Annotated in this window: 50 protein-coding genes (2 of these 50 running past the window's edge); 20 read left to right on the top strand and 30 right to left on the bottom strand. The window is 68.6% G+C overall.

Translation table 11 applies throughout. The features are described 5' to 3' along the window. On the top strand, positions 1–1,467 hold the 3' portion of the coding sequence (locus EV640_RS05935; RefSeq protein WP_133726060.1) for an aldehyde dehydrogenase family protein. Its footprint begins 27 nt before the window's first position; only the last 1,467 of its 1,494 coding nucleotides appear in the window; its start codon lies beyond the left edge, outside the window; it ends in the stop codon at positions 1,465–1,467. A gap of 9 nt (positions 1,468–1,476) precedes the next feature. Continuing rightward, positions 1,477–3,033, top strand: a complete 1,557-nt coding sequence (locus tag EV640_RS05930) for a GMC family oxidoreductase (protein ID WP_133726059.1) — start codon at positions 1,477–1,479, stop codon at positions 3,031–3,033. A 171-nt stretch (positions 3,034–3,204) separates the two neighbouring features. Here the strand turns inward: EV640_RS05930 and EV640_RS05925 are convergent, their stop codons facing one another. After that, complete coding sequence (locus EV640_RS05925; protein ID WP_036477203.1) at positions 3,205–3,510, bottom strand: hypothetical protein; 306 nt, start codon at positions 3,508–3,510, stop codon at positions 3,205–3,207. Between the two features lie 10 nt (positions 3,511–3,520). Next, entirely contained in the window at positions 3,521–3,895 is a 375-nt protein-coding gene (locus tag EV640_RS05920) for a hypothetical protein (RefSeq protein WP_036477206.1), read from the bottom strand. 161 nt (positions 3,896–4,056) lie between these two features. On the opposite strand from EV640_RS05920, the gene EV640_RS05915 reads away from it, so the two are divergent. Together EV640_RS05915 and EV640_RS05910 are read left to right on the top strand one after the other, a co-directional pair. Next, on the top strand, positions 4,057–4,698 hold the full coding sequence (locus tag EV640_RS05915; protein ID WP_036477209.1) for a response regulator transcription factor: 642 nt from the start codon (positions 4,057–4,059) through the stop codon (positions 4,696–4,698). Beyond that, a complete protein-coding gene (locus tag EV640_RS05910) occupies positions 4,695–6,446 on the top strand; it encodes a sensor histidine kinase (protein WP_051501398.1) in 1,752 nt (583 codons plus the stop codon). Before EV640_RS05915 ends, EV640_RS05910 begins: the two co-directional genes overlap by 4 nt. 54 nt (positions 6,447–6,500) lie before the next feature. Here EV640_RS05910 and EV640_RS05905 read toward each other — a convergent pair whose 3' ends face one another. Further along, positions 6,501–7,274 carry a histidine phosphatase family protein gene (locus EV640_RS05905; protein ID WP_133726058.1) on the bottom strand — a complete coding sequence of 258 codons (774 nt, stop codon included), beginning with the start codon at positions 7,272–7,274 and terminating at the stop codon, positions 6,501–6,503. 102 nt (positions 7,275–7,376) lie between these two features. On the opposite strand from EV640_RS05905, the gene EV640_RS05900 reads away from it, so the two are divergent. Beyond that, positions 7,377–8,594, top strand: coding sequence for a DNA recombination protein RmuC (locus EV640_RS05900; RefSeq protein WP_051501399.1), 1,218 nt, complete (start codon positions 7,377–7,379; stop codon positions 8,592–8,594). Between the two features lie 100 nt (positions 8,595–8,694). Here the strand turns inward: EV640_RS05900 and EV640_RS05895 are convergent, their stop codons facing one another. From EV640_RS05895 to EV640_RS05875, 5 genes are all read right to left on the bottom strand, one after another. After that, complete coding sequence (locus EV640_RS05895) at positions 8,695–10,356, bottom strand: SLC13 family permease (RefSeq protein WP_036477217.1); 1,662 nt, start codon at positions 10,354–10,356, stop codon at positions 8,695–8,697. Between the two features lie 124 nt (positions 10,357–10,480). Then, positions 10,481–11,668 carry an MFS transporter gene (locus EV640_RS05890; protein WP_036477219.1) on the bottom strand — a complete coding sequence of 396 codons (1,188 nt, stop codon included), beginning with the start codon at positions 11,666–11,668 and terminating at the stop codon, positions 10,481–10,483. Next, the gene (locus EV640_RS05885) at positions 11,665–12,429 is read right to left on the bottom strand and encodes a sulfite exporter TauE/SafE family protein (RefSeq protein ID WP_243832246.1); all 765 of its coding nucleotides are present in this window, start codon (positions 12,427–12,429) and stop codon (positions 11,665–11,667) included. The genes EV640_RS05890 and EV640_RS05885 overlap by 4 nt, the downstream gene beginning before the upstream one ends. 291 nt (positions 12,430–12,720) lie before the next feature. Beyond that, the gene (locus tag EV640_RS05880) at positions 12,721–13,845 is read right to left on the bottom strand and encodes a 4-hydroxy-3-methylbut-2-enyl diphosphate reductase (protein ID WP_036477223.1); all 1,125 of its coding nucleotides are present in this window, start codon (positions 13,843–13,845) and stop codon (positions 12,721–12,723) included. 9 nt (positions 13,846–13,854) lie between these two features. After that, entirely contained in the window at positions 13,855–14,844 is a 990-nt protein-coding gene (locus EV640_RS05875; protein WP_133726057.1) for a hypothetical protein, read from the bottom strand. A 73-nt stretch (positions 14,845–14,917) separates the two neighbouring features. On the opposite strand from EV640_RS05875, the gene xseA reads away from it, so the two are divergent. Further along, a complete protein-coding gene (gene xseA, locus EV640_RS05870) occupies positions 14,918–16,249 on the top strand; it encodes an exodeoxyribonuclease VII large subunit (protein ID WP_036477228.1) in 1,332 nt (443 codons plus the stop codon). Positions 16,250–16,260: 11 nt separating this feature from the next. Then, the gene (locus EV640_RS05865; RefSeq protein WP_036477230.1) at positions 16,261–16,536 is read left to right on the top strand and encodes an exodeoxyribonuclease VII small subunit; all 276 of its coding nucleotides are present in this window, start codon (positions 16,261–16,263) and stop codon (positions 16,534–16,536) included. Between the two features lie 21 nt (positions 16,537–16,557). On the opposite strand, the gene EV640_RS13710 is transcribed toward EV640_RS05865, so the two are convergent. The 5 genes from EV640_RS13710 to EV640_RS05845 form a co-directional block, all read right to left on the bottom strand. Further along, positions 16,558–17,115 carry an SLC13 family permease gene (locus EV640_RS13710; protein ID WP_255342489.1) on the bottom strand — a complete coding sequence of 186 codons (558 nt, stop codon included), beginning with the start codon at positions 17,113–17,115 and terminating at the stop codon, positions 16,558–16,560. Positions 17,116–17,273: 158 nt separating this feature from the next. Then, the gene (locus EV640_RS13705; RefSeq protein WP_255342488.1) at positions 17,274–17,801 is read right to left on the bottom strand and encodes an SLC13 family permease; all 528 of its coding nucleotides are present in this window, start codon (positions 17,799–17,801) and stop codon (positions 17,274–17,276) included. A gap of 30 nt (positions 17,802–17,831) precedes the next feature. Next, positions 17,832–19,070 (bottom strand): pyridoxal phosphate-dependent aminotransferase, encoded by a 1,239-nt coding sequence (locus EV640_RS05855; RefSeq protein WP_036477233.1) that lies wholly within the window; start codon positions 19,068–19,070, stop codon positions 17,832–17,834. A 199-nt stretch (positions 19,071–19,269) separates the two neighbouring features. Then, positions 19,270–20,508, bottom strand: a complete 1,239-nt coding sequence (locus EV640_RS05850) for a pyridoxal phosphate-dependent aminotransferase (protein ID WP_133726056.1) — start codon at positions 20,506–20,508, stop codon at positions 19,270–19,272. Positions 20,509–20,586: 78 nt separating this feature from the next. After that, on the bottom strand, positions 20,587–21,549 hold the full coding sequence (locus tag EV640_RS05845; protein WP_166645876.1) for a glycine betaine ABC transporter substrate-binding protein: 963 nt from the start codon (positions 21,547–21,549) through the stop codon (positions 20,587–20,589). A 46-nt stretch (positions 21,550–21,595) separates the two neighbouring features. Here EV640_RS05845 and EV640_RS05840 point away from each other — a divergent pair, with 46 nt between their 5' ends. Next, positions 21,596–23,335 carry a tetratricopeptide repeat protein gene (locus tag EV640_RS05840; RefSeq protein ID WP_133726054.1) on the top strand — a complete coding sequence of 580 codons (1,740 nt, stop codon included), beginning with the start codon at positions 21,596–21,598 and terminating at the stop codon, positions 23,333–23,335. A gap of 66 nt (positions 23,336–23,401) precedes the next feature. Next, the gene (locus tag EV640_RS05835; protein WP_036477241.1) at positions 23,402–23,860 is read left to right on the top strand and encodes a GyrI-like domain-containing protein; all 459 of its coding nucleotides are present in this window, start codon (positions 23,402–23,404) and stop codon (positions 23,858–23,860) included. A gap of 25 nt (positions 23,861–23,885) precedes the next feature. Here EV640_RS05835 and EV640_RS05830 read toward each other — a convergent pair whose 3' ends face one another. From EV640_RS05830 to EV640_RS05810, 5 genes are read right to left on the bottom strand one after another with little or no spacing between them, the layout of a single operon-like run. Then, complete coding sequence (locus EV640_RS05830; RefSeq protein ID WP_133726053.1) at positions 23,886–25,160, bottom strand: aminoglycoside phosphotransferase/kinase family protein; 1,275 nt, start codon at positions 25,158–25,160, stop codon at positions 23,886–23,888. Between the two features lie 11 nt (positions 25,161–25,171). Continuing rightward, the gene (locus tag EV640_RS05825) at positions 25,172–26,266 is read right to left on the bottom strand and encodes a hypothetical protein (RefSeq protein ID WP_133726052.1); all 1,095 of its coding nucleotides are present in this window, start codon (positions 26,264–26,266) and stop codon (positions 25,172–25,174) included. Between the two features lie 47 nt (positions 26,267–26,313). Further along, positions 26,314–26,970 (bottom strand): GNAT family N-acetyltransferase, encoded by a 657-nt coding sequence (locus EV640_RS05820; protein WP_051501403.1) that lies wholly within the window; start codon positions 26,968–26,970, stop codon positions 26,314–26,316. Then, positions 26,967–28,739, bottom strand: a complete 1,773-nt coding sequence (locus EV640_RS05815; RefSeq protein ID WP_084479700.1) for a DUF885 domain-containing protein — start codon at positions 28,737–28,739, stop codon at positions 26,967–26,969. Before EV640_RS05815 ends, EV640_RS05820 begins: the two co-directional genes overlap by 4 nt. Positions 28,740–28,744: 5 nt before the next feature. Further along, positions 28,745–30,130 (bottom strand): NAD(P)H-quinone dehydrogenase, encoded by a 1,386-nt coding sequence (locus EV640_RS05810; protein WP_424991612.1) that lies wholly within the window; start codon positions 30,128–30,130, stop codon positions 28,745–28,747. Positions 30,131–30,487: 357 nt separating this feature from the next. Between EV640_RS05810 and EV640_RS05805 the strand changes: the two genes are divergently transcribed. The 5 genes from EV640_RS05805 to EV640_RS05785 all read left to right on the top strand — a co-directional run bounded on the left by EV640_RS05805 (position 30,488) and on the right by EV640_RS05785 (position 35,525). Continuing rightward, the gene (locus EV640_RS05805) at positions 30,488–31,315 is read left to right on the top strand and encodes a purine-nucleoside phosphorylase (protein WP_036477393.1); all 828 of its coding nucleotides are present in this window, start codon (positions 30,488–30,490) and stop codon (positions 31,313–31,315) included. Between the two features lie 76 nt (positions 31,316–31,391). Then, complete coding sequence (locus EV640_RS05800; protein ID WP_133726051.1) at positions 31,392–33,233, top strand: phospho-sugar mutase; 1,842 nt, start codon at positions 31,392–31,394, stop codon at positions 33,231–33,233. A gap of 108 nt (positions 33,234–33,341) precedes the next feature. After that, on the top strand, positions 33,342–34,046 hold the full coding sequence (gene deoC, locus EV640_RS05795; RefSeq protein WP_084479702.1) for a deoxyribose-phosphate aldolase: 705 nt from the start codon (positions 33,342–33,344) through the stop codon (positions 34,044–34,046). A 41-nt stretch (positions 34,047–34,087) separates the two neighbouring features. Then, positions 34,088–34,408, top strand: a complete 321-nt coding sequence (locus EV640_RS05790) for a hypothetical protein (protein ID WP_051501405.1) — start codon at positions 34,088–34,090, stop codon at positions 34,406–34,408. A gap of 19 nt (positions 34,409–34,427) precedes the next feature. Continuing rightward, a complete protein-coding gene (locus EV640_RS05785) occupies positions 34,428–35,525 on the top strand; it encodes an acyltransferase family protein (protein ID WP_051501406.1) in 1,098 nt (365 codons plus the stop codon). On the opposite strand, the gene mfd is transcribed toward EV640_RS05785, so the two are convergent. Together mfd and EV640_RS05775 are read right to left on the bottom strand one after the other, a co-directional pair. Continuing rightward, positions 35,492–39,121: a transcription-repair coupling factor gene (mfd, locus tag EV640_RS05780; RefSeq protein WP_036477247.1), complete on the bottom strand. Its 3,630-nt coding sequence runs from the start codon at positions 39,119–39,121 to the stop codon at positions 35,492–35,494. The two genes, EV640_RS05785 and mfd, sit on opposite strands and share 34 nt — an antisense overlap. Before the next feature lie 132 nt (positions 39,122–39,253). Continuing rightward, the gene (locus tag EV640_RS05775) at positions 39,254–40,471 is read right to left on the bottom strand and encodes a calcium/sodium antiporter (RefSeq protein ID WP_341802709.1); all 1,218 of its coding nucleotides are present in this window, start codon (positions 40,469–40,471) and stop codon (positions 39,254–39,256) included. An 89-nt stretch (positions 40,472–40,560) separates the two neighbouring features. Between EV640_RS05775 and EV640_RS05770 the strand changes: the two genes are divergently transcribed. Next, the gene (locus tag EV640_RS05770; RefSeq protein ID WP_051501407.1) at positions 40,561–41,064 is read left to right on the top strand and encodes a DUF2505 domain-containing protein; all 504 of its coding nucleotides are present in this window, start codon (positions 40,561–40,563) and stop codon (positions 41,062–41,064) included. Between the two features lie 54 nt (positions 41,065–41,118). Here the strand turns inward: EV640_RS05770 and EV640_RS05765 are convergent, their stop codons facing one another. The 8 genes from EV640_RS05765 to EV640_RS05730 all read right to left on the bottom strand — a co-directional run bounded on the left by EV640_RS05765 (position 41,119) and on the right by EV640_RS05730 (position 47,467). Then, on the bottom strand, positions 41,119–41,406 hold the full coding sequence (locus tag EV640_RS05765) for a hypothetical protein (RefSeq protein ID WP_036477253.1): 288 nt from the start codon (positions 41,404–41,406) through the stop codon (positions 41,119–41,121). 103 nt (positions 41,407–41,509) lie between these two features. Beyond that, positions 41,510–42,181, bottom strand: a complete 672-nt coding sequence (locus EV640_RS05760) for a BON domain-containing protein (RefSeq protein WP_036477257.1) — start codon at positions 42,179–42,181, stop codon at positions 41,510–41,512. Between the two features lie 291 nt (positions 42,182–42,472). Further along, the gene (pth, locus tag EV640_RS05755) at positions 42,473–43,051 is read right to left on the bottom strand and encodes an aminoacyl-tRNA hydrolase (protein ID WP_036477259.1); all 579 of its coding nucleotides are present in this window, start codon (positions 43,049–43,051) and stop codon (positions 42,473–42,475) included. Between the two features lie 35 nt (positions 43,052–43,086). After that, positions 43,087–43,725 (bottom strand): 50S ribosomal protein L25/general stress protein Ctc, encoded by a 639-nt coding sequence (locus EV640_RS05750; RefSeq protein WP_036477262.1) that lies wholly within the window; start codon positions 43,723–43,725, stop codon positions 43,087–43,089. Positions 43,726–43,918: 193 nt separating this feature from the next. Beyond that, positions 43,919–44,605: a 3-oxoacid CoA-transferase subunit B gene (locus tag EV640_RS05745; protein WP_036477264.1), complete on the bottom strand. Its 687-nt coding sequence runs from the start codon at positions 44,603–44,605 to the stop codon at positions 43,919–43,921. Next, positions 44,602–45,297, bottom strand: a complete 696-nt coding sequence (locus tag EV640_RS05740; RefSeq protein ID WP_036477267.1) for a 3-oxoacid CoA-transferase subunit A — start codon at positions 45,295–45,297, stop codon at positions 44,602–44,604. The genes EV640_RS05745 and EV640_RS05740 overlap by 4 nt, the downstream gene beginning before the upstream one ends. A gap of 12 nt (positions 45,298–45,309) precedes the next feature. Beyond that, complete coding sequence (locus EV640_RS05735; RefSeq protein WP_133726050.1) at positions 45,310–46,524, bottom strand: thiolase family protein; 1,215 nt, start codon at positions 46,522–46,524, stop codon at positions 45,310–45,312. Between the two features lie 112 nt (positions 46,525–46,636). After that, the gene (locus EV640_RS05730) at positions 46,637–47,467 is read right to left on the bottom strand and encodes an IclR family transcriptional regulator domain-containing protein (protein ID WP_051501408.1); all 831 of its coding nucleotides are present in this window, start codon (positions 47,465–47,467) and stop codon (positions 46,637–46,639) included. Positions 47,468–47,615: 148 nt separating this feature from the next. On the opposite strand from EV640_RS05730, the gene EV640_RS05725 reads away from it, so the two are divergent. Next, positions 47,616–49,403, top strand: coding sequence for a bifunctional sugar phosphate isomerase/epimerase/4-hydroxyphenylpyruvate dioxygenase family protein (locus EV640_RS05725; RefSeq protein ID WP_133726049.1), 1,788 nt, complete (start codon positions 47,616–47,618; stop codon positions 49,401–49,403). 906 nt (positions 49,404–50,309) lie between these two features. Here the strand turns inward: EV640_RS05725 and yczR are convergent. Further along, positions 50,310–51,725, bottom strand: coding sequence for a MocR-like transcription factor YczR (gene yczR, locus EV640_RS05715; protein ID WP_036477272.1), 1,416 nt, complete (start codon positions 51,723–51,725; stop codon positions 50,310–50,312). Positions 51,726–51,786: 61 nt separating this feature from the next. Here yczR and yczE point away from each other — a divergent pair, with 61 nt between their 5' ends. Further along, a complete protein-coding gene (gene yczE / locus EV640_RS05710) occupies positions 51,787–52,476 on the top strand; it encodes a membrane protein YczE (RefSeq protein WP_235181097.1) in 690 nt (229 codons plus the stop codon). Positions 52,477–52,809: 333 nt separating this feature from the next. Continuing rightward, the gene (locus tag EV640_RS05705) at positions 52,810–54,303 is read left to right on the top strand and encodes a sodium/glutamate symporter (protein ID WP_133726047.1); all 1,494 of its coding nucleotides are present in this window, start codon (positions 52,810–52,812) and stop codon (positions 54,301–54,303) included. On the opposite strand, the gene EV640_RS05700 is transcribed toward EV640_RS05705, so the two are convergent. Next, complete coding sequence (locus EV640_RS05700) at positions 54,300–55,769, bottom strand: dihydrolipoyl dehydrogenase family protein (RefSeq protein ID WP_133726046.1); 1,470 nt, start codon at positions 55,767–55,769, stop codon at positions 54,300–54,302. The genes EV640_RS05705 and EV640_RS05700 overlap by 4 nt on opposite strands. A 221-nt stretch (positions 55,770–55,990) precedes the next feature. Between EV640_RS05700 and EV640_RS05695 the strand changes: the two genes are divergently transcribed. Further along, positions 55,991–56,530: a TRAP transporter small permease gene (locus EV640_RS05695; RefSeq protein ID WP_051501409.1), complete on the top strand. Its 540-nt coding sequence runs from the start codon at positions 55,991–55,993 to the stop codon at positions 56,528–56,530. 17 nt (positions 56,531–56,547) lie between these two features. Then, a protein-coding gene (locus EV640_RS05690; protein ID WP_243832244.1) for a TRAP transporter large permease crosses the window boundary here: on the top strand, positions 56,548–56,789 show its start. 1,012 nt of this gene lie beyond the right edge of the window; 242 of the gene's 1,254 nt are visible here — the first part of the coding sequence; it begins with the start codon at positions 56,548–56,550; the stop codon falls past the right edge of the window.

Genomic DNA, 56,789 nt, shown 5'->3' with positions numbered 1-56,789 from the left:
CTGTTCATCGACGGGAAATGGGTCGCAGCCCAGTCCGGCGAGACGCGCACCATCCACTGCCCCGCAGACGGCTCCGAAGTGGGTGTGGTCTCCGAAGCCGGTGAGGCCGACACCCTGGCCGCGATCGCCGCCGCCCGCAAGGCCTTCGACTCCCACGTCTGGTCGGACACCCCCGCGGCTGAGCGCGGAGCCTTCGTGCTGGCCGTGGCCGATGCCATCGAGGTGCGCAAGGACGAATTCGCCCGCGCCGAGGCGCTGGACACCGGCAAGCGCTTCGTGGAGGCGCAGATCGACATGGACGACATCATCGGCTGCTACCGGCACTTCGGGAAGCTCGCCGACGCCGAGTCCGGCCGCCTGGTCGACGCCGGGGACCCCACCGTGGTCTCCCGGGTGGTCTACGAGCCGGTCGGGGTCTGCGGGATGATCACCCCGTGGAACTACCCGCTGCTGCAGGCGGCCTGGAAGATGGCCCCCGCCCTGGCCGCGGGCAACAGCTTCATCCTCAAGCCCGCGGAGCTGACCCCGCACACCGGCATGCTGATCATGGACGTCTATGACTCGCTGGGCCTGCCCGCGGGTGTGGCGAACCTGATCACCGGCGCCGGCGCCACCGCCGGTGCGCCGCTGTCCTCCCACCCGGATGTGGACATGGTCTCCTTCACCGGAGGCGTGGTCACCGGGCGCAAGATCGCCGCCACCGCCGCAGAGACCGTGAAGAAGGTCGCCCTGGAGCTCGGCGGCAAGAACCCCAACGTGGTCTTCGCCGACGCCGACTTCGACGCCGCGGTGGACAACGCGCTCAACGCCGGCTTCGTGGACTCCGGGCTGGTCTGCTCGGCAGGCACCCGGCTGATCATCGAGGAGTCGATCAAGGAGAAGTTCGTCGCCGAGCTGGTCCGTCGCGCGGAGCACATCCGGATGGGCGGGCCCTTCGAGGAGACCGCCGAGACCGGACCACTGATCTCCGCCGAGCACCGCCAGAAGGTGTATGACTACACCCAGCGCGGCATCGAGGAGGGCGCCACGCTGCGCACCGGGCACCACTTCGGCGGCGAGGAGCACCGCAACGGGTACTTCTACGCCCCGACCGTGCTCGACGACGTCAAGCGCGGCATGTCCGTGGTGGTGGAGGAGGGCTTCGGCCCGGTCATCACCGTGGAGACCTTCACCACCGAGGCCGAGGCCATCGAGACCGCGAACGACACCATCTACGGCCTGGCCGGAGCGGTCTGGACCTCGGACCGCGGCACCGCGCACCGGGTGTCCTCACGGCTGCGTCACGGCACCATCTGGATCAACGACTACCACCCCTACCTGCCGCAGGCGGAGTGGGGCGGATTCAAGCAGTCCGGTGTCGGCCGCGAGCTGGGCCACATGGGACTGGATGAGTACCGCGAGGCCAAGCACATCTACGAGAACACCGAGCCCGCCGTCACCGGCTGGTTCAGCATGCCGGAGAAATAAGGAGACCCTGTGGAGAACACCACTTTCGACTACGTCGTGATCGGCGGCGGCTCGGGCGGCGCCGCCGTCGCCGCCCGCCTGTCCGAGGACCCCAACGTGACGGTCGCCCTGCTGGAGGCGGGCCCCACCGACGCCGACAAGCCAGAGATCCTGCAGCTCAACCGCTGGATGGAGCTCCTGGAATCCGGCTACGACTGGGACTACCCCATCGAGGAGCAGGAGAACGGCAACTCCTTCATGCGCCACGCGCGCGCCAAGGTGCTCGGCGGCTGCTCCTCGCACAACTCCTGCATCGCCTTCTGGGCGCTGCGCGAGGACATGGACGAATGGGAGGCGATGGGCGCCACCGGCTGGAACGCCGAGTCCACCTACCCCTTGTTCAAGCGGCTCGAGACCAATGACGCCCCCGGGGACCACCATGGCCGCAGCGGTCCGGTGAACCTGATGACCATCCCGCCGGAGGACCCCTGCGGGGTGGCGCTGCTGGACGCCTGTGAGGAACAGGGCATCCCGCGGGTGGCGTTCAACACCGGAGAGACCGCACTCAAGGGCGCGAACTTCTTCCAGATCAACCGCAGGCCCGACGGCACCCGCTCCTCCTCCTCGGTGTCCTACCTGCACCCGATCCTGGAGCGGCCGAACCTGAGCATCCTCACCGACAACTGGGTGCGCGAGATCATCTTCGAAGGTGACCGCGCCGTGGGCGTGGACGCGGTCAACAACGCGTTCGGCCGGGCCCATCGGATCAGCGCCACCAAGGAGGTCGTGCTCTCCGCGGGCGCGATCGACTCCCCGAAGCTGCTGATGCTCTCCGGGATCGGCCCGGCGCAGCACCTGGCGGAGTTCGGCATCGAGGCCCGCGTGGACTCCCCCGGCGTGGGCGAGCACCTGCAGGACCATCCCGAGGCGGTCATCGCCTGGGAGGCCAAGCAGCCCATGACGGATGATTCCTACCAGTGGTGGGAGATCGGGATCTTCTCGACCACCCGTGAGGGACTGGACCGACCGGACCTGATGATGCACTACGGCTCGGTGCCCTTCGACATGCACACGCTGCGCCAGGGCTACCCCAGCGCGGACAACACCTTCTGCCTGACCCCGAACGTCACCCACGCGAAGTCCCGCGGAACCGTGCGGCTGCGCTCGAAGGACTACCGGGACAAGCCCAAGGTGGACCCGCGCTACTTCACCGACGCCGAGGGCCACGACATGCGCGTGGCGGTGGAGGGCATCAAGCTGGCCCGCCAGATCGCCGCGCAGCCCGCCATGGCCGACTGGGCCGGGCAGGAGCTGTTCCCGGGCCAGGAGACGCAGACCGATGAGGACCTGGCCGACTACGTGACCCGCACGCACAACACGGTCTACCACCCGGCCGGATCCGTGCGGATGGGCGCCGATGACGATCCGATGTCACCGGTGGACTCGCAGCTGCGGGTCAAGGGCGTACAGGGTCTGCGCGTGGCCGACGCCTCGGTGATGCCGGAGCTGACCACGGTGAACCCGAACATCACCACCATGATGATCGGTGAGCGCTGCGCGGACCTGATCAAGGCGGCCCACGCCTAGGTCCTCGCTCTGCCCGGTTCCTGCCGGGCGCTCCCACATCGAGTGGGCGATTTGAGGGTAATCTCCGGCCCCTAGGGGCGGGAAAATCCCGAAAATCGCCCACTCGATGTGTTTGAAGGCTCTTCTCAGATGAGGGTGGGTCATCGGTGGGTCGAAGCTATCTCATCCTCATCAACCGCCCAGCGTCGCAGCCTGAGCTCTGTGCGACGTCTGCCGCGCCCGGTACAAGTGACCGAGCGCCACCAGCCCGAAGCCGACGCCGAAGACCCCCAGGGTCACGGCCCCGTAGGAGAGCGGGAACTCCCCGGGCATGAAGGCGGGCTCGGCGCTGGGGCTGATCGAGTCGAGGGTCAGGTAGAGCGTCTGGAACACGAATGCCCACAGGTAGGCGACGGCGTACGCGGTGTTGGCGGCCAGCCGCGAATGGAGGAGATAGCCGACTGGGAAGGCGATCAGGATCGTGACGACGGCGATCATGGCACACCCCTCAGTCCAGGACCGGCGTCGGACGACGCTCCGGCGAGAACACCAGGACGACGGCCGCGATCGTGAACAGCACCGACACCCCAACCAGCAGCTTGACGCCGGCTGACACGTCGACGAAGAACGCCGGCAGTCCGGTGAGGGTCACGATGATGACCGCGCCGGCCGCGACGCGGAGCGCGGCGCGGCTGCCAGTGCGCCAGGCGACGATCACGGCGACCAGGCCGACCAGGCCGAGCACGCTGCCAATGACGAGGATGCCGATCGGCGGACCCACTTCGCCCTCCGAAACGGGGAACAGCACGCTCGGGATGCTCGTCGCGCTGTACACGCCGGCCAGCACGAGACCGGCCTTCTGTCGCTTCGATGTGGTGTTCATGGTTGCTCCTCGGATGGGTCCGGTGAAGTAGACCACTCCACTCTCGCCCCGCGCCGCTTCCCTGCACCAGGGACGGCATGCCCGGCCATGTTCCCGCGGATCCCCGTGCGCAGGAAGAAGTTCCTGGGTGAGCCCGGAGCGGACGCGGTCATAATGGGTTTATGAACCTGAGGGTGCTGATCGCGGACGACCATCCCGTGGTGCGCTTCGGCCTGCGGGCGCTGATCGAGACCCTGGAAGGACTCGAGGTGGCCGGCGAGGCTGCCGACGGCGAGAGCGCCGTACGCGAGGCCCAGATCCTGCGCCCCGACGTGGTGCTCATGGACGTCCGGATGCCGGGTCTCGACGGCGTGGAGGCCACCCGCCGGATCCGTGCCGGTGCGCCGGAGACGGCCGTGCTCATGCTGACCATGTACGACGACGACGCGACCGTGTTCACCGCCATGCAGGCCGGAGCCCGTGGCTACCTGCTCAAGGGAGCCGAGCAGGAAGAGATCGACACGGCCATCCGCGCGGTCGTCACGGGGCAGGCGATCTTCGGGCCGGGCGTGGCGGCCCGCATACTGCGCCATTTCACGGCCCCGCCCTCACCAACGCCCGCCCCGTTTCCAGAACTCACCGAGCGTGAGCGCGAGATCCTTGACCTGCTTGCCTCCGGACGGCGTACGGCGCAGATCGCCGAAGCGCTGTTCCTGTCCCCCAAGACGGTCAGCAATCACCTGACCAGCATCTTCGCCAAGCTTGAGGTGTTCGACCGTGCCGCCGCGATCATCCGCGCCCGTGAAGGCGGGCTCGGCAGGTGAGCGCCTCCTCGGCACTGCTCGCGCTGGCCGGCCTCGGCGTGAGCTCTGGCATCAGCGGGTTGGCGATGCTCCGCGTGCAGCGCGTCCGACCGAGCGCTGCACTCCTGGTGTTCGCAGGACTGGCCACCCTCTCGGGGGCCGTTCTCGAAGCCACCGGCGGAGGCGCCGCGTCGCGCCTGGCGTTCGTCATCGGCGGCGCGCTGCTGGCGCCACTGGCACTGACCGCGTACCCGGCGATCACCTGGCGTCACCCGGTGGACTTCGTCTCGCTGGTCGTGATCGGAGGCTCTGGCGTCCTGGCGGTGGTCTGGGCCGGGAGCGACGCGACCATCAGCGCGATGGGCCTGGTCAACGGCTGCACCCTGATCGCACACACCTGGTGGAAGATCGAACGCGCCACGGAGCGCGACCGGTGGGCCCTGACCTGGATGGTGCTCGCGGGTTCACTGGCAGGGACGATCGTGTTCATTGCGGCCTTCATGGAGCTCGGCACGGTCGGAGAGGTGACTGCCTGCCTTGCCTGGAGCACCGTCGCACCCGCCCTGTACATCGGGGTTCGCTGGCCCGAAGTCGTCGACGTCAGGGGCCTGGTGGTGCGGTTCGTGGTTTTCGCGACTGCCGCGGTCGGCTACGTGGCCCTCTTCATGACCCTCGAGTCGCTGATCGAGATCCTGGGAGGCAGTGTCCCGCGTGCTGGCACGCTGGCCGTCATCGGGGCCGTCGCGGCGACAACCTTCCATCCCCTGCAGGTCGTTCTGCGGACGGTCGTCGACGAACTCCTCTTCGGCGCGCGTCCGGACCCCTTGGGAGCCGCCAGCCGGGTCGTCGGCCACATCGGTGACGACCCGGTGCTCGCACTGCGGGCGATTCGCGAGGCACTGGTCCTCCCCTACGCCGCGCTGCGCCTGGACGGGAAGACCATCGCCGAGTCCGGAGCGGAGGTCACCCACACCCGGACCCTCCCGCTCGCCCTCGGCGCGGACCGGACCGGAGAGCTCGCGGTGGGGGTCCGACCCGGTGATCTGACGCTGTCCGCGGGTGACGACCACGTGCTCAGCCTGGTCGCGCCGCTGCTGGCCCAGACCCTGCGCGCCCGGGCACTGGCCGAGGAGCTGCGGGAGTCAAGGGGCCAAGCCATCACCGCCATCGAGGAGGAACGCCGTCGGCTGCGTCGCGACCTCCACGACGGCCTCGGACCCCGGCTGTCCGGGATCGCGTTCACCGCGGACGCCCTGCGCAACACCCTGCGCAACGACGACCCTTCCGCAGCCGAGGACCTGCTGCGGACCCTGCGCCAGGAGACCGTGACCGCGATCGAGGACATCCGGGAGCTGGTCTATGCGATGCGACCACCCGCGCTCGACGAGCTCGGCCTCGTCACCGCCCTGCGTCAGCAGGCGCGGGCGCTGCGAGCTCCTGACGGGACACCGCTGCGGGTCGAGCTGCGGGCAGAGAGCTGGCCGGCGCTGCCCGCGGCCGTGGAGGTGGCCGCCTACCGCATCGTCGTCGAGGCGCTGACCAACGCGGCCAGGCACTCCACGTCGACCAACGCGACGGTCAGCCTCACACTCAGTGAGGAGTCCTTCGAGATCGAGGTCACCGACGACGGGAGCACCGGAACGCCGTGGCGGGCCGGGGTCGGCATGACCTCCATGGGCGAGCGGGCGGCCGAGCTCGGCGGAATGCTCATCGCCGAGGGCACTCCCCAGGGCGGCCGGGTCTATGCGGTGCTGCCCATCCCACCATGACAAGACGGTGGAGATGGACGTCACCCTGCCTGCAGGGAGGTGCGGGAATGGAGCTCAGATCGCGGTGGGCGCCCCCGGGTGGGAGCGCTCGGGGTTCAGCAGCTCCGGTGAGAGGTTGATCAGCCGCAGCCTGGCATGATCGGCGATCTGCTCATCGGTCAGCGCGCGGATCGCGCGGGCCTCGGCGTCGTCGTCGTGGTCCTCGTCCAGCCCGGAGTTCGGCAGCGAGGAGGACACCGGGCCCTTGGTGAGCGGGATGTCGAGCACCGTGACCGAGGCCGGGGTCAGCGGGATGAACTGGCTTCGATCGATCAGCCCGAGCCCCTCGAAGAGCACCCGCAGCGCCGCCCCGTGGGAGACGGCGACGGCGGTGCGCACCTGAAAGCCGAGGTCCGCCGAGGCGGTGGGGGCGGTCTCCGCGGTGGCCCGCACGATGTCGGCGAACGCTCCGGTCATCCGGGCCTGCAGCGCCTGGTGGGTCTCCCCGCCGGCGGGGGTGTAGCTGCCGGCGCGCCAGCCCTCGAAGTTCTCCGGCTCGGCGTCGCGGATCGCGGCGGCGTAGGCGCCCTCCCACTCCCCCAGGTTCTGCTCGCGCAGCTCGTCCCAGATGCGCGGGGTCAGGTCCAGGCCGAACTCGGCGAAGGTCTGCTGGGTGCGCACCAGGCTGGAGACGTGGGCCTGTGAGGGCTGCTGGGCGCGGATGAAGGCGCCGGTGGTGCGCGCCTGCAGCGCCCCGGAGTCGGACAGCTCGATGTCCGAGTGGCCCTGCAGCCGGTGCGCCTTGTTCCACTCGGTCTCGCCATGGCGGACCAACAGGATGCGAATCATGGATCTCCTCGGGATTTCTCGCGATCGGGTTCTCACTGGGGAGGTTCAACCTCAGGTTCTCTCGCGCCAGACTATGTCAGTGCCCGGTGACATGCTGGTGCCATGACCTTTCCGTACTTCATCTCCGTTCTCCTGCTCGGCGTGCTGCTCGGCGTCCTGGGGACCATGCTGGTGCTCTACCTGCTGCGCCGCGGCACCGAGGACGCGGCGCAGCTGCGCAGCCAGCTCCACGGCGCGCAGGCAGAGCTGGCTGATTCCCAGCAGCGGCTCGTGGGGGTGCAGCAGGAGCTGGCCACCGCGGAAGGCCGGCTCTGGGAGCTCGAGCGCCGGCGCGAGGAGGATTCCGAGGCCGAGCGGGAGCGCGAGACGCTGGTGGAGATGCTGCACCCGGTGCGCCAGGGCGTCACCGAGATGCACCGCCGGGTCCAGGAGCTCGAGACCGAGCGGGCCGCGCAGCATTCCCGGCTCTCGCAACAGCTGACCTCCGCCGCGGAGACCGACGCGCGGATCATCGAATCCACCCAGGCGCTGCTGGGGAGCCTGCATTCCACCTCGGCGCGCGGGCACTGGGGCGAGGTGCAGCTGCGCCGCGTCGTGGAGTCCGCCGGGATGCTCCCGCACGTGGACTTCACCGAACAGTTCAGCGGACGCGGCGCCGACGGGCAGCTGCTGATCCCCGACATGGTGGTGCACCTGCCCGGTGGGCGCCAGCTGGTGCTGGATGCGAAGGCGCCGCTGAACGCCACCGACCCCAAGGCGCAGGCCAAGGCGCTGCGCTCCCGGGTCGATGAGCTGGCGAAGAAGCGCTACTGGGAGGCCGTGGACCTCTCCCCCGATGTGGTGTTCTGCTTCGTCCCGGCCGAGTCGCTGCTCTCGGCGGCGATGGAGGCGGACCCGATGCTGCTCGATGACGCGCTCTCCAAGGGCGTCACCCTGGTCTCTCCCGCCTCGCTGCTGGCCTCGCTGAAGGCGGTGTCCGCGGCCTGGCGGCAGGAGCGGCTGGCGCAGAACATCCGCGAGGTCGTGGACCACTCCCGGGATCTCTACCGCCGGCTGGCGAAGATGAGCGAACACCTGGCCCGGACCGGGGACCGGCTGCGCCAGGCCGTGACGGCGTACAACTCGCTGATCGGCAACATCGAACGTCAGGTGCTGCCCAAGGTGGAGGCGATGAGCCGGCTGGAGGTGGGTGATCCCACCGCGACCTCCACCGAGGGGCTGCTGGAGGACCTCGGCGAGACCCTGAGTGCCACCACCGTGACCACCGAGGTCAATCCGCTGGGTCCCCGGCTGGAGGCCGAACGCACGCAGGAGTTGTAGCACCCGGACTGTCACACCGGCGCGAGAAATCTCCCCACATCACGAAGGGGGGCAGCAGCCGCGATGTGCGGCTGCTGCCCCCCTTCGTCGATGACCGTGCTTACAGGGTCAGTCCGAAGACCCAGACCAGGATGGTCATGCACACCGCGGTGATGATCACGACGCCGGCCACGTTGAGCCAGACGCCGCCCTTGATCATCTGGCCGATCGTGACATAGCCGGAGCCGTAGGCGATCGCGTTCGGCGGCGTTGCCACAGGCAGCATGAAGGCGCAGGTCGCGGCGAGCGCCACCGGAGCCGCGAGGATCAGCGGGTCCACTCCGGTGCCCATCGCCACCCCGGAGGCCACCGGGAGGAAAGTGGCCGCCGTCGCGGTGTTCGAGGTCATCTCGGTGAGCACCAGGATGCCCACCGCGGCGACCAGCACCAGGATCCAGACCGGGATCCCGGCGAGGCCCTCGACCTGGCTGCCGAGCCAGACGGAGAGCCCGGAGTTGCCGAACTGCGCGGAGAGCGCGAGTCCGCCGCCGAAGAGCAGCAGCACGCCCCAGGGCAGCTTCGCGGCATACTCCCAGTCCAGCAGGCGCACGCCCTTGGCGGCGCCGCCGGGCAGCAGGAAGAGCAGCAGTCCCACGACCATGGCGATGCCGGCATCGGAGATGAACGGATCTTCCATGTCCAGGATCTCTGTGGAGATCAGCGGGATGAAGACCCAGGAGAGCGCGGCGAGCACGAAGATGATCAGCACGCGCACCTCTGCGGCGGACATCGGCCCCAGCTTGCGCAGCTCCCCGCGGATCAGGTCACCGCCCCCGGGGATGTCGTCGATCTCGGGGCGGAAGAGCACCCGGGTCAGCAGGACCCAGGCGATGACCAGCATGATGATCGAGATCGGCACGCCGACGAGCATCCACTGGCCGAAGCCGATGGTCAGGTCGTGGTTGGCCGCCATGTGTCCGGCCAGCAGCGCATTGGGCGGGGTGCCGATGATGGTGCCCAGGGAGCCGATCGAGGCCGCGTAGGCGATGCCGAGCATCAGGGCGGTGCCGAAGTTGGACTTCAGCGCGTTGTTGGTCTCCTCGTCGTCGGCGTGCTTGGCCGTGGCCGGGTCCTCACCCTTCATGATCTTGCTGACCAGCATCAGCACCGAGACGCCGATGGGCAGCATCATCACCGCGGTCGCGGTGTTGGAGACCCACATGGAGAGGAACCCGGTGGCGATCATGAATCCTGCGATCAGGTTCACCGGCTTGGAGCCCATGGCGCGCAGGGTCATCAGCGCGATCCTGCGGTGCAGGTTCCAGCGCTGCATCGCCAGGGCGAGCATGAAGCCGCCCATGAACAGGAAGATGATGTTGTTGCCGTAGCTGGCGCCGACGTCGTCCACCGAGACTCCGCCCACGGCCTCCTCGGCGCTGCCGAAGTCCCCGGCGGGGACCAGCAGCGGGAAGATGATCAGCGGCAGCAGCGCGGTGGCCGGGATCGGGATCGCTTCGGTCATCCACCACACGGCCATCAGCACGGCGGTGGCGGCGGTCAGCCGGGGCCAGACTTCCATGTCCCCGGGCATCACGGTGTAGACCAGCAGCGCCAGGGCGACGCCGCCGATCAGTCCGACCATCCGGCGCAGCAGGGCGGGTCGGTCCAGGCCCTCGGCGCGGGCGCCGACCGAGAGCTCCTGGGACTCGGCCTCCGACTGTGTGCGGGGGTCGTATTTCTTCAGGTGGTCACCTGAGACGCGGGAACGCGGAGGCGTCGTCATTGCCGTACTCCTGCTGGTGCGGTATGGGATTCTGCGCTACCGGGTGATAGGGCTCACAGAGTCTACGGGGCCCCGCGATAAGTTGCCAGCTACAACCGAAACGAGGGCGCGAGGGACGGTGCGTTCAGTCCTTGGGCAGGACGACGGCGGCCAGCACGGTCGCGATTCCGGCGAGCCCGAGCACCATCAGCACCGTCCCGGACCAGCCCGCGGCGTTGAGCGCGGTGCCGCCGAGGTAGCCGAAGAGCGAGGAGCCGCCGTAGTAGCCGAGGTTGTACAGCGAGGCCGACTGGGCGCGGCCCGCCGTCGCCGCCGCTCCCACCCAGCCCGAGGCCACCGCGTGGGCGGCGAAGAACCCCGCGGTGAGCACCACCGTGCCCAGGATGATCACCCACAGGTGCGGCACCAGGGTCAGGGCGACGCCGGCGATCATGATCAGGTTGCCCGCCAGCAGCACCGGTTTGCGCGAGTAGCGGGCCGCCAGTCGCCCGGCGCGCGGTGAGGACCAGGTTCCGGCGAGGTAGGCGAGGAAGACGAAAGAGGCGATCCACAGCGGGATCGAATACGGCGGCGCGGAGAGGTGGAAGCCCAGGAAGTTGTACATCGCCACGAACCCGCCCATGGTGAGGAAGCCCTGCAGGTAGAGGGTCCACAGGGTCGGTGAGCGCAGGTTCCCGGTCAGTGCCGGCACGATCGCCCGCCACCGGGTCCGACGCGGGGTGAAGTTCAGCGCAGTGGGCGCCAACCGCAGGAACACCAGGACGCAGGCCACGGCGATGACCGTGACGGTGAGCATCCCGATCTTCCACCCGAGCTGCTCCCCCACCGGGGCCGCCACGATGCGCCCGGTCAGTCCGCCCAGTGAGGTCCCGGAGATGTAGGTGCCGGCCGCAGCCACTGCGATCTTCGGGCTGACCTCCTCGTTGAGATATGCCACGGCCAGTGCCGGGACACCGCCCAGCATGAACCCCTCGATGAAGCGCATCACCAGAGCGAGCTCGAAGCCCTGGCTGACGAACAGCGCGGGCATCAGCACCGCCAGGAGGCCGAAGAAGCAGGCGAGGCTGATCGCCCAGATCATCGCCTTCTTCCGCCCGTGGGCGTCGCCGATATAGGACCAGGGGATCACGCCGAGGGCGAGCCCGAGGGTGGCGGTGGAGATCATCAGCGCGGCCCGGTCTGCGGAGACCTCCTGCTCCGCCGCGATCAGCGGCAGCAGCCCCTGGGGCGAGTAGAGCTGGGCGAAGGTGGCCACCCCGATGAAGAACAGCGCGATCAGCAGCCGGCGGCTGTGCGCGCTCTGCGCCGTCACGCCAGGACGTCCATGGTGCCGCGGAGGATCGCACCTGCTCCACCGAGTCCTGCGAGCGTCATCGCCAGCGTCCTGGCGGTGGGTATGGACACGCGTTTCGCCAGCTGGGTGCCGAGCAGGATGCCGGCGATCACGGTCACCACGATCACCGGGAACAGCCAGCCCAGCGGCGGCCCGGCCTGGCCGTTGACCTGCACCGAGCCCATCAGCAGCTTGGTGATCACCGAGACCGCGCCCATGGTCATGAAGATCGGCTGCAGGGTGGCGGCGAAGCTGCGATGTTCCCAGCGCGAGACGCGGGAGTAGATGACCATCACCGGTCCGGCGACGCCGGAGGTGGTGTTGAAGAACCCGCCGAGCAGCCCGGCGACGAGCCCTGCTCCGCGGCCGGGCAGATGTGGCAGCCTCGGCAGGGCGAAGGTCACCAGCAGGGCGAAGACCACGATCGCGCCGACGATGATCGAGAGCCAGCCGGCGCTGAGCTGTCCGACCACCCAGGCGCCGGGGATCGCGCCGACCACCGCGGCGGGCACGATCAGCCAGAAGCGCCGCCAGTCGACATGGGACCAGACCGCGATCATGATCAGGCCACCGGAGACGAAGGTGGTCATGTTGGTGATCAGCACGCCGAAGGCCGGGCCGAGCAGTATCGAGAGCACCGGGGCGACCACCAGGCCCACCCCGGTCCCAGAGACCCGTTGCAGGATGGTGCCGATCAACACCGCGGCCGCGATCACCGCAGTCATGCCCAGCACCGTCATGGACTCATCGTATGTCAGCCCAGGTCATGCCCAAATCGCGAGCACCCTCGCCCGGTTCGGCGCCCGGCCCGGCCCCCGCTGCGCGCGCCCGGCCCGGCACCCGCTGCGCGCGCCCGGCCCGACCCCCGCTGCGCGCAACTGTCGCATCTGTATGCCATGTCCCATCGCTATGCACGGACATAGCGATGGGACAGGGCATAGAGATGCGACAAACGTGGGCGGGGCGCTAGAAGCAGACCGGCAGACGGGTACCCCGGACCCGGGACTCAGAACCCCGGGGCCCTGTGGAGCTCAGGAGGTGGAGCAGGCGCTGCGCTTGCGGCCGCCGACGCCGACGTCGTCGTGCCCGGCCTGGGTGAGCGCCTTGCGGATCTCCTTGGGCAGCGAGAACACGATGTCCTCCTCGGCGGTGACGACCTCTTCGACCTTGCCGTAGCCATAGTCGGCGAGCAGCCGCAGCACGTCGTCGACCAGCACCTCGGGGACCGAGGCTCCGGAGGTGACCCCGATGGTCGCGGCCTCCTGGAACCAGGCCTCATCGACCTGGTTGGCGTAGTCCACGCGCTCGGCCCGGGCAGCCCCGTACTCCTTGGCGACCTCTTTGAGCCGCACCGAGTTCGAGGAGTTCTCCGAGCCCACCACGATCACCAGGTCCGACTGCGGGGCGACCTTCTTGATCGCCGCCTGCCGGTTGGAAGTGGCGTAGCAGATGTCATCCGAGGGCGGATCCTGCAGCTTCGGGAAGCGCTCGCGCAGCTTCTGCACGGTCTCCATGGTCTCGTCCACCGAAAGCGTGGTCTGGGAGAGCCAGATCAGCTGCTCGGGGTTGCGCACCTGGAGGTCATCGACCTCCCAGGGACCGTTGACGATCGTGATGTTGTCCGGGGCCTCGCCGTAGGTGCCCTCGACCTCTTCGTGGCCTTCGTGGCCGATCAGCAGGATCTCGTAGTCGTCCCGGGTGAAGCGCACGGCCTCGCGGTGGACCTTGGTGACCAGCGGGCAGGTCGCGTCAATGGTCTGCAGACTCCGGCTCTCGGCCAGGTCCTTGACCGCCGGGGAGACGCCGTGGGCCGAGAAGACGAGCAGCGCGCCCTCGGGCACCTCATCGGCCTCCTCGACGAAGATCACACCCTTCTCCTGCAGGGTCTCCACCACGTGACGGTTGTGCACGATCTCCTTGCGCACGTAGACCGGGGCGCCGTAGGTCTCCAGGGCCTTCTCCACGGCGACGACCGCACGGTCCACGCCGGCACAGTAGCCGCGCGGTGCCGCGAGCAGCACCTTGCGCGGACCGGTGAACGTGGACTCTGCGGCCACCTCCTCGGGACTGCGGCGCCTGCGGGGCACCATCGGCATGGGGACCGCGATGTGCTGTCGCCGGGCCGGAGCGTCGGGGGCGGTGGCAGTGGAAGTCATGCCCCGAGTCTACCGGCGGGTGCCTGGAGCCGTCACACCGTGTCCCTGGTTGACGCCGGCATCTCGCCGGCCGCGCGAGGCTCCGCTGCCGGCCGCCGCGCTGCCCAGCAGCCCGAGGACGACGGCGGCGCCCGCCGCACCGCTGAAGATCCACCAGGCCGGCTGGGCCCAGGCGGTGATCTGGCTCTCGAGATGCTCCACCAGGGATTGAGTGGCCGCATCGGAGACCGCGCCGAACTCCGGCGCGGCGACGGTGAGTGCGACCCAGAGCCCAAGCCCCAGGCCGAGCAGGCCGCCGAGGGTCAGCGCCACCCATCGGCTGCGACCCGGCCCCAGCAGCAGTCCGACCGCGACCATGATCCCGGACAGCACGGCGAGCACCAGCCAGTGCTTGCTGAGCTCGACCAGCAGCGCCCAGGTGTAGGGATCGGCGTCCTCTCCCGTGCTGGCCTCGATGTCGACCACCAGCTCGGGGGCGAGGAACTCGAAGCTGGAGGTGTCCAGGAACGGCAGCCAGCCCAGCGCGGAGTCCAGGCCCTCGCGCAGCGGCCCGGTCATCGCCTCCGCCATCGGGCTCAGGTCCACGGCGAGGTCGAGGTCGCTGGCGTCTCCGGTGGTGCCCTGATCGAACATGGCCTCCAGCTGCGCGGTGTAGTCCGCCCGGGTGCCCTGCAGGGTCTCGTTCCAGGCCGCGTCGACCTCCTCGTTCTCCAGCATCGAGGCCACGAGGGAATCCACCGCGGAGTCGGCCCGGTCACCAAGCAGATCCGACACCCCTCCGGGCAGCTCGGACTCCAGACGGTCCAGCAGCGTCTCGGAGACCAGCTCGCTGAACCCCTGCTGCGCAGGCAGCTCACCGGCGATCTGCGCGATCGGCTCCTCCTCGCGCAGCAGCTGGTTGATCTGGAACCCGGCCAGGGACGCTGCCGCCAGCACCGCGGCCAGCAGCAGCGAGAGGACACTGAGCGCCTGGCGCATGTGGATAACTCCTTCAGCCATGTCAAGGGGGTGGCATAGGCTGTATGCACCATAGCGAACCTTCCGTGAGACCGTCGAAGATCAAGGGCAGAACATGAGCGAGCCGGCACAGGCGCAGGACACCTCGGCAGAGACCCCCTGGGCGCTGAGCACCTACTCCGGGAAGCTCAAGGCCCATATCGAAGCGGCACCGCCCACCTGGGTCGAGGGCCAGCTGGTGGAGTTCAACCTGCGCAACGGCAACGCCTGGATGACCCTGCGGGACCTGGAGCAGGAGGTCTCGTTCTCCACGGTGGCCTGGCGCGGCGTGGCCGGGAGCCTCAACGGCACCGTGCAGCCGGGGTCCCGGGTGGTGGCACTGGTCAAGCCGAACCTGTATGAAAAGTCCGGTCGGCTCTCGCTGGTGGCCCAGCAGATGAAGCCGGTCGGGCTCGGTGACCTGCTGGCGAGGATCGAGCAGCTCAAGCAGCGCCTGGCCGCCGAGGGCCTCTTCCGGGTGGACCGGAAGCAGCCGCTGCCGGTGCTGCCGCTGCGGATCGGACTGATCACCGGCCGGAACTCCGACGCCTTGAAGGACATCCTGCGCAACACCCATGCCCGCTGGGCCGCCGCGCAGTTCGAGATCCGAGAGGTCGCGACCCAGGGGCCCAGCGCACCCGCGGAGGTCACCGCGGCATTGACGGAGCTCGACGCCGACCCGGCCGTGGAGGTGATCGTGATCGCCCGCGGCGGCGGCGCCCTGGAGGAGGTGGTGCTGCCCTTCTCCGACGAGCGACTGATCCGCGCCGTGGCCGCGGCCCATACCCCGGTGGTCTCGGCCATCGGGCACGAGGCGGACCGCCCGCTGCTCGACGAGGTCGCCGACATGCGCGCCTCCACTCCGACCGGCGCCGCGAAGCTGCTGGTTCCCGATGAGGCCCAGGAACGCGAGGCGCTCACCCACGCCCGGGCACGCATGTCGGCCGGAGTCGAACGGCTCATCGGCCGGGAGTCCGAATGGCTGACCACGCTGCGCTCCCGGCCGGTGCTGGCCCAGCCGCAGGACATGATCACCGGTCGCGCCCAGGAGCTGCTGATGCTGCGTCGTCGGGCGCTCTTCGGTATGGAGACTGCGGTGCGCCGCGGCACAGACTGGGTCGCCCAGACCCGGGCGAGGGTCCGGTCACTCTCCCCTCAGTCCACCCTGGACCGCGGCTACGCCGTGGTGCAGACCCGGGGCCAGGCCGGCTGGGACGTTCTGCGCGACGCCGGCACCGTGGCGATCGGGGATCAGCTGAGCATCATGGTCGCCTCCGGGGAGCTCACCGCCCGTGCCGAGGAGATCTACCCCAAGGACCGCAGATCCGCTCCCGCCGAGCCCGGGACGCAGACCGAAGAGTCCGCACGGACTCCGAAGACTGCACAGACCGCACAGACCCAGAACTGAGAGGCAGCTCCATGACCGAGAACGCCAGCAGCACCGAGGCCTCGACCGCGAGGTCCACCGAGTTCAGCACCGCGCAGACCGAGGACATCGAGACGATGAGCTATGAGCGAGCCCGGGAGGAGCTGATCTCTGTGGTGACCAAGCTCGAGACCGGCGGCGCTCCGCTGGAGGAGTCACTGGCCCTGTGGCAGCGCGGCGAGGCGCTGGCCGACCGGTGCGAACGGTGGCTCGACGGCGCCAGGACCCGCCTGGAGGAAGTCCGCGCGGAGCTGACCGAGGACAGCTAGTCCAGCGCTCGAAGCTCCCGATCAGACGCCGCTGGCAAGGACGATCGGCTGCCACACCAGGATGAAGACCGAGATCAGGCTCAGCGCGATGATGTTCATCCAGAAGCCGGCCTTGGCCATGTCATCCATGTCCAAGGACTCGGAGGAGAACACGGCGGCGTTGGGAGGAGTGGAGATCGGAAGCATGAATGCGCAGCTGGAGGTCAGCGCGACCAGCGCCATGATCGCGAAGGGATCCACTCCCATGCCCAGGGCGAGCCCCACGCTGACCGGGATCAGCATGTTCGAGACCGCGGTATTGGACATCACCTCGGTCATGAAGAGCACGATCGCTCCCAGCACGACCACGATGAGGACGTAGGGCAACACGTCGAGCCCACCGAGGATCCCACCGAACCACGGGGTGAGGTCGGAGTCGTCGAAGGCCGCCGCGAGCGAGAGCCCACCTCCGAACAGCAGCAGGATGCCCCCGGGCAGGGCCGGCATGTCCTTCCGGACCAGGCTTCCGCCGCGCTTGCCGTCCTCGTCGGTGGCCCGAGCGCGCAGCAGGAACATCGCGGTGGCACCGATCATGGAGATCGTCGTGTCCGTGAGCGGGATCCCCCCTTTCCTCGGGGATGAATCCGACGGTCATCCACATCGCGCCGACAAACACGAAGATGGCCAGCACCGTCTTCTCCTCGTAGTACATCGGACCCAGCACCCGCAGCTGGTCCCGGGCGAAGTCTGGTGAGATCTCAGCCTGGGAGACGAGCCGGAAGAGCTGTGACCGCGTTGGAGATCCACATCGACAATCCAGCGGTCGCGAGGATCACTCTGAGCACCAGGCGGTTGCCCTTCGTGCCGACCATCCGGATGATGGTCATCGCGATCCGCCTGTGCAGGTTCCACTGTTGGACCGCGAGGGCGATGGTGAAGCCGCCCATGTACATGAAGACGATCGGGTTCGCATAGGCCACCGCGGCCGTCTCTTCGTCCGTCCCGCCGGTCATCGGCAGCGAGAAGAGCGGGGGCAGCGAGGTCGCCGGGGTCGGCAGCGCCTCGGTGATCCACCAGGAGGCGACCCCCAGCGTCACCGCGAGCACGGCCCTGGGAGCGTCGTCGAGACCGGTGGTCACCGGGACGAAGTAGAACAGCGCGAAGAGCGCCGGCCCAGCACCAGGCCCACACGACGTCGGCTCAGCAGCCGCGTCCGTTCCGCTGGCCTCGCCTTGGTCTCCATGAGGCCAGAGCGTTCCAGACCACAGAGACCTGCTCCAATTCAAGACCCGGGGTGCAGGCCCCGGCGGGACGCCTCAGGCGCGGAGTGCGGCGTCGCGGTAGTCCGCGAGGAACTCGGCGATCCCGGCGATCGCGTGTTCGAGGTCTTCCACGCCGGGCAGGGTGACCAGCCGGAAATGGTTGTCGTCGATCCAGTTGAAGGCGCGTCCGTGGGAGACCAGGATCTTCTGCTGGCGCAGCAGCTCGATGACGAACTTCTCGTCGTTCTCGATCGGATAGATCTCTGGGTCCAGCCGCGGGAAGAGATACAGCGCGCCGTCGGCCTGGTGGACCTGCACCCCCTCGATCTCGCGGAGCAGCCGGTAGGCGGTCTCGCGCTGCTCGAAGAGCCGCCCGCCCGGGTCGATCAGGTCCTGGATCGACTGGTGCCCGCCCAGGGCGGCCTGGATGGCGTGCTGGGCCGGGACGTTGGCGCACATGCGCATGTTCATCAGGAGGGTCAGGCCCTCCATGTAGTTCTTCGCCCGATGGGTGGGTCCTGAGACGTAGATCCAGCCCGAACGGAAGCCGGCCACCCGCCAGGTCTTGGAGAGCCCGGAGAAGGTGATCGTGAAGACGTCGTCAGAGAGCGTGCAGGCGTTGATCATCTCGGCGTCGTCGAAGGTGATGTTCTCGTAGATCTCATCGGAGAGCAGCATCAGGTTGTGCCGCCGGGCGATGTCCACCATCGCCTCGAGGATCTCGCGCGGGTAGACCGCCCCGGTGGGGTTGTTCGGATTGATGATCACCAGGGCCTTGGTGCGGTCGGTGACCTTGGACTCGATCTCGGCCGGGTCCGGCCACCAGCTGTTGTCCTCATCGCAGATGTAGTGCACCGCCCGACCGCCGGCCAGGGTGGTGGCGCCGGTCCACAGCGGGTAGTCCGGGGCGGGGATCAGCACCTCGTCCCCGGGGGCGAGCAGCGCCTGGAGCACCATCGAGATCAGCTCGGAGACCCCGTTGCCCAGATAGATGTCTGCGGGGTCGGCATCGGTCATTCCGCGCGCCTGGTAGTACTGGGCCACCGCGATCCGGGCGGAATAGATGCCCTGGGAATCGGAATAGCCCTGCGCGTCGTGGAGGTTGCTGATCATCGCCATCCGGATCGAGTCCGGAGCCTCGAAGCCGAAGGGCGCGGGGTTGCCGATGTTCAGCCGGGTGATCGCGTGTCCCTCGCGCTCCAGCCTGGCGGCCTCCTGGGCGATGGGTCCACGCACGTCGTACCGGACGTCCTGAAGCTTGGGCGACTGGGTGAAGTCTTCGAATTCCTGCATCCTGGAGTTACGCACTGTCCTATCCTGCACCTTCCGGGGTGAAAGAACGCCCCTGTTTCACATGCTGAGCGTGTTCCGGCGCCGGTCTTGACGGGAACAGTCCTGCGCGCGCTCGGTCGGTCGCGGTCTCTCCTGGTCGCGGTCTCTGTCGATCGAGGCCCCGGTGGGTCGCGGCCTCGGTCTCGCTCCTGCCCCGCGCTCAGGCTCGAGCGAACGCGTCTCGGTAGGAGGCGAGGAAGTCGGCGATCCCGGCGATGGCCTCTTCGAGCTCCTCCACCGGCGGCAGCGAGACCAGCCGGAAATGGTTGTCGTCGATCCAGTTGAACGCCCGCCCGTGGGAGACCAGTATCTTCTGCTGGCGCAGCAGCTCCATCACGAAGGCCTCGTCGTTCTGGATCGGGTAGATCTTCGGGTCCAGCCGCGGGAAGAGATACAGCGCGCCGTCGGCCTGATGGACGTCGACCCCCTCGATCTCGGAGAGCAGCTTATGCGCGACGTTGCGCTGCTCGTAGAGCCTGCCGCCGGGCCGGATGAACTCCTCCACGGACTGGTAACCGCCGAGTGCGGTCTGGATCGCGTGCTGCGCCGGGACGTTGGGGCACATGCGCAGGTTCGACATCAGGTTCAGGCCCTCGATGTAGTTCTTCGCGCGGTGCTTGGGTCCTGACATGTAGAGCCAGCCGGAGCGGAAGCCCGCCACGCGCCAGGTCTTGGAGAGCCCGGAGAAGGTGATCGTGAAGACGTCGTCGGCCAACGTGCAGGCGTTGATCATCTCGGCGTCGTCGAAGGTGATCTTCTCGTAGATCTCATCGGAGAGCAGGATCAGGTTGTGCCGCCGGGCGATGTCCACCATCGCCTCGAGGATCTCGCGGGGATAGACCGCCCCGGTCGGGTTGTTCGGGTTGATCAGCACCAGGGCCTTGGTGCGGTCCGTGATCTTGGACTCGACCTCCTCCGGGTCCGGCCACCAGTAGTTCTCCTCGTCACAGATGTAGTGGACCGCACGTCCGCTGCACAAGGTGGTGATCGCGGTCCACAGCGGGTAGTCCGGAGCCGGGATGAGGACCTCGTCGCCGGGATTGATCAGCGCCTGCAGCACCATGGTGATCAGCTCGGAGACCCCGTTGCCCAGGATCACGTCCGAGACCTCGGCGTCGCGCATACCGCGGGACTGGTAGTACTGCGCCACCGCGGTCCGCGCCGAGTAGATGCCCTGGGACTCGGAGTAGCCCTGCGAGCTGGGCAGGTTCTTGATCATGTCCACCAGGATCGAGTCCGGGGCGTCGAAGCCGAAGGGCGCCATATTGCCGATGTTCAGCTTGGTGATCCGGTGGCCCGCGCGCTCTAGTCGCGCGGCTTCCACTGCGATGGGTCCGCGCACGTCGTACCGCACGTTGCGGAGCTTCTGGGCCTGAGTGAAGTCCTCGAATTCCTCCATGACCAGATTGTGCCTTATGCCACGGTCCCTGTCGGGACGTTACAGCCCAGAACCTGTTCGGCGAGTTGCCCGGAGGTCTCAGCCCCAGTCTTCTGGCTCCGCGACGAAGCCCTCCTGGACCAGCCAGTACTCCGCCGCCTCCTGGGGGCTCAGCCCCTGGTCTCCGTCGATGAGTCGGCGCAGCGTGACCAGGGCGTCCTCGTTCAACGCCTGAGCCAGCTCCACCGCCACACCGGGGACCTCTTCGGCGATCTCCGCCGAGACCACCGGGACGAACTGCTCCTGCGGGAAGGCGCGCTCCGTGTCGCTGAGCGCGATCAGTCCCTGCTCCTCGATGCCCGGTTGTGTCGTCGTGAGGATCACCGCATCGAGCTGCGCGGTGATCAGCGCGTCGAGCAGGTCGGCCTCCTCCGCCAGAACGATCTCCGCGGGCTCGCAGTCATAGACCTCGGCCAGCAGCGGCTCCGGGGCGGGCAGGTCCAGGCGCGCCCCGATGCGCAGCTCGTCGCAGGCCTCGGCGAAGGCGGAATCCTCGACCTCCCCCTCGGTGGTGATCTCATTGAGCTCGGCGGTGATCGAGGTGATCACCAGGGAGCTGCCGAGCACCGCCGAGGTGGGCTCCAGCAGCTCGGCCTGTTCACCAAGGCTTTCCTCGATCACGCCCAGCAGCTCCGCCGGGCTCGGCTGCTCCAGCTCGGCGAACGCCTCGGGGTCCAGCTGCCGGGCGAACGTCTCAGAGCGGCCGAGGACCAGGTCGGTCTGATCCTCAAGGACCAGCTCCCCGGGGCCGCGATCGGAGGCATCCACGACCGCAGGAGTGTCCCGGGAGCTCAGCGCCAGGGCGTAGACATTGGCGATGGTCTGATCCAACGGGTGCTCCCCCACCGCGATCGTCCAGGCTCGCTCTGCCGCGCTGCCGGTGGGCTCCTCCGCCGACGGCGGCGGTGAACAGCCCGTGGCGACCAGGACCGCGGCGGCGGTGATTGCGGTGCACCCCGTGACGCGGCGGACGCGCGAGGGCGCCACAGGGGAAAAAGTCATGATCGTCATTCTACGGCGGCACCCGATCGGCGCTAGTCTGGTGCAGATGACGAGTCCGCTGATTCCGCGTCTGACGGCACTCCTCGAGGCCGCCGGTGGGACAACTGTGCCCGCACAGACCGCGGCGGGCTGGCTGGACCTGGCCTACGAGGGCGCCTACGGCGAACGGTTCCGTTCGGCCGCTGAAGCCGCCGAGGCCGGACTGCGTGCCCCCGGCGGGGAGGACCCGGAGAACCGGCTGATGCTGCTGCGCATCCTGGCCGGGGTCCACGAGATGCGCGGGGACTCCGCGGCCTCGGCGCCGTTCATCGCGGCGCGTCTGCGTCTGCTGCGCGAGCTGGGCCGCTTCCGGCAGGCACGGGTGGAGGACGAGCTCGGCGCGATGCTGCTGCGCGAGCCGGACCGGGTGGAGGCCGAGATCCTCTCCCGGGTCGCCGATGACCTGCGCCGGGAGGACCAGACGCGCGGCGACGTCACGGTGGAGCTTGCCGATGTGCTCTCCTCCCTGGCGGTCCGCCGACTTCAGGACGAGGGACCAGAATCGGCTCTGCCGATCGTCCAAGAGACCTGCACGATCCTGACCAGCCTGGACCGTACCGAGGCGCTGGCCGGGGCCAGAATGTTCCTGGCTCATACGCTGCTGCTCTCCGGGGAGACCACCCAGGCGCTGCGCACGGCGGAACTGGTGCTCGCCTCCCACGCGAACCGGGCGGTGCACGGCGCGATGGCGATGCTGCAGGCCACCATCCACCATCACGAAGACCGCAACCTCGCCGCCATCGACGCCGCGCTGCACTCGGTGGAGCTCTACGCCGCTGCCCGGGTGCGCAAGGGCGCCGCCTCGGCCGCCGCGCTGCTGGCCGGGCTCACCGGAGAAGAGGACGACGGCGACGCCTCGGTCCTGGCCTGGCGGGTCGCGGTGCAGCAGGCCGAGCTCGGGGAGTTCCGCGAATCGCGGCTCCTGAGTCTGGCCCTGGGCCAGCAGCTGCTGGAACTCGACGACTACCCCGAGGCCGAGAAGGTGCTCGATGCCCTCTCGGTCCGCCTGGGCGGCTCCGAGGAGGACCGGTCCACCCGGGCCAGGGCCCTGATGGGGCTCGGCCATGCCGTGACCCATCTGAAACGACCGCTGGAGGCCATGGTGCACTGGAACGAGGCAGCGGAGCTCTTCGGCGAGATCGACGAGACCGATGAGGCGGCGCGTGCCCATCTCGCCGCCGGGGCGCTGGCCGCCTCGCTGGACCGCCTCGAGGTCGCCCGCGGGCACTACGAGCGTGGACTCGAACTGGTCGAGCACAGCGAGGACCTCGACCCGCAGGTGTTGCTGCAGGCGCTGCATTCGCTGGGACACCTGCTCACCCGCGCCGAGGACGAGACCGGGATCGGCCACCTGGATCGGGCCCTGGAGCTGGCCCGGGAACACGGGACGACCTGGCAGCGCGCGGACATCACCGATTCGCTGGCCCGCGGCTGGACGGCGCTGGGCGAGGGGACCAAGGCAGTGGCCGCGGGACTGGAGGCCGCGGACCTCTTCGCCGAGGCCGGGGACGAGGACGCCGCCGGGGACGCTGAGGTCTTCGCGGCCAAGGTGCTGCTGGAGATGGGGCGAGCCGACGAGGCCGAGACGATCTTCCGGATGTCCACCGACGAGCGCGAGGCCAGCCCCTCCCTGATGGCAGACGCCCTGGAGGGTCAGATCGAGGCACTGATGCGGCAGGGCAAGGCTGAAGCCGCAGCGGACCTGCGCCGCAAGCTCACCCGGCTCAAGCGTCGGATGCGCAGCTGACCCGCCACATCCGCGCAGGGACGTTCGGCTCTACCGGAGCCGCGTCTGGCGCAGGAGCATCACTGCATGACCGATATCAAGATCATCCAGAGCCCTGAACAGCACACCGCCGGGATCCGGGACCGGGTCCCCATGGCAGGTCTGACCGACTTCTTCTCTCGGGCGTTCGAGGAGACCATGCAGGCGCTGGTTGCGCAGGGGCTCAGCCCGGCGGGCCCGCCGTTCGGCAAGTACCACGGCTCCCCGGGAGAATCGGTGGATGTCGAGGCAGGCTTCCCGGTCCCCTCGACCATCACCCCGGACGGGGACGTGGCCCCGGGCCTCCTGCCCGGCGGCCGCCTGGTGGAGGCGATCCACATCGGGTCCTACGACACGCTTGAGCGCACCTACTCCGAGGTCGAACGGTACTTCGCGGAGGCCGGGATCAGCCCCGGCCCGGTGATGTGGGAGAGCTACCTCACCGATCCGGCGCTCGAGCCCGATCCGGCGAAATGGCACACCCGGATCTGCTGGCCGAGCACCTGAGCCAGGACTTCTCGCGGAGGTACCTCTAGAGCTGCGGCCATTGCGGCAGCGCCGGGCCCGCAGAACGCAGACCCACCACGGCCTCGGCGCAGGCGAGCCGCTGCTCAGCCTGAGCCTGCCACTGCGCCCGGCGGGTGTCCCGGGCTCCGGCCACCAGCGACAGCGCCACTGCGGCGGTGCGCACCCGCAGCGCGTGCGCGTCCACCGTGGCGGCGAAGCCAGCGGCGAAGCGTTGGAACGCCGCCGGGACATGGACATAGCGCGGGTCCACCGCCGGCAGCACCGCGAGGTGTCCCAGGAAGCATGCGAGGTCATCTACCCGGTACCCCGGGCCCAGGGAATCCACATCCAACAGCGCGGAGACCTCCCCGCCGCGCATCAGCAGGTTGGCCTCGTAGAAGTCCCCATGGGTGGGCACCACCGGACCACGGTCGGTCAGCGGAAGCACCGTGCTGATATGTTCCACCAGCGCCGAGATGCGTTCGGTGGCCCCGGGCAGCGCCGAGGTCGCCGCCGAGGCATAGGCGGAGAGCCGGTCGGTCCAGGCCTCCCGTGCCGGGAGCGTCATCACCTCGGCCGGGAGCTTCTCGAGCAGATCGATGAACCGCTCCGGCCCAGCTGCGGCGGCGCCGTCCGCAAGGAAGTATTCGGCCAGGGACTCCCCCGAACCTTCTCGCAGCGCGACCACGTCGAGCACCGGCTCCCGGACCGGCACGGCGGCCGGGACGCCGGCGTCGAGCAGCAGCTGGTGCCGGGTGTGCAGGTGCTGGGCGCGCCGAGCGCGCAGCACCTTCAGGAACAGGCGGGTGCCGTCGTCGAACTCTGCGGCGATCACCGCGCGGCGCAGCGGACGGTAGCTGATGGTCTCCAGGCTGACCAGGTCGCGGCCGGCCCCCCAGACATTGCGGACCGAATCCGGGTCGGCGGCGATGCGCAGACCCGGAAGCGCGGGGTCCAGCGGATGCTGCCAGATCGAGAGTCGACCGTAGGGGCTGTGGGACTGCACGACCCCGTCTGCTTCGGCGGACACCGGTTCGGTGGTCATGCCCACGTAGAGCTCGTCCACGTGGTCAGAGGTCTCGGTATAGGACCCCGCCGGTCCGCCGCGCGGCATCACGGGACGTCCGGTCGCGACCCGGTAGACCCCGGTCACCCCGGCCCCCGGGCGGTGCTGCAGCGATTCCAGGTGCACGCTGGTCGCGTAGACCCCGGTGTGTTGGATCGCCTCGGCGATCGGGGGGTGCGCGTCGAAGGACTCCATGAACGCCAGCTGCCTAGCCTCCAGCTCTGCCGGGGTCATGCCGCGAGACATCAGGCGCGCCGGCGCTTCAGCACTTCATCGAGGTTCATCGAGTCACGTTTCGGCGCCTTGACCTGGGACCTCGAAGCGGTGGGGTGCTGCACTGCGGCCTCTTCGGCTGCGGGGGTCTGCTCCGCGGGAGGCGTGGTGTCCAGGAACCGGCGCTGGGTGAGCTTGACGTCGCTGCGCGGGGCCGGGGTCTGTCCCGCGAGCGCCTCCGGCTCGATCCGCTGCGCCTTGTCCAGGTCCAGGTACTTCGGGCGCGGCACGGCTCGCGGCTGCCAGGGCCCGACCGGTTCAGCGGCCTCGCCCAGGACCGGGCCCGAGGCCTGCACCTCGGCGTCGAAGGTTCGTTCTAAACCCACGGGAAGTCCGTCCTCGTCGGTCTGCTGCAAGGAGTCTGGGCCTCCGGTGCCGCGGCCGTCGGCGCTCAGCGCGTCGAAGAGCCCAGCCTCGGTCGGGTTCACCCAGTCGGTGCCCTGCAGCGGGTTCATCGCCTCGTCAATGGCGGACTGCACCCGAGCCCGGCGGAGGCTGCGTCGGCGCAGCACCGCCATGGTCCGCAGGGCCACCAGTGCCAGCAGGAAGACGACGGCGGCGCTGAGCGGCACCGCGGCCGGGACGGCGGTCAGCGGGGCCAGGATCCCGGTGACGACGGCGCTCAGCGCGGCGATCGCTCCCAGGAGTGCGACCACGGTGCGTCCCCAGTGCAGGTGGAACCCGGAGCCGGGCTGAGACGAAGACCCGGCAGGCGTGGAACCGGTGCGTGCGGAATCCGAACGTGTGGAATCGGTGCGGTGCGATGAACTCGCGCTGCTGGGCAGGTCGGTGCTGGAGGACATGGTCGCCCCTCGGTGGGTGTCGGGTTGAGCGGTGGGGCCGATCATCGGCTCCGTGGACGCCGGAGTGGCCGCCAGGGAGGACGCCGCGGCGCGGGTCGGAGCCGGATGCGCGGCGGGCGCGGCATCCGCGAGGCTGGTCGCCTGGCGCTGTCCGCGCAGGACCAGGGTGCCCAGAAACAGCACGGCGATCAGGGCCATGAGCGCGGAGGAGGGGATGGGCAGGCCCTGCACCGTGGAGAGGAACGCGCTCTCGGTGTGTTCCATGCCCAGCATCCCTGACCCCCTTGCCCTTCATGAAGTACAGGCCGAGCCTATCCGATACCGGATTGTGATCCGCGGCAACGCGCCACAAGACCCTCACCGATCTCTTCGCGGGTCAGCGCGAAGCACCGGTGGTCCCGCCAGGCACCATGGATGTGCAGGAACCGCAGGCGGACTCCTTCCTCCCGGAAGCCCAGCTTCTCCACCACGCGCAGGCTCGCCACATTCTCCGGACGAACGGCGACCTCGACCCGATGCAGTCCACGTTCGAAGAAGAGGTGGTCCACGGCCAGCGCCGCCGCGAAGGGAGTGATCCCGCGCCCGGCGTGCCCCTCGTCGAGCCAGTAGCCCAGGGAAGTGCTCCGAGCGGAGCCGCCGATGATCGGGCCCACGGTCAGCTGTCCGACCATCTGGGGCGTCCCGCCCTGGGCGGTGAACCAGATCAGCCAGGGCAGATGGATGCCGGACCGGGCGCTGCGGCCCAGACTGCGGGCCATCTGCCGGAAGCTGGCCGAGGAGTCCCGGGGATCCGGATTCTCAGGAGTGGTGGCATCCCAGGGCTGGAGCCAGGCGCTGTTGAGCACGCGCAGCGCCATATAGCGATGCTCATCCTCGGTTCCAAGCGGGCGCAGCTCGACCCGTCCGGCGGGGATCTGCCCGGCGGGGCTCGCCGGCCAGTCTCGGTTCCGGCCGGGGAGCAGCCTCATGGGCGCATCGCGAAGCGCAGTGTGTCCAGCCCGATCATGCCGAGTCCAAGCAGCTCGGTATGGAAGGCGCGCAGGTCGAAGGGCTCCCCGGCCTCGCGAGCAGCCGCCTCGCATTCGGCACGGAGCTCCTCGAAGACACGCTGCCCGACCTTGTAGGACGGCGCCTGCCCGGGCCAGCCCAGATACCTGGTGAACTCGAAGTCCAGCTGTGCTGAGGAGATCGGAAGGTGAGCGCGCAGGAACTCCTTGCCCTGTTCAGGGGTCCAGGTCTGCCCGCCCCATTCCGGCGGAGCCTCGAAGCCGCAATGGACTCCGATGTCGAAGACCACCCGGGCCGCGCGCATCCGCTGCATGTCATACATCCCCATCAGATCTCCGGGGTCCGCGAGGAAGCCCAGCTCCGCCATGAGCTGCTCGGCGTAGAGCGCCCATCCCTCGGCGAAGCCGGAGACGAAGCTGCCGTGACGGCGCCAGGAGTTCAACCGGTCCTTGACCAGGGTCGCGGTGGCGATCTGCAGGTGATGCCCCGGGACCCCCTCGTGGTAGACGGTGGTGGTCTCGGTCCAGGTGGTGAAATGTTCATCGTCTTCGGGAACCGACCACCACATCCGGCCCGGCCGGGAGAAGTCATCACTGGGTCCGGTGTAATAGACCCCGCCGTCCTGAGTCGGCGCGATCATGCATTCCAGGACGTCCATCGGGGCCGGAATGTCGAAGTGCACGTCTTTCAACGCCGCGAGCGCCTCGTCCGAGAGTCGCTGCATCCATTCCTGCAGCGCCGCGGTCCCGGAGAGCTGCCGTGCGGGATCCGCGTCCAGGATCGCCTTGGCCTCCTCCACGGAGGCGCCTGGGCTGATCTGGTGGGCCACGACTTCCTGCGCCGCGACCAGCCGGGCGAGCTCTTCGAGCCCCCAGCGGTAGGTCTCTTCGAGGTCCAGCATGGTGCCGGTGAAGAACTGGCTGTGCAGCCGGTAGGCCTCGGTGCCCACCGCGTCGGCGGCAGGCGCCTGCGGCAGCAGCTCTGATTCCAGACGCTCCGCCAGGCGCAGGTAGGCCTGCTGCGCGGCGTGGGTCCCGGCGGCGAGCGCCTCCTGTGTGGCGGAGCTGACCTGCGCCTGGCGGCCGCTGAGCGCGTACCCGGCGAGCGCACCCTCGGGGAGGGCGTAGCTGCGGCATTGCTCCGCCACCGCGTGGACCTGTCGCTGGGCGGGCACCTGACCCGCCTGGGCGGAGTTCACCAGCGAGGCCCAGTAGCCTTCGAGCGCGGCCGGGAGATTGTGCAACCGCCCGGCGATGTGCACGAAGTCCTGTTCGCTCTGCGCGGGCATCAGCTCCAGCACCATCCGCACTGTCTGAGGTGCCGAGGCCAGGTTGTTCAGCTCCGTGCGCCCGGACTCGTGCAGCGCCACGTCGAGTCCGATCCGCTCCGCCATCGCATGCAGGGTCACCGCATCGATGCGGTCTTCCGGTGTCATCCCGGCCAGCTGAGCCAGGGTCTCACGCTGCAGCTGGGCGACCTCTTCACGTCCGGCCGGGGAGTAGTCCGCGTATTCGGTCTCGACTCCGGGGCGGCCCAGCACCGTGGCCTCCTCCGGGGCCAGGGCGAGCAGCCGCTCGAAGTAGTCCTCGGCGAAGGCGTCCACCGCCGTCGACGTGCGGGGCCCGGGACGCGCTGGTTCGGGTGCCGCGGGTTCGGGTGTCGCGGATTCGGGCTGCGTGGCTTCGGGTGTAGCGGGTTCGGGCGGCGTGGCCGGCGTCGAGCTGCTCATGCGGGTCAGTCCTCCGGATCGGTGACGTGCAGGTGGAGTCGACGGGCGGCCTCGGAGATCGAACCGGTCAGCGAGGGGTAGACGGTGAAGGTGGTGGCGACGTCGTCGACGTGCAGCTTGTGCGTGACCGCCAGCGCGAGCGGGAAGATCAGCTCGGATGCCCTCGGGGCGACCACGACGGCGCCGATCACCGTGCCGGATCCCTTGCGCGAGAAGATCTTCACGAAGCCCTCACGGATGTTCATCATCTTGGCCCGGGCGTTGGTGGCGAGGTCAAGCTTGATCACGTCGGCCTGGTACTTGCCGGAGTCGACCTGCTCCTGGGTGACCCCGACCGTGGCGATCTCCGGAGAGGTGAACACGTTGGAGGCGACCTGGTGCAGCTTCAGCGGCTTCACGCTCTCGCCCTGCATATGGGCCACGGCCACCCGGCCCTGCATCGCCGCGACGGAGGCCAGCGGCATCACCCCGGTGCAGTCCCCGGCGGCGTAGATGTTGTTCGCCGTGGTGCGCGAGACGGTGTCCACCTGGATGTGACCGGATTCGGAGATCTCCACCCCGGCCTCCTCGAGCCCCAGGCCGGCGGTGTTGGGGATCCCGCCCACAGCCATCAGGCAGTGCGAGCCGCGCAGCACCTCCCCGTTGCTGAGCCGGACCTCGACACCGTGCTCCGTGCGCTCCACGGACTCGGCGCGGGTCCGCGAGGCCACGTGGACTCCGACACGTGCGAAGGAGTTCTCCAGCACCGTGGCCGCATCGGCGTCCTCCCCGGGCAGCACCTGGTCGCGGGAGGAGACCAGCGTGACCTCGGCGCCGAGCCGACGGTACGCCGAGGCGAACTCGGCTCCGGTGACCCCGGAGCCGACGACGATCATGTGCTCCGGCGCCTCGGTGAGGTTATACGCCTGGGTCCAGTTGAAGATCCGCTCCCCGTCGGGCTTGGCGGAGCCGAGCTCCCGCGGGTGGGCACCGGTGGCCACGATGATCGCGTCGGCGACGACCACCTCGCCGGCTTGTTCTCCAGAGGTGACCTCGATGCTGTGCGGCAGCACCAGCTTGCCCCGCCCGATGATCACCCGCACTCCGTAGGACTCCAGGGTGGCGCGGATGTCGCGGGACTGGCTGTGCGCCAGCTTGAGCAGACGCTCGTTGACCTTGGAGAAGTCGGCCCAGGCCTCCGCCTCCTGGACGTCCTCGCCCTGCCCGCCTCGGAGGCCGTTGGCGTGTTCCCCGAAGCGCACGCCGAAGGCGGTGGAGATGTTGACCCGGCGCATCGCGTCCGCGGTGGCGATCAGCGTCTTGGAAGGGACCACGTCGGTGAGCACTGCAGAACCGCCGAGGCCCTTTTCCTCGATGATCGTGACCTCCGCGCCGGCGTCGGCGGCGACCATAGCGGCTTCGTAGCCTCCGGGGCCTCCGCCGAGGATGGCGATGCGGTCAGGGGCGAAGCGTCGTTGCAGATTAGTTGGAGTCACGGGCCCATTCTGCCGAGTCGGCGCGGCAATGTCATACGCCACACGGGGATGTGACTCCGCAGGAGGACCGCATCGGTCGGGGAGGCTGAGTCCGCTTGGCCTGCTCCCGGATCAGATGCGGCACCGATGTTCGGAACAGCCCGGCCGCGTCAGCCTGCCGCGGTCTCCCGCCCAGACGGTAGATTGATCCATGTGAGCCATGACAAAGTCCAGACCCAGCACAGCGCCCCGACCGACGACGGAATCGGAGACCGCCTGGTCCCGCATCCTGAGCTGACCCCCACCAATGACCCGACCGCCCCGGCGAATCTGCGCGCCGAAGCGGCAGCCCGTGCGCTGCTTGACCAGTCGGGGGTGGACTCCATCGACCTGGCCTGCACGCTGGGCTCGGGATGGGGCGAGGCCGCCGCCCAGCTCGGTGAGCTCGTCGCGGAGATCGACGCCGAGGAGGTGCCCGGCTTCCATTCCTCCGGCGTCTCGGGCCACAGCGGGACGCTGAAGGTCATCCGCTCCGCCTCCGGAGCCCATGTCCTCGTCATCGGGGCGCGCACCCACTACTACGAGGGCCGCGGGGTGGACGCCGTCGCCCACGGGGTGCGCACCGCCGCCGCCGCGGGCGCCACCACCATGGTGCTCACCAACGGCTGCGGCGGGCTGAACCCGCAGTGGAGGCCGGGCACCCCGGTGCTGATCTCCGATCACCTGAACCTCACCGGCACCTCCTCGCTGCGCGGCGCGCACTTCGTGGACATGACCGATCTCTACTCCCCCCGGCTGCGCGCCGTGGCCCGAGAGATCGACCCGGACCTGCCCGAGGGCGTCTACGCACAGTTCCCCGGCCCGCACTACGAGACTCCCGCCGAGGTTCGGATGGCCGGAGTCCTGGGCGCGGATCTCGTCGGCATGTCCACCGCACTGGAGGCCATCGCCGCTCGCGCGGCCGGCATGGAGGTCTTCGGCATCTCTCTGGTCACCAACCAGGCCGCCGGGATCTCCCCGGAGCCGCTGAGCCACACGGAGGTGCTCGAGGCTGGACGCGAAGCGGCCCCGCGGATCTCTGCCCTGCTGGCGAAGGTCATCGGGCGCCTCCTGGCTGAGTGAACCTGGACTCCGACCGGCAGCCACCGATGACCCACGCAGACCCGTTACCCCGACCGATATGAGGGAGCAGACCGCCATGACCGAGAAGCTGTTCGGCGCCGTGCGCCGCTGGATCGAGAATGACCCCGACGCCAAGACCCGGTCCGGACTTGCGCAGCTGCTGCAGCGCGCCGAGGCCTCCGACGCTTCGGCGAGCGCGGAGCTCAAGCGGCTCTTCGCCGGCCGGCTCGCCTTCGGCACCGCCGGGCTGCGCGCGGAGCTCGGTCCAGGACCGCTGCGGATGAACCGCCTGGTCGTGCGCCAGACCGCTGCCGGGATGCTCAGCTACGCCCAGGAGCAGCTTGCCCGCGCCCAGCAGAAGGCGGACAGCTCCCAGGATCCGATGCGCAGCGAGGCGCCGAAGATCGTGATCGGTTTCGATGCCCGCCACCAGTCCGACGAGTTCGCCGCCGATACCGCGGAGATCTTCTCCGCCGCCGGCTGGGAGGTGCACCTGTTCACCCGCCCCGGGCCCACCCCGCTGCTGGCCCGCCAGGTGCTGGTGCTCGACGCCGAGATCGGGGTGATGGTCACGGCCAGCCACAACCCGCCCCAGGACAACGGGTACAAGGTCTACCTCGGCGGAGAGCTCTCCCGCTTCCTGGAGCCCGAGGGCCATGGGGTCGGCGCGCAGATCGTACCCCCGGTGGATCAAGACATCGCCGCCCGGATCGCAGAGCTCGTCGACGCCGACACACCCTCGAGCACCGAGGGCGCCACCCACCGTGGCGCCGATGGCGGCAGCGATGGCGCCAGCACGGAGACCCACCCGATCACCGATGAGGCCCGCAGCAGCTATGAGCGCGAGGCTCTGGAGCTGCTGGACCCGAAGACCTATCCACACCGGGACCTGCACGTGGTCTACACCGCGATGCACGGCGTGGGCGGGGAGATGGTCACCTCGTTGCTGCGCGCCGGCGGATTCACCGTGACCCCGGTGGCGGAGCAGCACGAACCCGACCCCGACTTCCCCACCGCGGACTTCCCGAACCCGGAGGAGCCCGGCGCCCTGGACCTCGCGCTGAAGGCCGCCGAGGCGAACCACGCGGACCTGGTGCTCGCCAATGACCCGGACGCCGATCGGCTCTCCGCGGCGGTCTACGACGGATCCTCCGGTGCCTGGCGTCAGCTCTCCGGGGATGAGATCGGCGCACTGCTGGGCCGGCACCTGCTCGAGCGCGGCCCGCTGCGCCCCCAGGCCGACGGCGGCGCCCCGGTGCTGGCGAACTCGATCGTCTCCTCCCGGCTGCTGGAACGACTCTGCCAGGTCCGCGGCGTCGGCCACGCCGCGACGCTCACCGGGTTCAAGTGGCTGGCTCGAGTCCAGCACATGAGCTTCGGCTATGAGGAGGCCATCGGCTTCAACGTGGACCCCGAGCACGTCAAGGACAAGGACGGCGTCTCGGCCGCGCTGATCTTCGCCGAGATGACCGCCTCGCTGAAGGCCCGCGGGGTCAGCCTGATCGCCGCCCTGGATGAGATCGCAGCCGAGGCAGGCGTCTTCGTCACCGGCCAGGTCACCATCCGGGTCAGCGACCTCTCCGAGCTGGGCAAGGTCACCGCTGGCCTGCGCGCGCAGCCTCCCGAGGAGATCGCCGGCTCGGCCGTGGTTGAATCCCTGGACCTGACCCAGGATCCGCTGCCCGGCGCGCAGCTGAGCGAGGCCACCAAGACCGATGCGCTGATCTATCTCACCGCCGAAGGAGACCGGGTGATCGTCCGGCCCTCCGGCACCGAGCCGAAGGTCAAGTGCTACCTCGAGGCTGTGGCGGACACTCCCGGCGTCAACGCCGATCCCGAGGCCATCGGCGCCGCCCGCGCCCAGGCGACCGCGCGTCTCCAGCAGCTGCGCACCTCGATGGAGTCCATGCTGGGCTGACCCGCCGAGCCGACCACCCACCAGACCGACCTGACCGCCGATCGGACCATCTGCCGGACCGCCGCGCGGTCACCCTGACCTTCCCGCTGACCCTTGAGGAGCACGCCCGTGAGCCACACCCCCACCCCCGCCGAGATGGCCCCGCTGATCGATCACACCGCCCTGAAGCCCGACACCGATGAGGCCACCATCCGGCGGATCGTCGATGAGGCGCGCACCCATGGCTTCGCCGCGGTCTGCATCAACCCGCGGTGGGTGCCGCTGGTCGCCGCAGAGCTCGCCGGCACCGAGGTCAAGACCTGCACCGTGGTCGGCTTCCCGCTGGGAGCCTCCACCACCGCGTCGAAGCTCGCCGAGACCGTGGAAGCGGTCCAGCTCGGCGCCCAGGAGGTCGATATGGTGGTGGACATCGCCGCGGCCAACGCCGGTGACCACAGCTACGTCGAGGCGCAGATCCGGGCGCTGGCCGACGCCGCCCATGCCGGCGGCGCGATCCTGAAGGTGATCCTGGAGACGGCACTGTTGGAGGAGTCCGCGAAGGAGCTGGTCTGCCGGGCCGCAGAAGCCGCCGGTGCGGATTTCGTAAAGACCTCCACCGGCTTCGGCGGGGGCGGCGCCACGCTCGCGGACATCACGCTGATGCACTCCCTGGTCGGCGGTCGACTGGGCATCAAGGCCTCCGGCGGCGTGCGCAGCTATGACGACGCGGCCGCGATGGTGGCCGCCGGCGCCACACGCATCGGAGCGAGCTCCTCTCTTGATATCGTGGAGCCTAGAGATTCCAGCACATCGGGTGCTGCCGGCGGTTACTGAGATGGGCGTCGCGCAGACCGCACCGCACCTAAGGGGAGCACATGATCAGCAACGGTAAGGTCAAGGCCTATTCGGGCCAGGGGAACTTCGTGGGGAACTTCGTCGCGTTCCTCGCGGTCTTCTTCATGCTCGTAGGATCGATCGTCGCGCTGTACTTCTGGGATCTGGATCAGGTGTGGCTGCCGGGGATTATCTTCATCCTGCTGTACACCGGCTCGTTCTACGCCGCCAAGGAGATCATCGGCCGCTCGGACTCCCTGGACATGCAGGACCTCCACGGTGAGCACGGCGAGCCGCTCGACGCCATGGCCTCACGGGCCAGCTCCTCACGAGAGTCGGCTGCGGAGCCGCACGTCCGCTGATCTCCCCGCCCGGACCGTGATGACCACCTCGGCACTGCGACCCGTGCGCGCTCGGAATCTCGGGATCGACCTGTTGCGGGTCATCTCGGTCGCCGCGGTGGTCATCGGGCATGCCTGGGCCGGGATGCCCGGAGCCGAGTACCTGCAGATCTGGCGGATGCCGCTGTTCTTCTTCCTGGCCGGGTTCTTCTTCTCCACCTCGCGCAGCCTCACCGGGGAGCTGCAGGCCCGCAGCAAGAGCCTGGCGCTGCCCTACCTCGTCTGGCTGCTGCTGCTCAGCTCCGCTGTCTTGGCGATGGCGCACACCCCCTGGCCCTTCGAACCCGGCACCATCAGCGGTGCCTTCATCGGCGGGGCCCGCACCGATATGCCGTTCCTGGCCTTCTGGTTCATCTCGGTGCTCTTCTTCGCCGCGCTGCTGCTGCGCGCGGTGCTCGCCCTGCCCTGGTGGGTCGGGGTGCTCGTCGGTGTCTCCGGGTTCGCCCTGGCTCAGCTGCCCGACTCCGCCATGGCCTACACCCCGCTGGGGATCGGTCTGGTGCCGGCCTGTATGGCCTTCATGCTGGCCGGACACTGGTTCGGCCGTTTCATGCGCTCACCGCGCGGGCAGGGCCTGCCGGCCAAACCCTGGTGGGGGCTGCTCTGCCTGGGCATAGGCTTCGGCGCCGTGGCCAGCGGCGTGCCGACGATGAACATCAAATGGTCTGGCTTCGGCACATTCCTGCTCTCCCCCGCAGTCTCGGTGCTGATCAGCATAGGCCTGGTGCTGCTCTTCTCCACCGCGGTCAATGCGCTGCTCGGCGGCCAGCAGCCGCAGCGGGCGGATCCCTCGCACCAGCCGCGGCGCGGGCGCGTCCTGGGCCTGGTCATCTCTGAGCTGGTGCAGACCGCGACCTTCGTGGTCTTCTCGCACGCGCTGGTGCTCTATCTGCTGCTGCGCCTCTTCGATCTGGAGAACCCGGTGCTGCGCACCGTGATCGCGCTGGGTATCTGCTGGGCGCTGGGCACGATCGTCAACCGCACCCCGCTGGCGCTGCCGCTCAACGGACTGCCGCGGTCGGCGCTGCGCCGCCCCGGCGCGGCTCAGACCGGCGGGAAGATCGCCTCGAAGACCTGATTCAGCCAGGCCAGCAGCTCCCCGTCGGTGAGCTCCACGCCGGTGATCCCGCTGGTCTTGGGCTTGGGGATCAGCACCTGCTTCATGGTGACCTTGTGCTGACTGCCCGGATACATCCGCTCCAGACGCATCGCCTTGGACTCCGCGAGCTCGGCCACCGGGGCGAACCGGATGGACTGACCCTGGGTGCCGACGTCGTGGATGCCCGCGGCCCGGGCGCGGTTGCGGAACCGGGCCACCTCCACGATGTTGGTCACCGGGTCGGGCAGGTCGCCGTAGCGGTCCTGCCATTCGGTGATGACCTCGGCGATCTTCTCCTCGGTGTCCGCCGCGGCGAGCTTGCGGTAGCCCTCCAGGCGCAGCCGCTCCCCCGGAACATAGTCGTGGGGCAGGTGGGCGTTGATCGGAAGCTCGATCTTGACCTCGGTGAAGGTCTCCTCGGTGTCCCCGCGATAGTCGGCCACCGCCTCACCGACCAGGCGCAGGTACAGGTCGAAGCCGACCCCGGCGATGTGCCCGGACTGTTCCCCGCCCAGCATGTTGCCGGCGCCGCGGATCTCGAGGTCCTTCATGGCCAGCTGCAAGCCGGCACCGAGCTCGTTGTTCGCCGCCACCGCGCGCAGCCGCTCCAGAGCCACCTCGCCCAGCGGCTTCTCCGCCGGGTAGAGGAAGTAGGCGTAGGCCCGCTCTCGGGAACGCCCGACGCGTCCGCGCAGCTGGTGCAGCTGCGAGAGCCCGTAGGTGGAGGCCCGGTCCACGATCAGGGTGTTGGCGTTGGAGATGTCCAGGCCGGTCTCGATGATCGTGGTGGAGACCAGCACGTCGAAGCGCTTCTCCCAGAAGTCCTGGATGATCTGCTCCAGCCGGGTCTCGCTCATCTGACCGTGGGCGACCTCCACGCGTGCCTCGGGGACCAGCTCGCGGATCCTCGCGGCGGTGGCGTCGATGGAGGCGACCCGGTTGTGCACGAAGAAGACCTGGCCCTCGCGCATCAGCTCGCGGCGGATCGCGGCCGAGACCTGCTTATCGGTGTAGGGCCCGACATAGGTGAGCACCGGGTGCCGCTCCTCCGGCGGAGTGGCCAGCGTGGAGGTCTCCCGGATCCCGGCCATGGACATCTCCAGGGTGCGCGGGATCGGGGTGGCGGACATGGCCAGCACGTCCACGTTGGTGCGCATCTTCTTGAGCTGTTCCTTGTGCTCGACGCCGAAGCGCTGCTCCTCGTCGATGATCACCAGGCCCAGGTCGTGGAAGTCGACCTCCTTGGAGAGCAGCCGGTGGGTGCCGATGACGATGTCCACGCTGCCCTCGCGCAGACCCGCCATCGTCTCCTTGGACTCCTTGGCGGTCTGGAACCGCGAGAGCGGGGCCACCCGCACCGGGAACCCGGCGTAGCGCTCGGTGAAGGTCTCGTAGTGCTGGGAGACCAGAAGTGTGGTGGGCACCAGCACGGCGACCTGCTTGCCGTCCTGCACCGCCTTGAACGCGGCGCGGATCGCGATCTCGGTCTTGCCGTAGCCCACGTCGCCGGAGATCAGCCGGTCCATCGGGATCTCGCGCTGCATATCGGCCTTGACCTCATCGGTGGCGGTGAGCTGGTCCGGGGTCTCGGCATACGGGAAGGCGTCCTCCAGCTCCGACTGCCAGGGTGTGTCGGGGCCGAAGGAAAACCCGCGCGAGGCCATGCGTGCCGCGTAGAGCCTGATCAGCTCGCCGGCGATCTCCTTGACCGCCTTCTTGGCCTTGCGCTTGGTCTGGGACCAGTCGCTGCCGCCCATCTTGGAGAGCGAGGGCGCCTCTCCGCCGACATACTGCGAGACCTGGTCCAGCTGGTCGGTGGGGACCATCAGCCGGTCCTTGGCGCCGCCGCGCTTGGAGGCGGCGTACTCAAGGACCAGGTACTCGCGGATGCCCGCGGTGCCGGCCTTGATCGCCTGCGGGGAGCCGACCTTGCGCTGGATCAGCTCCACGAACTGCCCGATGCCGTGCTGCTCGTGGACCACATAGTCTCCGGGCTTCAGCGCCAGCGGGTCCACCACGTGACGACGACGCCGGGCCGGGACCTTCCGGGCGGAGCCGGAGTCCTGCCGGATCGCGCGGCCGAGCATCTCCGACTCGGTGAGCAGCGCCAGCTGCAGCGGGTCCACGGCGAAGCCCTCGGAGACGTTCGCGGTGGAGATTGTGATCGTGCCCTGGGCCGGGGGCTGGTCCAGGGTCTCGACCCGGACGCAGGGCACCTCGTGCTCGTTGAGCAGCTCCTGGACCCGCTGGGCGGAACCGGCGGCGGCGGTGGTGACCACCACGGACCAGTTCGCCTTGGCCCGCTCGCCCAGGAAGGTCATCACGTCTTCGACGCTGCCGCGGTAGCCGATCGGCTCGCGGGAGGCGATCGAGACGATGTCGGCGTCCTGTTCCAGCTCCTCGTCCAGTCCCAGCGAGGTCATCGACCACCAGCCGGCCCCGTGGGCGATCGAGGCGTCCCGGGTCTCAGCGAGGCTGGCGAAGCCCCCAGAGGCCAGGCCCTGCTGCTCGCTGCCGATCTGGGTGCCGCTGAGGTCCAACGGTGCGGCCGCGCCGTCGGGGGCTGCGGACCACGCGGCGGCGAGGAACTCCTCGTTGGTGGCGGCCAGGTCATGGGCGCGTCCACGGGTCTTCTCGGGTTCGATCACCACGGTGAGCGAACCGGCGGGCAGCTGGTCCACGAAGGGCACCATCTCGGGCACCAGCACCGGAGCCAGGGACTCCATGCCCTCGGCCGCGATCCCCTCCGCGAGCTTGGTGAGCAGATCCGCGGCGTGCGGCATCTGCGCGATGAGCTCCTTGGCGCGGGCCTTCACGGCCTCGGTGATCAGCAGTTCGCGGCAGGGGGCGGCGTCGAGCACCTCGGGGTGCTCGGTGGACTCGGTGTCCAGCGAGCGTTGATCGGCCACGGCGAACCAGCGCATCTGTTCGACCTCGTCGCCGAAGAACTCGATGCGCACCGGATGCGGCTCGGTGGGCGGGAAGACGTCGAGGATCCCGCCGCGCACGGCGAACTCGCCGCGCCGGGTGACCATGTCCACCCTGGAGTAGGCGGCGTCGGCGAGCTGCGCGACGGTCTGGTCGAAGTCCGCGAACTCACCGACCTTCAGCCGCACCGGCGCGAGGTCGCCCAGCCCGGCGACCAGCGGCTGCACCACCGCGCGGACCGGGGCGACGACGACGTCGAGCACCCCTCCGGCCTGATCCGGGTGGGCGAGCCGGCGCAGCACCCCGAGCCGGCGTCCGACAGTGTCGGAACGTGGGGAGAGCCGCTCGTGGGGCAGGGTCTCCCAGGAGGGGAAGTGCGCCACGGCGGCGTCAGGGGCGTAGGCGGCGAGCGAGGTGGCCAGCTCATCCGCCTCGCGGTCCGTGGCCGTGACGGCCAGCAGCGTGCCGGTGGAGCTGGTGCGGCGCAGCGTGGTGGCGATCTCCGCGATCAGCGCGGGACGCAGCCCGGTGGTCGAGGCGATCTGCAGCTCCTCGGTGCGCTCCCCTGCCGGGTGGGCGGCGGCCGCGGCGACCCGCTTATAGGAGGAGTTCGCCGTGAGCGCTGCGCGCAGACCTGACAGAGCCATAGAAGAGTGACGCCTCATTTCGCATACAGGACGATGCCGGAGATCCGCGGGCGGGGTTTTCGGCGCGGTGGGGTTTCGGCGCGGTGGGAGATTCGTGAGTTCGGGCCTCCCACAGGATACTCGCTGATCCGGCTAGGGTGCCCCGGTCCTGCCGGGCTCCTCCGCGGATGACCCGCCGCCCGGGAGCTTCCCGGTCCGGGCCGCGCGGCGGGTGCGCAGCACCCCGATCTCGTAGCCGACCAGGGCGGTGATCCAGAGCGCGGTGATCGGCAGCACGAACCAGAGCATCGCGGAGCTGAAGGGCTGCAGCGCGGCGTGACCGGCGGCGTAGAGCACCAGGTAGACCACATACGCGCTGTAGAACGTCACCAGGACCAGTCCCTCCCAGCGTCCGATCGCCTGGGCGGTGAACGCCAGCGGAAGCAGGACCATCGCGGTGGCGATCATCACCGGCAGGTCGAAGTTCACGGCGGCGGAGGCGACCTCCACCCCCTCGGGAGAGATGATCGAGGTCAGCCCGAGGACCGCACCGATGTTGAAGATGTTGCTGCCCACCAGGTTACCCACCGCCATGTCACGTTCTCCGCGCAGCGCCGCGATGACGCTGGTGGCGAGCTCCGGCAGCGAGGTGCCGATGGCCACGATGGTCAGCCCGATGATCAGGTCGCTGACCCCCAGGGACAGCGCGATGCTGCTCGCCGCCGAGACCAGCATCTGTGCGCCGACCACGAGCAGCGCGATGCCCACGGCGAGCAGCCCCAGGTCCACCATGATCGAGCGCCGCTTCGTGGTGCGCAGCCCCTTGGTCAGCTTCACCGAGCCGCCGCCGACCGCCCGGTCGACGTCGAGCGTGCCCTGTTGGCTCGAGATGGCCTGCTCGCTCGAAGCGGCCTGCTCGCGTCGTGTCTGACGCCGGGCGAGCACCACGGTGACCGCGAGGTAGACCACCAGCAGCCCCACCAGCACGGAGCCTTCAAGGGTGCTGACGCCGCCGTCGAGCGCCATCAGCAGCGCGATCACGGAGAACCCGATCATGATCGGGATGTCGACCTTGATCAGCTGGACCTTGACCACCAGCGCCCCGAAGATCGCGGTGAGTCCGAGGACGAAGAGGATGTTGGCGATGTTGCTGCCCACGACGTTGCCCAGGGCGAGTCCGGGTGAGCCGCTGAGCGCGGCGCCGGTGCTCACGGCCAGCTCGGGGGCCGAGGTGGCGGAGGAGACCACGGTCAGGCCGACGATCAGGGAGGACAGGCCGACGGTGCGGCCCAGCGAGGCAGCCCCTCGAACCAGGGCCTCGCCACCGCCGACGAGCAGGACGAAACCGCCCAGGAGCAGGAGAAGAGTCATGATGGTCACTCGCGCAACTTTACAATGGGAAAGTTCCGTGACCGCCGTCGCCGAACGCCTTCAGCAAGACGTCAACGAGGAGACCACCAGTGGCACTTGAATCAGAGCTCGTGATTCCGCACAGCGCGCAGGACATCATCAAGGCCTACGCCGATCGAGACTTCAATGAGCACCTCTCGAAGAAGGTCGGTGCGAAGCTGGTGAGCTTCGAGGTCGTCGGTCCGCTGGAGGGTCCCTTCGAGATCATCACCGAGCAGTCGATGTCGGCCGAGAAGCTGCCGGAGATCGCCAAGAAGGTCATCAAGGGCGAGGTCAGCGTGCACGTGACCCACTCCTGGGGCGCACCCGACGCCGCGGGTTCACGCCGGGCCGACACTGCGGTGAAGATCTCCTCGGCTCCGGTCTCCGCGCAGTCCGCGCAGAACCTGCATGTGCGCGGGGCCACCGAGACGCTCTCCACGGTCCGTGGCGACGTCAACGTCAGCATCCCGATCGTGGGCAAGAAGATCAAGGCAGCCGCGGAGCCGTATATGCGCAAGTTCGTGGACCTGCAGGCCCGCGAGGTCAGCGCCTGGATCTCCAGCCGCAGCTGATCCGGCTGCCGCTGTGGCCGACGGGCCGAAGCGCGCCTGCACCTGCTGCGGGCGTCACGCGGCCCTCCTGCCCTGGTGGCGGGCGGCGCGACGACCCAGCGGCGGGATCGAGGGCCGCGCGAGCGGCGGGATCGACGGCGCACCGACCACACCCGTGGTCGCTGCGGTGTTCTTCTCAGAGGATCCTCGGGCAGGCCTGCGGGTCTGCGCGAGGGTCTCCTGCGCCCTGGACTCCCGGGTGATGAAGTAGACGAGCACCATGAAGGCCGGCACGAAGACCAGGGATAGGATCAGGAAGAAGGACCAGATCAGATTCCAGAGATAGAGCCAATCGAACATCATGCGCCCCCTGCGCTGTGGTTCTGTGGAACTGAGATCGGTCAGCGCTTCGGATGACCGTCCTCGATCGGGATCGACCGGCTCCCGCGGCCCGGCCGCGTGCCGCTCAGTAGGGTCGAACGTTGATCCGATTGTCGACCTGGGTGACGTCCGGGGAGGACCAGGTGGCCGCCCCGGCCTGGTTCTTCTGCGCCAGGGTGGTGACATAGCCGGTGAGCACCGCCGTGTTCTCGACCACGGTGACGTTGATATGGCTGGCGTCGACCTGTGGGTTGCGAAACAGCGCGGTGCGGATGCGTTCTGCGGCGTCTTCGGCGCCTGGGCGGGAGATCAGCCTGATCTCGTTGAGCACCGACCGGACCCCGCGAATGTTCTCCACGGCCCGCTCGGCGGCATCACGTTGGAAGTGCCAGTCGACCTGCCCGGTGAGCGTGATGCACCCGGAGTCCACCTGTGGCCGCACGCTGGCCGGGATGTTCGCAGACCAGGTCAGTGCGCGTTCCGCGACCCGGGCGATGTCGGCGTCGGTGACCCATTTGGCCGACCGTGGGTTCACGATGAGGTGGTTCGTCACGCCCGCGATGCCGTGGACCCGGCGCATGGCGCGCGAGGCCGCGAGGAGTTCGAAGTAATCCCCCACCGCCCCCGAGAGCGTGACGACAGACGCCTCCACCTCGACCTGGATCTCCGAGGCGTCGAGATCAGGAGTCCAGTCGAGTTCGGCGAGGACCAGCGAGTGGATCTTGTGGTCTGAACGCGTTCTGGTAGCAATAATCACAGGCGGGCCTCCTCGTCGCTGCTCGCCGTCTGACGAGCTGTGACCAGCCTCTCCCGCTCGGCGTGCCAGATGTAGGGCCTTAGGTCCTACAGAGGTTCCCGGCGTTGCGCAAGCGGTTCGCCTCAGCTGTGGAAACCAGCTGTGGAAACCCGCGGCGTGAGCTCGAATCTGTCGCCCCGGGGCTGGGCACGGGCGGGACGCCGTCGGTCAGTGCAAGGGGTCAGGGCGCACGGTCATGCTCAGAGCCAGTGACCACGGTCAGTGCAAGGGGTCCGGGCCCAGGGGTCAGGATCAGTGCACGGCGTTCTGCGCGGCCGGCAGTCCATCGGAGACCAGCAGCTCCACCGCATCGGCCAGGCGGGAGATGAAGATCCCCAGCTCCTTCTGCTCGGCGGCGCTGAACTTCTGCAGCACGTAGTCCGCGCTGTCCATGCGTCCCGGGGGCCTGCCCACTCCGGCGCGCACGCGCAGGTAGTCGCGGTCGCCGCCGAGGTGGGTGGTGATGGACTTCAACCCGTTATGCCCGCCTTCGGAGCCGCCGCGCTTGAGCTTGGCTCGGCCGAAGTCCAGGTCGAGCTCATCGTGGACCACGATCAGGTTCTGCGTAGGGACGGAGAAGTAGTCCATCAGTCCGCGCACCGGTTTCCCGGAGAGGTTCATGTAGCCCTCGGAGATCGCGAAGACCACCTTGGGTCCGCCGGGACCCAATCGAGCCGCCACGGCCTTGGCCCCGACCTTGGTCCGCGTGTATTTCGCGTCCATGCGGTCGAGGAGTTCCTCGAGCACCATATGCCCGATATTGTGCCGGGTATGACGATAGCGGGACCCGGGGTTCCCGAGTCCCGCTACCAACCACGTCTCTGAAGCCATGCTTCGAGCCTAGTGGAGTCTCAGCGTGAGGTTGTTCAGCTGTCTTCGCCTTCGGCGTTCTCCTCGGACTCGCCTTCGGCGGTCTCGCCCTCAGCGGCCTCGTCCTCGGTGGTCTCTTCCTCCTCGCCCAGGTCCTGCTCGACGGGCTCGTGGATGGAGACGACCGGGGACTCCATGTCGCTCAGTGCCAGCGTGACACCCTTGGGCAGCGCGATGTGCTCCGGGAGGGCGTTCTCGTCGCGGTCTGTGATGTCCACGGTGACGTGCTCGGGCAGGTGGGTCGCCTCGGCCTCGACGGAGACGGTGGCCTGCTCCAGGATCCACTCGAAGCCGACTGCCGGCTCGCCGGTGACCTCGACGTAGACGTCGACGACGACCTTCTCGCCGCGACGCACGGTGAGCAGGTCCATGTGGTCGATCGAGCGCTTGATGATGTCGCGCTGGATGGCCTTGGGGATCACCAGCTGCTCGGTGCCCTCGATGTCCAGGGTGATCAGCGCGTTGGGGTTACGCACTGCCAGGTGGGTCTGGTGACCGGGGAGCACGACGTGGATGGGGTCTTCGCCGTGGCCGTAGACCACTGCCGGGATCAGGTCGTCGCGGCGGGCCTTGCGGGCTGCGCCCTTGCCGAACTCGGTGCGCTTCGTGGCGGGAATGACAATCTTGTCAGCCATGGTGTTGTCCTTCGTTGGTTGGATTCGTATTGATCCAGGCACCAACGACAAGTGAATTCCAGGCTCTCCGCGCATGAGCAGCGGTGATGTTCTCCTGCAAGTTCGCCTCGTCGATCACGGGGCTGACGTCTCACGGATCGATCCGCAGATGTCGCCCCCTCGCCTGGGCACAGCTGATGACTATACCAGCTGGCTAGCCGGCGATCACCACCGGGAAGTCGAACCGCTTCACCAGCTCCTCGGGTGCGATCCCGTAGGCCTCGCGCAGCACCAGCCGGGGCCCGCCGTCCCGCGCCTCGATCAAGAAGACCCCGTGATCGGTGTAGACCCGACTCACGCAGCCCAGCCCGGTCACCGGGTAGCTGCAGTCGGCCACGATCTTGGGCGTCCCGTCCTTGGCGAACAGCGACATCATCACGAAGACCTCTTTGGCCCCGATGGCGAGATCCATGGCTCCACCCACAGCCGGAATGGCGTCCGGCGCACCGGTGGACCAGTTGGCCAGGTCCCCGCCCGTCGAGACCTGGAAGGCGCCCAGGACGCAGACGTCGAGATGTCCGCCGCGCATCATCGCGAAGGAATCGGCGTGGTGGAAGTAGCTGGCGCCGGGGAGTTCGGTGACCGGGATCTTCCCGGCATTGATCAGCTCCTCGTCGATGTCCTCACCGTGGGCCTGCGGGCCCATGCCGAGCATCCCGTTCTCGGTGTGCAGGGTGACCTGCTGCTCGGGCGTGAGGTAGTCGGAGACCTTGGTGGGCTGGCCGATCCCGAGGTTCACGTAGGAGCCGGGCGCGATGTCGGCCGCGACGAGCTTCGCGAGGTCTTCGCGGGAGAGCGGCTGCTGGCCCATCTGGCTGGCGGTGCTGTTCTGGCTGCTCATGCTTCCTTCACTTCCTGGGTCTGGCTGGTGCGCGGAGTCAGGGCCGTCACCGTGTCCACGTAGATGCCCGGGGTGACGACATTCTCCGGATCAAGGGAGCCGCTCGGCACCAGCTCCGCGACCTGGACGACCGTATGCGAGGCGGCGGCGGCCATCACCGGGCCGAAGTTCCGGGCGGTCTTGCGGAAGACCAGGTTGCCGACGTCGTCGGCTTTGAGCGCCTTGATCAGCGCGACGTCGCCGCGGATCGGGTGTTCCAGCACGTAGTTCCGGCCCTCGATCTCGCGGGTCTCCTTACCCTCGGCAAGGCTTGTGCCATAGCCGGTGGGGGTGAAGAAGGCGCCGATGCCGGCACCGGCGGCGCGCAGCCGCTCGGCGAGGTTGCCCTGCGGCACCAGCTCCAGCTCGAGCTCCCCGGCGCGGTATGCCGCATCGAAGTGCCAGGAGTCCGACTGCCTCGGGAAGGAGCAGATCACCTTGCGCACCCGACGCTCCTTGATCAGCAGCGCGAGACCGCGGTCCCCCTGCCCGGCATTGTTGCTCACGACGGTCAGGTCGGTGGTGCCGGAGTCCAGGAGCGCGTCGATGAGCTCCATGGGCTGCCCGGCGTTGCCGAAGCCGCCGAGCAGCACCGTGGCGCCGTCGCGCACGCCGGCGACGGCCTCGGCGGCGGTGTCTACGAATTCAGTCATCGATTCTTCCCTCTAGTTCTGGGTGGGATGGGTGGTTGCGTTCTCCAGCACGACGGCGAGGCCCTGACCCACGCCGATGCACAGTGTTGCCACGCCCCAGCGTTCGCCGCTGAGCTGCATCCGCTTCGCCAGAGTGGCCAGCACACGGGTGCCCGAAGCGCCCAGCGGATGGCCGATCGCGATGGCGCCGCCCCAGGCGTTGACGATCTCCGGGTCGATATCCCAGGCGTCGAGGCCGGCCAGGGACTGCGCGGCGAACGCTTCATTGAGCTCCACCGCACCGACCTCGGCCCAGCCGATCCCGGCCCGGGCCAGCGCCTTGTTGCTGGCATCAACCGGGGCGTAGCCGAAGTACTGCGGCTCATTGGCGGCGGCGGCCCAGCCGGCGATCCGCACCTGTGGGGTCAGGCCCAGCTTCTCTCCGCCGGCCGCGGATCCGAGCCAGACGGCGGAGGCGCCGTCGTTCATCGGGGAGGCATTGCCGGCGGTGACGGTGCCGTTCTCGGAGCGGAAGACCGTCCGCAGCCCGGCGAGCTTCTCACTCGTGACACCGGCCCGGATGGTCTCATCGGTGTCCAGGTCCACGCCGGGCACGGCCACGGTGAGGTCGGCGAGGTGGCCCTGGGCCCAGGCGCGGGCGGCAAGCTCATGGGAGCGGGCCGCGAAGGCGTCCTGCCGTTCGCGGCCGATACCGTGGCGCTCGCGCAGCTGCTCGGTGGCCTCCCCGAGCGAGACGGTCCACTCCTTGGGCATGCGCTCGTTGATCAGCCGCCAGCCCAGTGTGGTGTTGGCCAGCTCGAGGTTGGCCATCGGGAAGGGGCGTTCGGTCTTGGGCAGCACCCAGGGAGCCCGCGACATGGATTCCACACCGCCGGCGAGGATCACATCGGTCTCCCCCAGCGCGATCTGCCGAGCCCCGGAGATCGCGGCGTCCAGGGAGGATCCGCAGAGTCGGTTGATCGTGGTGGCGGGCACGTGGACCGGCAGCTTCGCGAGCAGCCAGGCCATGCGCGCCACATTGCGGTTCTCCTCGCCGGCGCCGTTGGCGTTGCCGAAGACCACTTCCCCGACGACCTCCCCGGCGTTCTCCGGGGTCAGCCCGGGGGCCTGTGCCACCAGTTCGGAGATCACCAGCGCGGCGAGGTCATCCGGACGCTGACCGGCCAGGGCCCCGCCGACCTTGCCGAAGGGGGTCCGAAGACCCTGATAGACGAAGACGTCCTGCATATGAGCTCCCTGATCCCTGGACGAAGCCACACCTATGTTCGCTATGCAAACATGTGTGCGCTATGTACCAGGAAGCATAGTCGGCGCTTCCTGGTTTTTCCAGAGGTGCGGGTCAGAGGCCCTGGGGCACGGTGAGCCGACGGACGTCCTCACCCAGGGATCGGATCAGGTCCTCCACCGCCGCGGCGCAGCGCTGCAGATCAGGCAGCGTCCGAGCCAAGGACTCCTGAGCGGACTCCCTGCCGGCCGAGAGCGAGGTATTCAGCGCGAGCACGGTGTTCCCGGCGGCGTCGCGGACCGGAACCGCCACCGAGCGCAGCCCGTCCTCGAGCTCTTCATCGACCACCGCATAGCCTGTGGCGCGGACCTCCGCGATGATCTCGCGCAGCCGGGTCGGGTCGGTGACGGTGCGCGAGGTGTAGGCCCGATGGTCTGCGGTGCGCAGACGCTCCTCGAGCGCCTCCTCCCCCAGCCCGGCGAGCAGCACCCGCCCCATCGAGGTGGCCAACGCCGGCAGCTTGGTACCCAGTCCGAGGTCGATCCGCATGATCCGGCGGGTGTGCACCCGGCAGACATACATCACCTCATCGCCGAGAAGCAGCGCCGCCGAGCAGGATTCGCCGAGCTTCCCGGAGAGCTCACCGAGCGAGGGCTGCAGCAGCTCATGCCAGCCGCGCCCGGACCAGTAGCCCTGCCCGAGCCCGAGCACCTTGGGCGTGAGCTCGAAGAACCGGCCATCGGTATAGGCGTAACCCTCATGGACCAGGGTGAGCAGCATGCGCCGTGCGGTGGCCCGGCTGATCTCGGCGCGCCGGGCGACATCGGAGAGCGTCAGCCTGGGCTCCGTGGCGGAGAAGGACTCAAGGACCCGGAGCCCGGTCGAGAGTGATCGAACGAACTCGTTGCGATTGACGCCGGGCTGCGCGGGGGGCTCCTGATCCATGCAGTGATCCTATCCATCCGCTGAACCTCCCCTCCCTTCGCTGAGGGGCGGATTCTCCGAGTGGTTGACGCGGTTCTCGGGTCAGAATGCACGCTGAATCCGCCTCTCAACGCTGACCGCGCAATGTAATGTTTGGTACATTGCCGCTATGCGCACCTCAATCGCCACCGTCTGCCTCTCCGGAAGTCTCACCGACAAGCTGCAGGCCTGTGCCGATGCGGGGTTCGACGGCGTCGAGATCATGGACACCGACCTCACGGTCTCCTACGAATCTCCGGAAGAGATTCGCGCGCTGTGCCAGCGCCTGGGGCTGCGCATCGACCTGTTCCAGCCCTTCCGCGACTTCGAAGGCGTCAGCGAAGAGCTGCTCGCGGAGAACCTGCGCCGCGCCGAGGCGAAGTTCCAGCTGATGAACCGCCTGGGCGCGGAGACCATCCTGGTGTGCAGCAACGCCGGCACGGCCACCGTCGACGACGACGCGGTGGTCGCCCAACAACTGGCCGCGCTGGCCGACCTCGCCGCCGGCTACGGAATCCGGATCGCCTATGAGGCACTGGCCTGGGGCCGCTACGTCAACGACTACCGACACGCCTGGCGGCTGGTCCAGCTCGCCGACCGCCCGAATCTCGGCACCTGCCTGGACAGCTTCCACATCCTGGCCCGCGGCCACGACCCGGCGGAGATCGAGCACATCGACGGGGAGAAGATCTTCTTCCTCCAGCTTGCCGACGCACCGCAGCTCGATATGGACGTGCTCTCCTGGAGCAGGCATCACCGACTGTTCCCCGGCGAAGGCTCCTTCGACCTCAGCGGCTTCCTGACCCATGTGCTCAAGGCCGGCTACACAGGTCCGCTCTCACTCGAGGTCTTCAACGACACCTTTCGGCAGACCGATGTCACCAGCACCGCCGCCCATGCACGACGGTCGCTGACCTGGCTGGCGGACCGCGCCTCGGCAGCCAATGGGTGGAGCACCGACCGGCTCCCCTCCGCGCAGAGCCCGCGCAGCGTGGACTTCGTGGAGATCACCGGATCCGATCTCGGGGCGGCGGATGAGACCCTGGACCAGCTCGGCTTCACCTTCCGCGGCAAACACCGCACGAAACAGGTGCGCCTGTGGACCCTGGGCTCCACCCGGATCATCCTCAATGAGCAGAGCCAGCAACCGGCACCGCACCTCTCAGCGATCGGACTGCTGGTCGACGACGCCGGCCAGGCCCTTGCCCGCGGAGCTGCGCTGGGCGCGCCGGTGGTGTTCCGCCGCACCTACGCCGGGGACCACGAGCTCCGAGCCCTCGGCGCCCCGGACGGGACGGTCATCTACTTCAACGATGCGCCGGCTGAAGACACCTGGGTCACCGAGTTCGAGGGTGGGCAGGCTGCCGTGGAGTCCAGCCACGCGGTGGATCACATCAACCTGTCCTACCGCTGGCATGAGTTCGAAGAGACGGTGCTCTTCTTCCACAGCGTGCTCGGGCTGCAGGCGCAGACCCCGGAGAACGTGCCCAGCCCACAGGGCCTGGTGCGCAGCCAGGTCATGCGCACCGCCGATGCCACGGTGCGGCTGCCGCTGAACCTGGCCCCACCCACTGCCCCGCTGCCCCCGCGTCACATCGCGGTGACCTGCACGGACATCCTTGAACTGGCGCGCCGAGCGCAGGAGCGCGGACTGCGCTTCCTGTCCATCCCGGACAACTATTACGCCGATCTCCACGCCCGCTTCGGGCTGGATGAGGACTACTTGTCCCAGCTGAAGACGCTGAACCTGCTCTATGACCGAGACGCCGACGGCGAGTTCATCCACTTCTACACCCCCACGATCGGGGGGCTCTTCCTGGAGATGGTCCAGCGCACGGGGACCTACGACGGCTACGGCGCGGCCAATGCCCCGGTCCGCCTGGCAGCCCAGCGCCGCCAGCTACGACCCCTTCGCTGAGGTACGGATGCCGCGACTAGAGGAGTGAGCCAGGGCGGTGCTGGTGGGGTTGAGTGGACGGCGAGCCTTTACGCCTCAAGGCTGCAGCACAACCATGGGTGGATGACTCCTGGAACAGAGACGCTGACCGTGGTCCTGGAGAACGTCGGGGACACCTCATGGTGGGCCGGACTGCTGACCGTCTTGGCCTCACAGTCCGGAAGCACGCAACAGCGCTTTGTGGGTCAGGTCAATGGTGAAACGCGGTACAAGAGCTCCACGTTCCCTGTGGCAGGGTCAACCAACTCCATCCCTCCCCAGGAGCAGTGGGCACCGGGACTCACCGCCGCGTTGGATGAGCTGCGAGACGATCTGGCCCGAGACGGGTGGGAGCAGCTGACCAGAGGGAAGCAACCATGGTCCCTGACGTTTCGGCGGGCAGACCCTTCGGCCACCTAGCCACCTAGCCGCCGATCGGCACACGACGAAGAAGACCCACACGCGCAGCCGCGCCGACCACTGTGGAATCCTCAGTATCCTCGACGCACCTCGACAGGCGGTGCATGGCTGACGGCGCCGGTTGGTGAGCCTGGTCTCGCGCCGCTGGGATCGACACTCCTGCGGGTGACCTGACCTGTATCGGACGGTGTGCAAGGTGCTCCTGGGCGGCATTTTTCAAGAGGCTCCGACGGAGCTGTTCCTGCTTCCAATGTAGGAGTCGTCGGCGTAGGACCCGACTGTATTGAGGTTTTCACCCACGGCTTGAACCCTTCTAAGGTCGACTTCTTCGTCCTCGCAAGTTCGGCCCCTTCCAGCACAGAGGACCTGTGGATGACAGCGGCAGACGGCGGCATTCCGGCAACTCTGTCTGATTCATCGTTTCGGCCACGTCGTCGAGTTGCGAGCAGTGAAGCTCTCAGCCGCACCTCAGACCAGGGCAGGCTTGAACTCTGTTCCCACCGCGCGGCTTTGGTCCACGCGGCGCCAGGCCTCGGCCAAGATCTCCACCGCAAGGCTGGTCTCCTCCGCGGGGTAGCTGAGTGGGAAGCGGAGGAAGCGCTCGAAGGCTCCCCCGAGTCCGAACCGTGGGCCGGCACCGATGGGGAGGCCGCCGTCGCGCGCCGCCAGGGCGAGCTGAGAACTGACAGGTTCTCCGATGTTGACCCAGGTGCACAGCCCACCCGCGACGTGCGGCACCTCCCACTGGGGGAAGTTCGCTCGGAGCAGGTGCTCGACGTGATCGCGCCCCTCGGTGAGCTGAACGGTCCGGAAGCGCAGGATCTCGTCGTACTGCCCGAGCAGCTCAAGGGCGATGAGCTGTTCGAGGATCGGGGTGCCCAGGTCCTGGGCGTATCGTGCTTGCTCGAGTCGTCTGATCTTCTCGGGCTGCGCGCGGATCCACCCGATCCTCAGCCCTCCCCACACCGTCTTGCCCATAGACCCCACAAGAATCGCCGGCCCATACGCCGCCAGCGGCGCTCCCGCGGCCCCGTCGATACGCAGGTCCGCCGTCGTCTCATCTGCGACCACCAGCGAGTCGTGGCGGGTGGCGAGGTCCATGAGCAGCTCGCGCTGGCAAGCCGGCATGACGGCGCCCGTGGGGTTGTGGAAATCTGGCATGACATACGCGAGCGCCGGATTCGCGCTGCGGAAAGCCTGCATGAGCCCGTGATCGTCCCAGCCCCGTCGAGGGTCGACCGTGACGGTCACGAGTTTGCGAGCAGCGAGTCCCAAGGCGTCGTAGGCGTGGGGGTAGCTCGGAGCCTCCACCAGAGCGGTATCTGCACGGGACAGGAAGGTCTTGGTGATCAGTGAGATCGCATGCTGGGCACCCAGCGTCACCATGATGTTCTCAGGGTCGGTCGGTAGGCCTTTAGCCGTGTACCGTTCGGCCAGCGCCTGGCGGAGTCGTGGCAGCCCGAGTGGATCATAGCCCGTGCCGCTCAAGTAGGCCGGCAACGCTCGGGCGGCTCGCAGCGAGGCCTCCCCGACCTGCGGGGCCGCGGGGAGCGCGGCCTTGCTGAAGTCGAGAGTGGTGGTGGTGCGCGCCTCGACGTCCTCCACCGGGCTAAAACGTCCCGGAATCGCGACCACGCTGCCCGATCCACGGGTGCTGTGGAGGTACCCAGCCTCTCGAAGACGCGCATAGGCCGCGGCGACGGTCGTGCGGCTCACCCCCAGCTCGGAGGCAAGCTCACGTTCCGCGGGCAGCCGCGTGCCGAGCGGAATCCGTCCATCCAGGGTGAGAAGCCTGATGCGATCCGCGAGCGCGCTATAGGCGGGCCCGGCCACGCGCCAGGCACCGAGCTCAGCGGCCAACCGGCGAGCAGTGAGAACCATCATCAGTCCACCCTGCCACAATTGGCATCTTGTCGTAATGCCAATCGGCTGGTGAACTTCTCTCATGAGTCTTCTCAGCGCGTGGCGCAGCACCCAACTCTTGATCGGGTTGTTCCTCTACGGGTTCTCGCTCGCGATGATGATCAGAGCCACCCTCGGCGTCTCGCCCTGGGACGTCCTGGGTCTAGGCTCCGCGCTGCAGACAGGCCTCCCTTTCGGCGTCATGACCAACATCATCGGCCTGATCGTGCTGCTGCTGTGGATCCCGCTTCGGCAGAAGCCCGGAGTCGGCACCATCCTCAATGTCCTCCTCGTAGGCCCCAGTGCGGAGGTCGGCCTGGCGGTCCTCCGGGAACCCGAGACCCTATGGGCACGCATCCTGTTGTTTGCCGGCGGCCTGATCCTCCTCGCCGTGGCGAGCGGGCTCTACATCGGTGCGCAATACGGACCCGGGCCCAGAGACGGGCTCATGACTGGAATGCACCGCCGCTTCGGATTGCCCATCTGGTTCGTGCGCACCGCGATCGAAGGCACAGTTCTTCTCCTCGGCTGGCTCCTTGGTGGCCCTGTCGGAGTTGGAACGGTCGCCGTGGTCCTGCTCATCGGCCCGCTGGTCCACCTGGCACTGCCCATCTTCCATATCCCCACACCCGAGCAAAGCACCCAAAGCCCAGGACCGTCACACCCCGATCGATCCTCACAGACCAAGAGTGCGGACCTCGCCGATGAAGACCGCGAACTCAAGGGGGCATGACTGCACCGGCCCGGGAGCGCCTTCCCGTCGCCAGCTGCAGCTGCAGCGACGTGCTTCGAAACGTCTGGAGGGGAATGGATCTGTGCTCCAGGCACGCCCTCTTGCGAAGAGTCTTGGATGACAGCACCGTTCGACATCGGTCCCATGATCCTGGCGCAGGTCGTATGTCCGATCACAACCTGTGAAGCCAGGAACACCGCAGGACTCGGGAACTGAACCCAACCCCTCATCAGCCGGGCCCGGTCAGGTCCTCGCCACAGGGCCTGAATTGTGGTGTGCTTCTCTTCACACGTGCGGCCGTCCTGGGCGGTCCACTTCGGAGAGGGGTATCGGATGAGTCCAGAGGTCGTCGGGTTTGCGATCGTGCTGCTGGCAGCAGTGATGCTGATCGGCAAATACGTCCGGGTCAAAGTGCCATTCATTCAGAAGCTCCTGCTGCCCAGCGCCATCATCGCGGGTTTCATCGGACTCATCATCGGCCCCCAGGTCTTGGGCCGTCTCGGCGAGCCCCTGGGCTGGGGCTGGTTGGAGGACGGGGGCCTACTGACCACTGGAATCTTCGACGTCTGGGCCGAACTGCCCGGCCTGCTGATCTCAGTGGTCTTCGCCACCTTGTTCCTGGGATCGAGGATTCCGTCCCCGGTGCGGGCAGCAAAGCTGGTCGGCCCGCAGCTCTCCATCGGAGTGGCCTACGGCTCCGGGCAGTACGTCGTAGGCATCACGCTGGGACTCCTGGTGCTCTCTCCGCTGCTCGGGGTGGACCCGATCTTCGGTGCGCTGCTCGAGATCGCTTTCGAGGGTGGACATGGCACCGCGGCCGGCATGCAGCCCGCCTTCGACGACATGGGAATCCCAGAAGCCACAGACCTCGCCCTGGCCATCGCCACTGTGGGACTCGTCTTCGGCATCCTGATCGGCATCTCGGTCATCAACTGGGGCGTGCGCACCGGGCGGACCCGAGTGATCAAGAACGTCTCCAAGCAGTCCAAGGCCGAACTGCGCGGGCTCTACAGCAAGAAGGAGAACGTCTCCACCGGCCGGATGACCGCGCGTCCCAGCTCGATCGAACCGCTGACGCTGCACGTGGCCATCGTGGGACTGGCCATCATCATCGGGTGGCTCCTCCTGGAAGGGCTGGTCTGGGTCGAGGACCAGCTCTGGGGCCAGCCGGGATCGGTCTTCTCCGAGGAGGGCCTGACCCTGCTGGGCTACGTCCCGCTGTTCCCGCTGGCGATGATCGGTGGAGTGATCATCCAGCTGATCCTGGATCGCACCGATAACACCAACCTGGTCGACCACGAGACGATGAAGCGCATCCAGGGGCTCGCCCTGGACATCCTGATCGTGGCCGCACTGGCGACCATCTCCTTGGAGGTCATCGCGAACTTCTGGGAGACCTTCCTGATCCTCTCGGTCGCGGGGATCCTGTTCTGCACCACGATCCTGCTGATCTGCACCCCACGCATCATCCCGGAGTTCTGGCTCGAGCGCGGCATCGCTGACTTCGGCCAGTCCATGGGCGTCACGGCCACCGGTCTGGTGCTGCTGCGAGTGGCCGATCCCTACGACGAGTCCCCAGCCCTGGAGGCCTTCGGCTATAAGCAGCTGTTCTTCGAGCCGTTCTTCGGAGGCGGGCTGGTCACCGCCCTGGCGATCCCGATCATGGTCGCCACCGGCAATGTCTATATCGTCCTGATCCCGATGATCGTGTTGTTCATCGCCTCCCTGGTGGTCGGCCGGATCTACTTCCGCGGAGTGCGTTCGGGCAGGTGGAAGGACCCTTCCGTGGAGGCGGCCAAGGCGTCCCAGGAGCCATCCGACGCCTAGGTCCCCGTCCTTGCGGGGCGGCCGTAGGCCTCGAGCAGCCGCAGCCAGACCTCGCTGATCGTGGGATAGGCCGGGACCGCGTGCCAGAGACGATCCAGCGGGACCTCGGCACTGACCGCGATCGTCGCGGCATGCAGCAGCTCAGCCACGTCGGGACCCAGGAAGGTCATCCCCAGGATCACCCGACGCTGTTCATCGACGATCATGCGCGCCCGGCCCGAGTACCCATCGGCATACAGTGCCGCACCTGCGACGTCGCCCAGCTCGCGGTCCACCACCCGGATCTCATATCCGGCCTCACGGGCCTCCGCCGCGGTGAGCCCGACCGTAGCGACCTCCGGGTCGGTGAAGGTCACCTGAGGCACGGCCGCGTGATCTGCCGTGGCGACATGTGCACCCCAGGGGGCATCATCGATCTGGGCCCCCCGGGCACGCGCGACGATGACGTCCCCGGCCGCCCGGGCCTGGTACTTGCCCTGATGGGTCAGCAGCGCCCGATGCGTGACATCGCCGAGGGCGTAGAGCCAGTCGAACCCCGGGACCCGCATGGTGTCATCGGTCGGAATCCAGCTCCCCGACTCCAGACCGATGCTCTCCAGACCCAGGTCCCCGGTGCGCGGGGTGCGACCCGTGGCGGCGAGCGCCTCGTCCACGTGCAGCGCGTCACCGGCCGAGGTCTCCAGCCTCACTCCCTCGCGGGTGCGGGCGACACTCACCGGCGAGGTGTTCAGCCGCAGGCTCACCCCCTGGGCCTGCAGCGACTCGCCGACCAGTTCCCCGGCGAAGGGCTCCATTCCGCCGAGCAGCCCGCTGCGCGCCAGCAGCGTCACCTCGGAGCCGAGGGAGGCATACGCCGTGGCCATCTCCACTGCCACCACACCCCCGCCGATGATGGCGAGGCGGCCAGGAACCTGCTGCGCGCTGGTAGCTTCGCGGCTGGTCCAGGGATGTGACTCGTGCAGGCCGGTCACGGGTGGAATCGCCGCTGCGGAGCCGCTGGCGATGGCCACCGCATGGCGAGCGGTGAGTGTCTGGACGCCGCCGTCGGCCGAGGTGACGCTGACCTGCCGGGGCCCCGTGATCCGGGCATGACCACGGAGCAGCTCGATCCCAGCGCCCTCGAGCCAGCTCACCTGCCCCTCGTCCTTCCACCCGCTGGTGAAGGAGTCGCGGCGGGAGAGCACCGCGTCGACGTCGAGCTCCCCGGTCACCGCCTGGGCGGCTCCGGAGACTCCGTGGGCGGCCCGCAGCGCCTGGGCCGAGCGCAGCAGCGCCTTCGAGGGCATGCATGCCCAGTAGGAGCACTCCCCACCGACGAGCTCGGCCTCCACGATCACCACGCTGAGGCCCCCCTGAACGGCGCGGTCGGCGGCGTTCTCACCGACGGCTCCTCCCCCGATGACGATCAGGTCGTAGACCTGGCCCGCCGAAGACTGCTGATCCGGTGCTTCTGCCTGGGATTCCATGACTGCTCCTTGAGATGGCTGGAGTGCTCTCCGGTCGCTGCTCGGCCCGGCGGCACGAGATGCCGCTGCGCGTTGTTCTAGTGCTCAACGCGACACCCACGCGCTCTATTCATCACGCCTGGACCCAGCCGAGGCTGTGACCTTCGACACCTAATGTACGAACCGGTACGTTTATTCCAGTCGATGTGGCATGCGCCACTTTTCTTGATCAAAGGAATCCCGTGACCGACACCAGGAAACCCCTGAGCCGCAGAGTGGTGGACACGCTCACGCGGCTCGAGCTCGGCTTCGCGGGCGTGATGCTGCTCGTGATCCTCGTCCTCGTCTTCACCCAGGCCGCCCAGCGCTACACCTCTTTCGAGGGCATCGCCTGGACCGGTGAGATCTCCCGGTTCGGGCTGGCATGGATGACCTTCTCGGTGGCCGGGGTGCTGATCACCCTGCGTGGGCACATCGCCCTCGAGGTGGTCGACACCCTGCCCGCGCCGCGCCTGATCCGCACCGTGCAGGTCGCCTCGCTGCTCATCGTCGCCGTCATCGCGATCGGGCTGACCCGGGAGGCCTGGGGGCTGGTCCAGACCCAGGGGGCGCTGCGCTCCCCCGTGTTGGGCATGTCCATGGCACTGGTCTACATCCCGGTGCTCACCGGGATGCTCAGCACGGTCGTCCGTTCCCTGGTCGCCGCCTTCATGATCGCCCGGCACGGCCCGATCCTGCCCACCGCTGAACTGACGCCCGCCATCGTGGAGGACCGCTCGTGACACTCATACTGCTTGGCGTGGCCATCGCCGTACTGCTGCTGATCCGGGTCCCGGTGGCCTTCGCCTTCCTCGGTCCCTCCCTGGTCTACATGCTCTTCGAGGGACAGGCCTCGGGCACCAGCCTGCGCCAGGTCACCAACGCCGTGCAGAGCTTCCCGCTGTTGGCCGTGCCGCTCTTCGTCTTCCTGGGCACCCTGGCCAACCACGCGGGACTCGCCGACCGGCTCTTCCGCTTCGCCATGGCCGCCCTGGCCAAGAT

It is taken from the genome of Nesterenkonia aurantiaca, from assembly GCF_004364585.1.
In the GTDB taxonomy this organism is placed as follows: Bacteria; Actinomycetota; Actinomycetes; order Actinomycetales; family Micrococcaceae; genus Nesterenkonia; species Nesterenkonia aurantiaca.
This window is presented reverse-complemented; position numbering and strand designations above follow the sequence as displayed.

Excerpts from the sequence above, each read along its gene's own strand:
- EV640_RS05925 (WP_036477203.1), bottom strand. The coding sequence starts at position 3,510 with ATGATCGCCGTCGTCACGATCCTGATCGCCTTCCCAGTCGGCTATCTC.
- EV640_RS05920 (WP_036477206.1), bottom strand. The coding sequence starts at position 3,895 with ATGAACACCACATCGAAGCGACAGAAGGCCGGTCTCGTGCTGGCCGGC.
- EV640_RS05915 (WP_036477209.1), top strand. The coding sequence starts at position 4,057 with ATGAACCTGAGGGTGCTGATCGCGGACGACCATCCCGTGGTGCGCTTC.
- EV640_RS05905 (WP_133726058.1), bottom strand. The coding sequence starts at position 7,274 with ATGATTCGCATCCTGTTGGTCCGCCATGGCGAGACCGAGTGGAACAAG.
- EV640_RS05900 (WP_051501399.1), top strand. The coding sequence starts at position 7,377 with ATGACCTTTCCGTACTTCATCTCCGTTCTCCTGCTCGGCGTGCTGCTC.
- EV640_RS05895 (WP_036477217.1), bottom strand. The coding sequence starts at position 10,356 with ATGACGACGCCTCCGCGTTCCCGCGTCTCAGGTGACCACCTGAAGAAA.
- EV640_RS05885 (WP_243832246.1), bottom strand. The coding sequence starts at position 12,429 with ATGACGGTGCTGGGCATGACTGCGGTGATCGCGGCCGCGGTGTTGATC.
- EV640_RS05880 (WP_036477223.1), bottom strand. The coding sequence starts at position 13,845 with ATGACTTCCACTGCCACCGCCCCCGACGCTCCGGCCCGGCGACAGCAC.
- EV640_RS05875 (WP_133726057.1), bottom strand. The coding sequence starts at position 14,844 with ATGGCTGAAGGAGTTATCCACATGCGCCAGGCGCTCAGTGTCCTCTCG.
- xseA (WP_036477228.1), top strand. The coding sequence starts at position 14,918 with ATGAGCGAGCCGGCACAGGCGCAGGACACCTCGGCAGAGACCCCCTGG.
- EV640_RS05865 (WP_036477230.1), top strand. The coding sequence starts at position 16,261 with ATGACCGAGAACGCCAGCAGCACCGAGGCCTCGACCGCGAGGTCCACC.
- EV640_RS05855 (WP_036477233.1), bottom strand. The coding sequence starts at position 19,070 with ATGCAGGAATTCGAAGACTTCACCCAGTCGCCCAAGCTTCAGGACGTC.
- EV640_RS05850 (WP_133726056.1), bottom strand. The coding sequence starts at position 20,508 with ATGGAGGAATTCGAGGACTTCACTCAGGCCCAGAAGCTCCGCAACGTG.
- EV640_RS05845 (WP_166645876.1), bottom strand. The coding sequence starts at position 21,549 with ATGACTTTTTCCCCTGTGGCGCCCTCGCGCGTCCGCCGCGTCACGGGG.
- EV640_RS05840 (WP_133726054.1), top strand. The coding sequence starts at position 21,596 with ATGACGAGTCCGCTGATTCCGCGTCTGACGGCACTCCTCGAGGCCGCC.
- EV640_RS05835 (WP_036477241.1), top strand. The coding sequence starts at position 23,402 with ATGACCGATATCAAGATCATCCAGAGCCCTGAACAGCACACCGCCGGG.
- EV640_RS05830 (WP_133726053.1), bottom strand. The coding sequence starts at position 25,160 with ATGACCCCGGCAGAGCTGGAGGCTAGGCAGCTGGCGTTCATGGAGTCC.
- EV640_RS05825 (WP_133726052.1), bottom strand. The coding sequence starts at position 26,266 with ATGGAACACACCGAGAGCGCGTTCCTCTCCACGGTGCAGGGCCTGCCC.
- EV640_RS05820 (WP_051501403.1), bottom strand. The coding sequence starts at position 26,970 with ATGAGGCTGCTCCCCGGCCGGAACCGAGACTGGCCGGCGAGCCCCGCC.
- EV640_RS05815 (WP_084479700.1), bottom strand. The coding sequence starts at position 28,739 with ATGAGCAGCTCGACGCCGGCCACGCCGCCCGAACCCGCTACACCCGAA.
- EV640_RS05810 (WP_424991612.1), bottom strand. The coding sequence starts at position 30,130 with ATGGTCGCCGCCGACGCCGGCGCGGAGGTCACGATCATCGAGGAAAAG.
- EV640_RS05800 (WP_133726051.1), top strand. The coding sequence starts at position 31,392 with ATGACCGAGAAGCTGTTCGGCGCCGTGCGCCGCTGGATCGAGAATGAC.
- EV640_RS05790 (WP_051501405.1), top strand. The coding sequence starts at position 34,088 with ATGATCAGCAACGGTAAGGTCAAGGCCTATTCGGGCCAGGGGAACTTC.
- EV640_RS05785 (WP_051501406.1), top strand. The coding sequence starts at position 34,428 with ATGACCACCTCGGCACTGCGACCCGTGCGCGCTCGGAATCTCGGGATC.
- mfd (WP_036477247.1), bottom strand. The coding sequence starts at position 39,121 with ATGGCTCTGTCAGGTCTGCGCGCAGCGCTCACGGCGAACTCCTCCTAT.
- EV640_RS05775 (WP_341802709.1), bottom strand. The coding sequence starts at position 40,471 with ATGACTCTTCTCCTGCTCCTGGGCGGTTTCGTCCTGCTCGTCGGCGGT.
- EV640_RS05765 (WP_036477253.1), bottom strand. The coding sequence starts at position 41,406 with ATGATGTTCGATTGGCTCTATCTCTGGAATCTGATCTGGTCCTTCTTC.
- pth (WP_036477259.1), bottom strand. The coding sequence starts at position 43,051 with ATGGCTTCAGAGACGTGGTTGGTAGCGGGACTCGGGAACCCCGGGTCC.
- EV640_RS05750 (WP_036477262.1), bottom strand. The coding sequence starts at position 43,725 with ATGGCTGACAAGATTGTCATTCCCGCCACGAAGCGCACCGAGTTCGGC.
- EV640_RS05745 (WP_036477264.1), bottom strand. The coding sequence starts at position 44,605 with ATGAGCAGCCAGAACAGCACCGCCAGCCAGATGGGCCAGCAGCCGCTC.
- EV640_RS05740 (WP_036477267.1), bottom strand. The coding sequence starts at position 45,297 with ATGACTGAATTCGTAGACACCGCCGCCGAGGCCGTCGCCGGCGTGCGC.
- EV640_RS05735 (WP_133726050.1), bottom strand. The coding sequence starts at position 46,524 with ATGCAGGACGTCTTCGTCTATCAGGGTCTTCGGACCCCCTTCGGCAAG.
- EV640_RS05730 (WP_051501408.1), bottom strand. The coding sequence starts at position 47,467 with ATGGATCAGGAGCCCCCCGCGCAGCCCGGCGTCAATCGCAACGAGTTC.
- EV640_RS05725 (WP_133726049.1), top strand. The coding sequence starts at position 47,616 with ATGCGCACCTCAATCGCCACCGTCTGCCTCTCCGGAAGTCTCACCGAC.
- yczR (WP_036477272.1), bottom strand. The coding sequence starts at position 51,725 with ATGATGGTTCTCACTGCTCGCCGGTTGGCCGCTGAGCTCGGTGCCTGG.
- yczE (WP_235181097.1), top strand. The coding sequence starts at position 51,787 with ATGAGTCTTCTCAGCGCGTGGCGCAGCACCCAACTCTTGATCGGGTTG.
- EV640_RS05705 (WP_133726047.1), top strand. The coding sequence starts at position 52,810 with ATGAGTCCAGAGGTCGTCGGGTTTGCGATCGTGCTGCTGGCAGCAGTG.
- EV640_RS05700 (WP_133726046.1), bottom strand. The coding sequence starts at position 55,769 with ATGGAATCCCAGGCAGAAGCACCGGATCAGCAGTCTTCGGCGGGCCAG.